This window comes from Fulvivirga ulvae, assembly GCF_021389975.1.
GTDB lineage: Bacteria > Bacteroidota > Bacteroidia > Cytophagales > Cyclobacteriaceae > Fulvivirga > Fulvivirga ulvae.
In genome coordinates this window covers 3,598,334-3,651,322 of the sequence record NZ_CP089981.1, presented here as the reverse complement: position 1 = coordinate 3,651,322, position 52,989 = coordinate 3,598,334, and the positions used below count along the sequence as shown (strand labels likewise).

At 42.4% G+C, this 52,989-nt stretch carries 76 protein-coding genes (2 of these 76 only partly in view); 21 read left to right on the top strand and 55 right to left on the bottom strand.

Translation table 11 applies throughout. The features are described 5' to 3' along the window. From LVD17_RS15610 to LVD17_RS15600, 3 genes are all read right to left on the bottom strand, one after another. A protein-coding gene (locus tag LVD17_RS15610) for a hypothetical protein (protein ID WP_233759942.1) crosses the window boundary here: on the bottom strand, positions 1-545 show its 5' portion. 37 nt of this gene lie to the left of the window's left edge; the window shows 545 of its 582 coding nt (coding positions 1-545); its start codon is at positions 543-545; its stop codon lies beyond the left edge, outside the window. After that, positions 526-1,035: an RNA polymerase sigma factor gene (locus tag LVD17_RS15605; RefSeq protein ID WP_233759941.1), complete on the bottom strand. Its 510-nt coding sequence runs from the start codon at positions 1,033-1,035 to the stop codon at positions 526-528. Before LVD17_RS15605 ends, LVD17_RS15610 begins: the two co-directional genes overlap by 20 nt. Before the next feature lie 61 nt (positions 1,036-1,096). Next, positions 1,097-1,804, bottom strand: coding sequence for a hypothetical protein (locus tag LVD17_RS15600; protein WP_233759940.1), 708 nt, complete (start codon positions 1,802-1,804; stop codon positions 1,097-1,099). Between the two features lie 161 nt (positions 1,805-1,965). Here LVD17_RS15600 and LVD17_RS15595 point away from each other — a divergent pair, with 161 nt between their 5' ends. After that, a complete protein-coding gene (locus LVD17_RS15595; protein WP_233759939.1) occupies positions 1,966-2,505 on the top strand; it encodes a DUF4136 domain-containing protein in 540 nt (179 codons plus the stop codon). A 124-nt stretch (positions 2,506-2,629) separates the two neighbouring features. Here LVD17_RS15595 and LVD17_RS15590 read toward each other — a convergent pair whose 3' ends face one another. The 4 genes from LVD17_RS15590 to LVD17_RS15575 are packed head-to-tail and all read right to left on the bottom strand — an operon-like array spanning position 2,630 to position 5,029. Further along, positions 2,630-3,205, bottom strand: a complete 576-nt coding sequence (locus tag LVD17_RS15590) for a DUF998 domain-containing protein (RefSeq protein ID WP_233759938.1) — start codon at positions 3,203-3,205, stop codon at positions 2,630-2,632. Between the two features lie 26 nt (positions 3,206-3,231). Then, the gene (locus LVD17_RS15585; RefSeq protein WP_233759937.1) at positions 3,232-3,789 is read right to left on the bottom strand and encodes an NADPH-dependent FMN reductase; all 558 of its coding nucleotides are present in this window, start codon (positions 3,787-3,789) and stop codon (positions 3,232-3,234) included. Positions 3,790-3,791: 2 nt separating this feature from the next. Then, complete coding sequence (locus LVD17_RS15580) at positions 3,792-4,220, bottom strand: ATPase (RefSeq protein WP_233759936.1); 429 nt, start codon at positions 4,218-4,220, stop codon at positions 3,792-3,794. 17 nt (positions 4,221-4,237) lie between these two features. Next, a complete protein-coding gene (locus tag LVD17_RS15575; protein WP_233759935.1) occupies positions 4,238-5,029 on the bottom strand; it encodes a class I SAM-dependent methyltransferase in 792 nt (263 codons plus the stop codon). A gap of 243 nt (positions 5,030-5,272) precedes the next feature. Between LVD17_RS15575 and LVD17_RS15570 the strand changes: the two genes are divergently transcribed. Further along, entirely contained in the window at positions 5,273-5,839 is a 567-nt protein-coding gene (locus tag LVD17_RS15570; RefSeq protein WP_233759934.1) for a Crp/Fnr family transcriptional regulator, read from the top strand. 113 nt (positions 5,840-5,952) lie between these two features. Next, the gene (locus LVD17_RS15565; protein WP_233759933.1) at positions 5,953-6,714 is read left to right on the top strand and encodes a type 1 glutamine amidotransferase domain-containing protein; all 762 of its coding nucleotides are present in this window, start codon (positions 5,953-5,955) and stop codon (positions 6,712-6,714) included. A gap of 81 nt (positions 6,715-6,795) precedes the next feature. Here LVD17_RS15565 and LVD17_RS28785 read toward each other — a convergent pair whose 3' ends face one another. After that, entirely contained in the window at positions 6,796-7,026 is a 231-nt protein-coding gene (locus tag LVD17_RS28785; protein ID WP_502798399.1) for a T9SS type A sorting domain-containing protein, read from the bottom strand. 481 nt (positions 7,027-7,507) lie between these two features. Here LVD17_RS28785 and LVD17_RS15560 point away from each other — a divergent pair, with 481 nt between their 5' ends. The 9 genes from LVD17_RS15560 to LVD17_RS15520 all read left to right on the top strand — a co-directional run bounded on the left by LVD17_RS15560 (position 7,508) and on the right by LVD17_RS15520 (position 12,771). Further along, complete coding sequence (locus LVD17_RS15560) at positions 7,508-8,035, top strand: hypothetical protein (RefSeq protein ID WP_233759932.1); 528 nt, start codon at positions 7,508-7,510, stop codon at positions 8,033-8,035. Positions 8,036-8,128: 93 nt separating this feature from the next. Then, the gene (locus LVD17_RS15555; protein WP_233759931.1) at positions 8,129-8,896 is read left to right on the top strand and encodes a GNAT family N-acetyltransferase; all 768 of its coding nucleotides are present in this window, start codon (positions 8,129-8,131) and stop codon (positions 8,894-8,896) included. Positions 8,897-9,281: 385 nt separating this feature from the next. Further along, positions 9,282-9,734: a GNAT family N-acetyltransferase gene (locus tag LVD17_RS15550; RefSeq protein WP_233759930.1), complete on the top strand. Its 453-nt coding sequence runs from the start codon at positions 9,282-9,284 to the stop codon at positions 9,732-9,734. 3 nt (positions 9,735-9,737) lie between these two features. After that, positions 9,738-10,154, top strand: coding sequence for a putative signal transducing protein (locus LVD17_RS15545; RefSeq protein WP_233759929.1), 417 nt, complete (start codon positions 9,738-9,740; stop codon positions 10,152-10,154). Positions 10,155-10,286: 132 nt separating this feature from the next. Further along, positions 10,287-11,045 carry a polyphosphate--glucose phosphotransferase gene (gene ppgK, locus LVD17_RS15540; RefSeq protein ID WP_233759928.1) on the top strand — a complete coding sequence of 253 codons (759 nt, stop codon included), beginning with the start codon at positions 10,287-10,289 and terminating at the stop codon, positions 11,043-11,045. A gap of 65 nt (positions 11,046-11,110) precedes the next feature. Beyond that, positions 11,111-11,455, top strand: coding sequence for a 5-carboxymethyl-2-hydroxymuconate Delta-isomerase (locus tag LVD17_RS15535; protein ID WP_233759927.1), 345 nt, complete (start codon positions 11,111-11,113; stop codon positions 11,453-11,455). Between the two features lie 40 nt (positions 11,456-11,495). Next, positions 11,496-11,864, top strand: coding sequence for a DUF7079 family protein (locus tag LVD17_RS15530; RefSeq protein ID WP_233759926.1), 369 nt, complete (start codon positions 11,496-11,498; stop codon positions 11,862-11,864). Between the two features lie 79 nt (positions 11,865-11,943). Then, a complete protein-coding gene (locus LVD17_RS15525) occupies positions 11,944-12,258 on the top strand; it encodes a hypothetical protein (RefSeq protein WP_233759925.1) in 315 nt (104 codons plus the stop codon). Between the two features lie 9 nt (positions 12,259-12,267). Next, positions 12,268-12,771 carry an endonuclease V gene (locus tag LVD17_RS15520; RefSeq protein WP_233759924.1) on the top strand — a complete coding sequence of 168 codons (504 nt, stop codon included), beginning with the start codon at positions 12,268-12,270 and terminating at the stop codon, positions 12,769-12,771. A gap of 52 nt (positions 12,772-12,823) precedes the next feature. Here the strand turns inward: LVD17_RS15520 and LVD17_RS15515 are convergent, their stop codons facing one another. From LVD17_RS15515 to LVD17_RS15455, 13 genes are all read right to left on the bottom strand, one after another. Beyond that, the gene (locus LVD17_RS15515; protein WP_233759923.1) at positions 12,824-13,318 is read right to left on the bottom strand and encodes a hypothetical protein; all 495 of its coding nucleotides are present in this window, start codon (positions 13,316-13,318) and stop codon (positions 12,824-12,826) included. 80 nt (positions 13,319-13,398) lie between these two features. Further along, on the bottom strand, positions 13,399-13,635 hold the full coding sequence (locus LVD17_RS15510) for a DUF3303 domain-containing protein (protein WP_233759922.1): 237 nt from the start codon (positions 13,633-13,635) through the stop codon (positions 13,399-13,401). A gap of 147 nt (positions 13,636-13,782) precedes the next feature. After that, positions 13,783-14,064: a TfoX/Sxy family protein gene (locus LVD17_RS15505; protein ID WP_233759921.1), complete on the bottom strand. Its 282-nt coding sequence runs from the start codon at positions 14,062-14,064 to the stop codon at positions 13,783-13,785. Between the two features lie 126 nt (positions 14,065-14,190). Continuing rightward, positions 14,191-14,967: an arylamine N-acetyltransferase family protein gene (locus LVD17_RS15500; RefSeq protein ID WP_233759920.1), complete on the bottom strand. Its 777-nt coding sequence runs from the start codon at positions 14,965-14,967 to the stop codon at positions 14,191-14,193. A gap of 52 nt (positions 14,968-15,019) precedes the next feature. Then, positions 15,020-15,496, bottom strand: a complete 477-nt coding sequence (locus LVD17_RS15495) for a GNAT family N-acetyltransferase (protein WP_233759919.1) — start codon at positions 15,494-15,496, stop codon at positions 15,020-15,022. A gap of 80 nt (positions 15,497-15,576) precedes the next feature. Further along, positions 15,577-16,092 (bottom strand): hypothetical protein, encoded by a 516-nt coding sequence (locus tag LVD17_RS15490; RefSeq protein WP_233759918.1) that lies wholly within the window; start codon positions 16,090-16,092, stop codon positions 15,577-15,579. A gap of 178 nt (positions 16,093-16,270) precedes the next feature. Beyond that, positions 16,271-16,702, bottom strand: coding sequence for a MarR family winged helix-turn-helix transcriptional regulator (locus tag LVD17_RS15485; RefSeq protein ID WP_233759917.1), 432 nt, complete (start codon positions 16,700-16,702; stop codon positions 16,271-16,273). Beyond that, on the bottom strand, positions 16,702-17,181 hold the full coding sequence (locus LVD17_RS15480; RefSeq protein WP_233759916.1) for a glutathione peroxidase: 480 nt from the start codon (positions 17,179-17,181) through the stop codon (positions 16,702-16,704). Before LVD17_RS15480 ends, LVD17_RS15485 begins: the two co-directional genes overlap by 1 nt. Before the next feature lie 232 nt (positions 17,182-17,413). Next, on the bottom strand, positions 17,414-18,490 hold the full coding sequence (locus tag LVD17_RS15475; RefSeq protein WP_233759915.1) for a winged helix DNA-binding domain-containing protein: 1,077 nt from the start codon (positions 18,488-18,490) through the stop codon (positions 17,414-17,416). 82 nt (positions 18,491-18,572) lie between these two features. Then, positions 18,573-19,199, bottom strand: a complete 627-nt coding sequence (locus LVD17_RS15470) for a hypothetical protein (protein ID WP_233759914.1) — start codon at positions 19,197-19,199, stop codon at positions 18,573-18,575. A 65-nt stretch (positions 19,200-19,264) separates the two neighbouring features. Continuing rightward, on the bottom strand, positions 19,265-19,966 hold the full coding sequence (locus LVD17_RS15465) for a helix-turn-helix transcriptional regulator (RefSeq protein WP_233759913.1): 702 nt from the start codon (positions 19,964-19,966) through the stop codon (positions 19,265-19,267). Between the two features lie 52 nt (positions 19,967-20,018). Beyond that, positions 20,019-20,393, bottom strand: a complete 375-nt coding sequence (locus LVD17_RS15460; protein ID WP_233759912.1) for a VOC family protein — start codon at positions 20,391-20,393, stop codon at positions 20,019-20,021. Positions 20,394-20,484: 91 nt separating this feature from the next. After that, the gene (locus LVD17_RS15455; RefSeq protein ID WP_233759911.1) at positions 20,485-21,069 is read right to left on the bottom strand and encodes a Crp/Fnr family transcriptional regulator; all 585 of its coding nucleotides are present in this window, start codon (positions 21,067-21,069) and stop codon (positions 20,485-20,487) included. 169 nt (positions 21,070-21,238) lie between these two features. Here LVD17_RS15455 and LVD17_RS15450 point away from each other — a divergent pair, with 169 nt between their 5' ends. Beyond that, complete coding sequence (locus tag LVD17_RS15450) at positions 21,239-21,649, top strand: cupin domain-containing protein (protein ID WP_233759910.1); 411 nt, start codon at positions 21,239-21,241, stop codon at positions 21,647-21,649. Between the two features lie 180 nt (positions 21,650-21,829). Here the strand turns inward: LVD17_RS15450 and LVD17_RS15445 are convergent, their stop codons facing one another. The 9 genes from LVD17_RS15445 to LVD17_RS15410 form a co-directional block, all read right to left on the bottom strand. Beyond that, a complete protein-coding gene (locus tag LVD17_RS15445; protein WP_233759909.1) occupies positions 21,830-22,975 on the bottom strand; it encodes a hypothetical protein in 1,146 nt (381 codons plus the stop codon). Positions 22,976-23,075: 100 nt separating this feature from the next. Continuing rightward, complete coding sequence (locus LVD17_RS15440) at positions 23,076-24,167, bottom strand: NAD(P)H-dependent flavin oxidoreductase (protein ID WP_233759908.1); 1,092 nt, start codon at positions 24,165-24,167, stop codon at positions 23,076-23,078. Next, positions 24,157-24,528 (bottom strand): nuclear transport factor 2 family protein, encoded by a 372-nt coding sequence (locus tag LVD17_RS15435; protein ID WP_233759907.1) that lies wholly within the window; start codon positions 24,526-24,528, stop codon positions 24,157-24,159. Before LVD17_RS15435 ends, LVD17_RS15440 begins: the two co-directional genes overlap by 11 nt. Before the next feature lie 13 nt (positions 24,529-24,541). Then, positions 24,542-25,285, bottom strand: coding sequence for an SDR family NAD(P)-dependent oxidoreductase (locus LVD17_RS15430; RefSeq protein ID WP_233759906.1), 744 nt, complete (start codon positions 25,283-25,285; stop codon positions 24,542-24,544). A gap of 4 nt (positions 25,286-25,289) precedes the next feature. Further along, positions 25,290-25,496 (bottom strand): tautomerase family protein, encoded by a 207-nt coding sequence (locus tag LVD17_RS15425; protein ID WP_233759905.1) that lies wholly within the window; start codon positions 25,494-25,496, stop codon positions 25,290-25,292. A gap of 155 nt (positions 25,497-25,651) precedes the next feature. Further along, on the bottom strand, positions 25,652-26,212 hold the full coding sequence (locus LVD17_RS15420) for a Crp/Fnr family transcriptional regulator (RefSeq protein WP_233759904.1): 561 nt from the start codon (positions 26,210-26,212) through the stop codon (positions 25,652-25,654). Further along, positions 26,213-26,548, bottom strand: coding sequence for a GNAT family N-acetyltransferase (locus LVD17_RS15415; protein WP_306415946.1), 336 nt, complete (start codon positions 26,546-26,548; stop codon positions 26,213-26,215). Further along, the gene (locus LVD17_RS28575) at positions 26,539-26,688 is read right to left on the bottom strand and encodes a hypothetical protein (protein WP_306415945.1); all 150 of its coding nucleotides are present in this window, start codon (positions 26,686-26,688) and stop codon (positions 26,539-26,541) included. The genes LVD17_RS15415 and LVD17_RS28575 overlap by 10 nt, the downstream gene beginning before the upstream one ends. Next, positions 26,685-26,960: a dihydrofolate reductase family protein gene (locus LVD17_RS15410; protein ID WP_233759903.1), complete on the bottom strand. Its 276-nt coding sequence runs from the start codon at positions 26,958-26,960 to the stop codon at positions 26,685-26,687. The genes LVD17_RS28575 and LVD17_RS15410 overlap by 4 nt, the downstream gene beginning before the upstream one ends. On the opposite strand from LVD17_RS15410, the gene LVD17_RS15405 reads away from it, so the two are divergent. Together LVD17_RS15405 and LVD17_RS15400 are read left to right on the top strand one after the other, a co-directional pair. Continuing rightward, positions 26,946-27,257: a hypothetical protein gene (locus LVD17_RS15405; RefSeq protein ID WP_233759902.1), complete on the top strand. Its 312-nt coding sequence runs from the start codon at positions 26,946-26,948 to the stop codon at positions 27,255-27,257. The genes LVD17_RS15410 and LVD17_RS15405 overlap by 15 nt on opposite strands. Positions 27,258-27,370: 113 nt before the next feature. Continuing rightward, positions 27,371-28,324 carry an MBL fold metallo-hydrolase gene (locus LVD17_RS15400; RefSeq protein WP_233759901.1) on the top strand — a complete coding sequence of 318 codons (954 nt, stop codon included), beginning with the start codon at positions 27,371-27,373 and terminating at the stop codon, positions 28,322-28,324. Between the two features lie 28 nt (positions 28,325-28,352). On the opposite strand, the gene LVD17_RS15395 is transcribed toward LVD17_RS15400, so the two are convergent. The 7 genes from LVD17_RS15395 to LVD17_RS15365 form a co-directional block, all read right to left on the bottom strand. Next, complete coding sequence (locus LVD17_RS15395) at positions 28,353-28,847, bottom strand: DUF4231 domain-containing protein (protein ID WP_233759900.1); 495 nt, start codon at positions 28,845-28,847, stop codon at positions 28,353-28,355. Between the two features lie 88 nt (positions 28,848-28,935). Next, the gene (locus LVD17_RS15390; RefSeq protein ID WP_233759899.1) at positions 28,936-29,841 is read right to left on the bottom strand and encodes an NAD(P)/FAD-dependent oxidoreductase; all 906 of its coding nucleotides are present in this window, start codon (positions 29,839-29,841) and stop codon (positions 28,936-28,938) included. A gap of 324 nt (positions 29,842-30,165) precedes the next feature. Next, positions 30,166-30,621, bottom strand: a complete 456-nt coding sequence (locus tag LVD17_RS15385; protein ID WP_233759898.1) for a hypothetical protein — start codon at positions 30,619-30,621, stop codon at positions 30,166-30,168. Between the two features lie 31 nt (positions 30,622-30,652). After that, the gene (locus tag LVD17_RS15380; RefSeq protein ID WP_233759897.1) at positions 30,653-31,021 is read right to left on the bottom strand and encodes a hypothetical protein; all 369 of its coding nucleotides are present in this window, start codon (positions 31,019-31,021) and stop codon (positions 30,653-30,655) included. 16 nt (positions 31,022-31,037) lie between these two features. Continuing rightward, positions 31,038-31,769, bottom strand: a complete 732-nt coding sequence (locus LVD17_RS15375) for a tRNA(His) guanylyltransferase Thg1 family protein (RefSeq protein ID WP_233759896.1) — start codon at positions 31,767-31,769, stop codon at positions 31,038-31,040. Continuing rightward, entirely contained in the window at positions 31,759-32,205 is a 447-nt protein-coding gene (locus LVD17_RS15370) for a bifunctional polynucleotide phosphatase/kinase family protein (protein WP_233759895.1), read from the bottom strand. The genes LVD17_RS15375 and LVD17_RS15370 overlap by 11 nt, the downstream gene beginning before the upstream one ends. A 126-nt stretch (positions 32,206-32,331) precedes the next feature. Next, positions 32,332-32,688 (bottom strand): winged helix-turn-helix transcriptional regulator, encoded by a 357-nt coding sequence (locus LVD17_RS15365; RefSeq protein WP_233759894.1) that lies wholly within the window; start codon positions 32,686-32,688, stop codon positions 32,332-32,334. A 118-nt stretch (positions 32,689-32,806) separates the two neighbouring features. Between LVD17_RS15365 and LVD17_RS15360 the strand changes: the two genes are divergently transcribed. Beyond that, a complete protein-coding gene (locus LVD17_RS15360; protein WP_233759893.1) occupies positions 32,807-33,406 on the top strand; it encodes a nitroreductase family protein in 600 nt (199 codons plus the stop codon). A gap of 86 nt (positions 33,407-33,492) precedes the next feature. Here the strand turns inward: LVD17_RS15360 and LVD17_RS15355 are convergent, their stop codons facing one another. From LVD17_RS15355 to LVD17_RS15330, 6 genes are all read right to left on the bottom strand, one after another. Next, positions 33,493-34,116 (bottom strand): GyrI-like domain-containing protein, encoded by a 624-nt coding sequence (locus LVD17_RS15355; RefSeq protein WP_233759892.1) that lies wholly within the window; start codon positions 34,114-34,116, stop codon positions 33,493-33,495. Positions 34,117-34,147: 31 nt separating this feature from the next. Further along, entirely contained in the window at positions 34,148-34,519 is a 372-nt protein-coding gene (locus LVD17_RS15350; protein WP_233759891.1) for a YdeI/OmpD-associated family protein, read from the bottom strand. 373 nt (positions 34,520-34,892) lie between these two features. Next, positions 34,893-35,279, bottom strand: a complete 387-nt coding sequence (locus LVD17_RS15345) for a DUF1801 domain-containing protein (RefSeq protein ID WP_233759890.1) — start codon at positions 35,277-35,279, stop codon at positions 34,893-34,895. A 115-nt stretch (positions 35,280-35,394) separates the two neighbouring features. Beyond that, the gene (locus LVD17_RS15340) at positions 35,395-35,844 is read right to left on the bottom strand and encodes a DUF1569 domain-containing protein (protein WP_233759889.1); all 450 of its coding nucleotides are present in this window, start codon (positions 35,842-35,844) and stop codon (positions 35,395-35,397) included. Then, positions 35,828-36,262: a VOC family protein gene (locus tag LVD17_RS15335; RefSeq protein WP_233759888.1), complete on the bottom strand. Its 435-nt coding sequence runs from the start codon at positions 36,260-36,262 to the stop codon at positions 35,828-35,830. The genes LVD17_RS15340 and LVD17_RS15335 overlap by 17 nt, the downstream gene beginning before the upstream one ends. Before the next feature lie 46 nt (positions 36,263-36,308). Further along, positions 36,309-36,761: a helix-turn-helix domain-containing protein gene (locus tag LVD17_RS15330; RefSeq protein WP_233759887.1), complete on the bottom strand. Its 453-nt coding sequence runs from the start codon at positions 36,759-36,761 to the stop codon at positions 36,309-36,311. A 302-nt stretch (positions 36,762-37,063) separates the two neighbouring features. Between LVD17_RS15330 and LVD17_RS15325 the strand changes: the two genes are divergently transcribed. Next, entirely contained in the window at positions 37,064-38,203 is a 1,140-nt protein-coding gene (locus LVD17_RS15325; RefSeq protein ID WP_233759886.1) for a hypothetical protein, read from the top strand. A 75-nt stretch (positions 38,204-38,278) separates the two neighbouring features. Here LVD17_RS15325 and LVD17_RS15320 read toward each other — a convergent pair whose 3' ends face one another. From LVD17_RS15320 to LVD17_RS15270, 11 genes are all read right to left on the bottom strand, one after another. Beyond that, entirely contained in the window at positions 38,279-38,701 is a 423-nt protein-coding gene (locus LVD17_RS15320; RefSeq protein ID WP_233759885.1) for a hypothetical protein, read from the bottom strand. Between the two features lie 26 nt (positions 38,702-38,727). After that, on the bottom strand, positions 38,728-40,053 hold the full coding sequence (locus LVD17_RS15315) for a hypothetical protein (RefSeq protein ID WP_233759884.1): 1,326 nt from the start codon (positions 40,051-40,053) through the stop codon (positions 38,728-38,730). Between the two features lie 6 nt (positions 40,054-40,059). After that, positions 40,060-40,965: an AAA family ATPase gene (locus tag LVD17_RS15310; RefSeq protein ID WP_155174621.1), complete on the bottom strand. Its 906-nt coding sequence runs from the start codon at positions 40,963-40,965 to the stop codon at positions 40,060-40,062. 148 nt (positions 40,966-41,113) lie between these two features. Further along, a complete protein-coding gene (locus LVD17_RS15305) occupies positions 41,114-41,608 on the bottom strand; it encodes a hypothetical protein (protein ID WP_233759883.1) in 495 nt (164 codons plus the stop codon). 51 nt (positions 41,609-41,659) lie between these two features. Continuing rightward, entirely contained in the window at positions 41,660-41,842 is a 183-nt protein-coding gene (locus LVD17_RS15300; RefSeq protein ID WP_233759882.1) for a hypothetical protein, read from the bottom strand. A 119-nt stretch (positions 41,843-41,961) separates the two neighbouring features. Continuing rightward, positions 41,962-43,095, bottom strand: a complete 1,134-nt coding sequence (locus tag LVD17_RS15295) for an adenylate/guanylate cyclase domain-containing protein (RefSeq protein ID WP_233759881.1) — start codon at positions 43,093-43,095, stop codon at positions 41,962-41,964. 40 nt (positions 43,096-43,135) lie between these two features. After that, entirely contained in the window at positions 43,136-43,942 is an 807-nt protein-coding gene (locus LVD17_RS15290; RefSeq protein WP_233759880.1) for a helix-turn-helix domain-containing protein, read from the bottom strand. Positions 43,943-44,166: 224 nt separating this feature from the next. Beyond that, a complete protein-coding gene (locus LVD17_RS15285) occupies positions 44,167-45,162 on the bottom strand; it encodes an SDR family NAD(P)-dependent oxidoreductase (RefSeq protein ID WP_233759879.1) in 996 nt (331 codons plus the stop codon). A gap of 118 nt (positions 45,163-45,280) precedes the next feature. Continuing rightward, positions 45,281-45,781, bottom strand: coding sequence for a DUF3570 domain-containing protein (locus tag LVD17_RS15280; RefSeq protein ID WP_233759878.1), 501 nt, complete (start codon positions 45,779-45,781; stop codon positions 45,281-45,283). Between the two features lie 93 nt (positions 45,782-45,874). Further along, on the bottom strand, positions 45,875-47,251 hold the full coding sequence (locus LVD17_RS15275; protein WP_233759877.1) for an outer membrane beta-barrel protein: 1,377 nt from the start codon (positions 47,249-47,251) through the stop codon (positions 45,875-45,877). Continuing rightward, entirely contained in the window at positions 47,244-47,804 is a 561-nt protein-coding gene (locus LVD17_RS15270; RefSeq protein WP_233759876.1) for an RNA polymerase sigma factor, read from the bottom strand. The genes LVD17_RS15275 and LVD17_RS15270 overlap by 8 nt, the downstream gene beginning before the upstream one ends. 108 nt (positions 47,805-47,912) lie before the next feature. Between LVD17_RS15270 and LVD17_RS15265 the strand changes: the two genes are divergently transcribed. From LVD17_RS15265 to LVD17_RS15250, 4 genes are all read left to right on the top strand, one after another. Next, the gene (locus LVD17_RS15265) at positions 47,913-48,575 is read left to right on the top strand and encodes an HD domain-containing protein (protein ID WP_233759875.1); all 663 of its coding nucleotides are present in this window, start codon (positions 47,913-47,915) and stop codon (positions 48,573-48,575) included. Then, entirely contained in the window at positions 48,565-49,302 is a 738-nt protein-coding gene (locus LVD17_RS15260; RefSeq protein WP_233759874.1) for a glycosyltransferase family 2 protein, read from the top strand. The genes LVD17_RS15265 and LVD17_RS15260 overlap by 11 nt, the downstream gene beginning before the upstream one ends. Next, positions 49,295-49,939, top strand: a complete 645-nt coding sequence (locus tag LVD17_RS15255; RefSeq protein ID WP_233759873.1) for a lipid-A-disaccharide synthase N-terminal domain-containing protein — start codon at positions 49,295-49,297, stop codon at positions 49,937-49,939. Before LVD17_RS15260 ends, LVD17_RS15255 begins: the two co-directional genes overlap by 8 nt. A 92-nt stretch (positions 49,940-50,031) precedes the next feature. After that, positions 50,032-51,501 carry an ArnT family glycosyltransferase gene (locus tag LVD17_RS15250; protein WP_233759872.1) on the top strand — a complete coding sequence of 490 codons (1,470 nt, stop codon included), beginning with the start codon at positions 50,032-50,034 and terminating at the stop codon, positions 51,499-51,501. A gap of 831 nt (positions 51,502-52,332) precedes the next feature. Here LVD17_RS15250 and LVD17_RS15245 read toward each other — a convergent pair. Then, positions 52,333-52,989 carry the final stretch of a hypothetical protein gene (locus tag LVD17_RS15245; RefSeq protein WP_233759871.1) on the bottom strand. The gene runs 666 nt beyond the window's last position, so the window shows 657 of its 1,323 coding nt (coding positions 667-1,323); its start codon lies beyond the right edge, outside the window; its stop codon occupies positions 52,333-52,335.

The window sequence follows — 52,989 nt, the reverse complement described above, 5'->3', positions numbered from 1 at the left end:
AATTTGTTTTTTCTATGTTTGATGCATTTATATTCCTTGCCAGACAGAAAGTACACCGCCACGAAGAACGCCAGCACCAGCTGTAACTTCCACCAGGTCGTGCCATCGTCCCAAACCGACAGTGTGGTAAAGAGTGCTATGGGAAGTAAACCCCACCGGCCTGCTGCGGCAAGCCACACCTGGTAGCGGGCATTGGCTATGGCATGGTCAAGATCTCCCAGCATGGAAGCTTCAAACCTGTCTTCTGACCTCATTCTTCTTATTCTGCTGACGGCCATAAAAACTGCTGTCAGTACCATTGCAGCGGCAAGCAGGTAGGCAAAAGTACTTTGCTTACCTTCTATAGCCCCGGAAACCATTATTATACCGGCTGCCAGTATATTTGCACCGATGATGATCAATTCTGACAAGCCTGTAGTATAGCTGACTTGTTTCTTTTTTCCTGCTATTCTTTTACGCAAGGCTTCTTCATTGATGGCATACACAGGTTCATTATTCTGAGTGTCCCATATGCGTTTCATTTCTTCAAATTCCATGGTAATCATAATTTTCTGATTTAGTAATGAGATGTTTTTTAATCCGATGGATCTTCACACCTATATGGCTTTCCGAAATACCCAGGATATCGGACATCTCCTTATAGCTGAACCCATCCAGCAACAGCAGCGTTACAGCACGGTCGGCTTCATTCATTCGGGCAATCTCCTCGTACAACCACTCCAGCCGGTCGTCGGTATAGGCTTCTTTTGTGGTTAAAAGGTGCTCCAAATGCTCATAGGGCTGCCCGTCCTGATGCCGGCGTTCCTTTCTTATCCATTTCATTGCTGTGTTAAGCGCTATGCGATAAACCCATGTACCGGCACTGGATTCTGCCCTGAAACTGAGAATGGATCGCCAAATCTGAACGGCAATTTCCTGAAAAAGATCATCCTGGTCAGCCAGTGTAAAGGCATAGGCACGAACTACCTTAAAGAACATGCCCCGATAACGGTCCAACCAGTCTTCAAAAATGCTATTTTGCTGTTGTTGTGTCATTTAATCCGTTAGTACCATGCTTTGACGAGAATATTACAGGGAGCATAATTTTTTTTCAACATCAATCAGGAAAGGTGTGGAGCTTCTTAAAAGTCATTATTAAACCTTTGTTGTTGTCAGATGTGCCGGTCAGCTTCAGATTTTTATCATCTACTTCAACCTGCCAGCTTTCAGGCTGAGTATTCGGTTGATGGCTGAGCAATGTGATCTCAGGACGGTGACCATCGATGTGCCAGTATCCTGAAAGTTTTTCTCCTTTACCATTTCTTTTCACATATATCCTGTCCCACCGCATGAAAAGATAGTAGCTATTATCTTTATCAAATGTTAAAATAATAGAGTTTCCTTCTCTGATAACATCCTGCAAATCCCATAATCCATGAAGTTGATCTGCGGTTGACATAGGCAGGTTGGTAATATTTTCAAGTGTCACCACCACATCCATTCCGTCTTCTTTTCTCCTCCAGATCATGGCAGCTCCCTCAAAGCTTACCACAAACGCATCGTACTCATCCCGAATGCCAATATTTTCAGAAGTAGCAAACTGTCGCGATGCTTCATCGTACGACCATGTACCCTGTGAGTTTTGAAGCCATCCGTTGCCCGATTTGTAGGTACCATCTTCTTTAATGTTGGTCCATTTGGCTACGGGGGTCATTATTTTGCCAGCCACTTCTACTTTTGATACTTTCCAAAGGCCAGTGACATTCTGAGCAAAAGACGGGACACAGCATTGTATTATTATGATATGGACGAAGAAGGTTTTCATAATTCAAAGTTTTGTATGATAGATAAGCAAGTCAGTTTTTAAAAATACGGGATTTATACTCAGCATGCCATTAAATAAAGTGGTGCTGACACAGGTCATAAACTAAATCGAATGCTCATCATATATCAGTATGAAAAGAAAGTTTTACCTTTAAAATAAAAATGCGCTACCTCCTTATTGCCCTTTGTCTGATAGCCCTGGCGTGTGCAGAAGTAAAAGTCCGCACGAGTTATGACCCGCAGGTCAATTATGAACAATACAAAACCTGGTGTTGGATAAATGGCTGCAGTCCATCGTATGACGGCCCGCGGTTTTTATATGATAGTGCCGCTATAGAAACAATAGCGAATACCATAGCTGTAGAAATGGCTAAAAAGGGTTTCAAGCAGGTTGATGAAAATTCTGACCTTTTGCTGGATTTTCATATTATACTTAAAGAGGACTCCTCCATGGCTGCCTGGGTACATGAGGAAGACCTGCCCTTCTGGGACCCTTACAATGAGCCTGAAAACTATTACCATTTCCTGCGTGGCTCTCTCGTTATTGACATTGCTGACCGGGAAAAAGGACGAATGATCTGGAGGTCGAATGCGGAACGGTTAATGGCGCTAACTCCTGACCTTGACCAGGCAGAAATAAGATCGGGTGTGAAAAAAGCTTTGAAGAAGTTTCCTCCTAAAACTGCCGATGCAAAGAAGTAAACCATGCTGACACTACTTAATTAAGCTTTTCCTATCTTAATTTAATAACGTGGCGACGGAGACCTCATACTTTCAGTAGAATACGAAGACTCACATGAAATAAAAACATAAGGAGTCTCTTTCTTTAAAGCTTTTTTTTCCTTTTGGAGCCAAACACGTATATAAGCCAGCCAAATGACATGATGAAGACCATTCGGTGCCAGATGCCTGCAAAATCTGCAATGCTGTACATAAGCATGGTGAGCAGTACGGAAAAAACACCCACCAGCATGGCGACCCAGCGGTCATACATATGCTTGAATATAAAAGCCATAGAAAATGCAAACATGGTAAACGAGAAGCCGGTAACAGATGAAAATATCGAATGTATCTGGTGCTCACGATTGCTATAATCAAGTGATATATCAATCGGGGAATGCCGGTAAAAAGCCACTAACACCAGAGAGACTCCAAAAACCAGTAATAATATTCGCTGGAGCCAATAGTTTTTCAAAAATTTCCAGCCGGCGGTCATTACGGACAAGCCAAGGGCTGCAAAGGTTACATTCATGACCCAGGCATTGGGTGTAGCCTGGGCACCTAGCTGACTGATCGTGTTCCTTAAAAGGCTGTAATCACCTGCACTAAATGGCGGTAACAGGAACATCACCACGATCAATAAAACATAGGCTAAAATAAAGTACAAAATCTTGCTTTTCATCCATTACACGGTTTAAGAATAGTACGCTACTCTTTGCCCAATACCTCCGGCTCAGCCATTTCTATGGAAGCTATCAACGAAGCCATCAGCTTTTTAAGCTGATTCGTAGTTTCCGCATCCTTAACCTCACCATCTTTTATCTTTCCCCTGGCGCCCCTGATCAGCAACCGGGAGCTTTCCGGCAGACTGCACTCCAGGGTAGTCATGATCAAATTTAAAGACTCAAAGGCCTTTTCTCCAGAGGCAGATGCCACTATAGTCGCCAATGGTTTATTAGAAAAAATAGTGGTTGCCACGTTCCATTCTATAGCATTCTTCAAACTTCCCGGCAGGCTGAAAACATACTCGGGTGTACATATTAACACGCCATCTGCATTTTTGATCTGCTCCTGAAGCTCCTTTACCACTTCCGGACTGTTTTCTCCTGCAAGGTCAGGGTTAAAATGGGGTAGTTTATCTATTCCATCATATATTTTTATATCGAGTTCATCTTTGTACCAGTCTGCAATGGCCTGTAAGACAGACTCATTTGAAGACTGCTTTCGTGTACTACCGGATATTGCCAGTATTTTCTTTTTCATCATTTTCAATTCTTATGATCACTCAATACTTCAGTGATTTCTTGCGTTACATTGTCCCAATAAATCTTCATCTCCGCTCTCTGCGCTTTATCCAGCAGATTTTCCTGATGAAAACAGATTGTAGTACCATACTTAGCTTTAATCAGCCTTACTTGCAGCGTTGATGTATTGTCCCACTCCTGCTTCGCCCAGGCCATGCGGATATGGGAAAAGGGCTTCATTAGTCTTAATTTACCTACGATACCTTCTTTGGTTTGAAATGGTTGCAACAATTCCAACCCCCCTGGTAAAGTTCCCAGCCAAATGTCCAGCCCCTTCTTGTAAAACATAAACTCCCAGGCGTCTTCAAGCGACAGTTCAAACGTTTTTCTTTTCCCAAATTGATAGCCAACATCTTTGGTTAGACCTACTTCTTTTACATCTGCATCTTCCATAACTTCTTCATTTAGTATTAAAACCCATACTTGCAACCAACAATAAACAAATAGTCTCCTGAGTCGTTCTCATAAGATTGAATTACCTCTTCCACCTTTCCGGAAAAAATATCTGCTTTCAACTTTTTCAAACCAGCTTCTACCTCTGACGCATTGGACAGAGAAGAAAATGAAGAAATACCATGCCTGATCTCAGGGTTCAAATATAAATCAGGGTTGTGCTTACCGCTGTACAGGAAGAAATCCTGCAGGCCTGGCTCAACATTATATTCCTCCAATTCAAGCACCGAAAACCCTCCACTCTCCATAGCTGAGGTTACTTTTTGAAGCGCCGGCATCTGAGCCATGGACTGTTTCAGCATCCCCGGGAAGTAATGGTTTAGCCAATAGCCTTCCATCTGCTCAGGGGTAGAGGTAAATATCACTATTCGCCCACCTTTTCTCGTTACCCTGCTCAGCTCCGAAAAGCCTCTGGTAAGGTCAGGCCAGTGATGAATGGTGAGTGTGGCTACAATGCCATCGATGCTGCCACTCTCCAGTCCGGTATTTTCTGCTGTGCCAATTACCCACTGAGTCTCACCGTTGGCGGCCCTGGCCTTTTTGAGCATGGTTTCCGAAGGATCAATGCCGATCATATCCACCCCCATGCACTGTAGCGCGGTGGTATAGTTGCCGGTTCCGCAACCTATGTCAAGGTATAGCCTGTCGCTTCCGGGCTTCAGGTTCGCATAGATTCTTTGCAAAAGGTGAGGATCTGCTTTGCGTGTGCAGTTGTAATTTATTCCTATGGAATCATATTTTACTGACATTCAGCCGGGTTTGTTTCCTTAAAGAAGGTTAGAGGTTTTAATAACTTTAAATTACAATTTTCCCTTAAATTTATAAGTCAAATAATGCAAAAATGGCATTACGTCTTGTTGAAATCATACTTCCCGGATCGAAAGAGGGATAGCTATATCAATTTCAATAAGCCGTAAGCAGCAATCAGTAAAGTTTAAAAACAATGAACAGTAAACAGTTAAACTTTTCTACCTTTATATGCTTGACAAAACATGGAAGAAAAACTCAACCTCCTGCGGACGCATATCGAAAAATTGGCCAGGCTCACTGATGATGAGTGGGCGTACATATCTTCGCACTTCAAGTATAGAGTCTTCAAAAAACACCAATACCTTGTTCAGATAGGGCAGCAGGTGCCTTCAGAGTTTTGGATTATTAAGGGACTGGTGAAGTCATTCGCAGTAGATAATGATGGTAAAGAGCATATTCTTCAATTTGGTATGGAGGATTACTGGGTGAGCGATTACAATGCTTTTCAGAATAAAGTTAACGCTACCCTTCACCTTGACTGCATTGAGGACTCAGAGTTTTTTAGCCTCAACCTGGAGGACAAAGAGAAACTATGTGGCGAGATCAAAGCGATGGCTAATTTTGCCCGGCTCAAGACAGCCTATGGCTTTATTGGTTTACAGCAGAGGGTTTTATCACACCTCATCAGCAGTGCTGAAGAACGATATAATCAGCTACTCTCCAGTCAACCAGGACTTGTACAGCGTGTGCCTAAAAAGCTTTTGGCTGCCTACCTCGGAGTAAGCAGGGAAACTTTAAGTCGCTTCTAAGCTGCCGGATTAGTGATATTCATCACTTAATAATGGTGATCTACTTCCTCGCACAGTTGGCCCGGCTGTCAGACTTTTGCATTGTTATTAAAACTATAAACCCTAAAATGACAATGATGAAAGAGTTAAATGTAATGTTACTGATGCTGGCTTTTTCGGTATTTGGCTATGCTCAAAGTTCGAAAAACAATGTAATTAAGTCGCCCAAAGTATTGATGGTACTCAGCAGCCATAAGCAACTGGGGAATACCGGTAAAGAAACAGGCTTTTACCTGAGTGAGGCTACACATGCCTATGACGTTTTCAGGGCAAAAGGTTTTACTATTGACATAATAAGTCCAAAGGGAGGAAAAGCTCCCGTCGATGGCTTTGATCTTAAAGACGCTGTCAACAAAAAGCTCTGGAATGATAAAGAATTTAAACACAAAATCGAAAATACGCTTACACCGGATGAGGTAAATGCGTCAGATTACGATGCGATTTACTATGCTGGCGGGCATGGTACCATGTGGGACTTCCCTGAAAATAAAAAGTTGGCTGAGATTGCAGCTGAAATATATGAGAACGATGGCGTAGTTAGCGCAGTTTGTCATGGGCCGGTGGCGCTGGTTAATATCAAACTCTCAAATGGCGACTACCTGGTTGATGGGAAGACGGTCAGTGTATTTACCAATGAAGAAGAGGATGCTATACAGCTTACCGGAGTAGTCCCCTTTTTACTTGAGGATAAAATAAAAGAGCGCGGAGCCACTGTATCCAGGGCTGATATGTGGCAGGAGAAAGTTTCTGTTGATGGCAGGTTAGTTACCGGTCAAAATCCGGCTTCTGCCCATAAGGTGGCGGATGAGGTAGTGCGTTTGGTGGGTGGCAGATAGCCGGCGATTGAAGATTAAAGTAAATCAGGTGGGAGACAAGCAGATGATAGTAAACGGTAAAAACCAGGCCAATTATTAAGGTTATTTTATTATTACTTTTTTTACTATCATCTGGTTGTTCATAAGTACGGAGCAAAGTAAAACCTGCGGACTGTTTTGGCTCTTTAAATCTATTTTGATTTCATTTGACCCATTTTTTGTGGTATATCGCTGATGGTGGATGAGTGTTCCAAAAAGATTATAAATAAAGATGTCAATATCCTGTTCTTCCCTAAAGTCAAGTAAGAGGACTAATTTATGTTCCGTAAATATAAACTCAACCTCACGCCGACCAGAATAGATTCTTTTTATCTCGAAATACCTGCAGGCTCCGTCATAATCAGTTTGTCTTAACCTATAGTAGTTGTATCCGAATTTTTTTAGGCTATTTAATTACTGGATATTAGCACTTTTTTAGTTTTTTTTCAATTATCATAGCTATGTAGTGTCAGGCTGTTTTGCAAATAGCGCAGGGGTATGAACAAGTAATCCGTAACCAAGGGAAACTGATAATCTGCATTGAAAACTGTAAAAATAAAACAGCACTTCCTTCCGGTATTCCTGGTAAACAGGAAATTAAAAACCATAAATCGCTGAATGCCAGCATTTAAAATAATTTAATGAATAAAAAATAAGCTTTTGTTAAGTTTTTAGCTGTTAAAACATAAAATTATATTAATATAAATAACGATATATTCCTTTAAATTCGCTTTAGTTATTGAAAATTTTGAACCAATAAAAACCAACTAAAACGATGAAGAAATTATCAATTTATCTGCTGTGTGCGGTGGCATTTTACTTTACCGCATGTGAGGATACCAACGAGGCCAACCCTCAGCCGGAAGCTAAAACCGAAACAGAAGAAGCTTCTAAAAGCGATGCTAACGGCAGGGTAGCTCAGAACTCAGCAGTACCCCAGGAAGTAGTAGAGCTTGCAAAAGATGTGTATGGCAGTGACACCCTTCCGGCGCTTACTGTAGCATTCACTTATACAAGAGGTGATTCCAATATCAACCTTGAAGACGAGTGGTCATTTTATGTTTATGACACTCCTGAAAGCGGGTGTGTTTTAGGTGAAGGCGACGGACGTCATTACCCTGGCTACCTGAGCACAGAAAATGGTTTTGCCTTTGTGGAAGCTGAGGATATGTGTGGATTTGGCACTTACGATGTAGACAACAGGCAAGGTGGCTGGTTTGACTACGTCTGTGGTCCTTCCGGTTTCAGCTTTGACTACAATGGTGAGTCTGTATTTGTACTGGTAAGGTTGTGGTGCGAGTAATCGCCAGAAGCTTTTTACAGCAAATAATGCCCGTGGCTTATTCAGTCACGGGCATTATTTTTTTAATTTTGACTGTTAACTAACGATTACACCATGCTAGCTGATATAGACTATAATTTTGGCCTTCATGCCACTACCATCCCTGCCCGGTCAGAAGTGATGAATGTCTGCAGGATGAAGAGTCTGAGCTATGTTGATAGCGGTCTGTCGTGTGATACATTTAATATAATTCACGTGTTTAGTGGCAATGAATTTGAAAAACAGGAGCTTGCCGATGCTGTCAGACACTTCAGAAAACTCAACCTTGACTTCTGCATCTGGGTAAGCAGCGAAAACCTTACACCTAAGGTGAGAGCCTGTTTTGAGGGATTGGAGCTTAATATTCAGGGAGAAGAGGTTGGTATGGTGCTGGACCTGGACGATTATGAACCAATAGACAAACCCCGGCACGTTAACATACAAAAAGTAAATACCCGCGAACATTTGATGCAGTACGCCGAGGTCATTGCCCGAAACTGGAATCCCGCCGATGAGAACGTAATCCGTTACTATGAAAAGACAGCAGCCCTGTACCTTGATCAGCATCTCGGAATTGAACTCTTCCTCTACCTGCACGGTGGGATACCTGTTGCCGGCATGGAAATGTTCCCTTCAAATGATGAAGTAGCGGGGTTATATGGCTTGGCAACGCTTGAGGCTTACAGGGGAAAAGGTATTGGCTTTGCGCTAATGACCCATGCCCTCATCACAGCCAAAGCATCAGGGTATAAACGAATGATATTGCAGGCCTCTGAGGATGGCATTGGGATTTATAAAAAGCTTGGCTTCCGTGAACTCACTAACTATTTTGAATACTCCTGATTCTCTCTAAAATCGGAAGTATATTTCGACTATATAACCTTTTGAAAAACAGATATTTACCTGCTAATCTGCAAGTTAAACCTAATTATGGTGTTGCTCATGAGGAATATCTGCTGAACAGAATGGTATTGTTTTAAAATACTCCGGGGCTCGCCTGGCAAAAGACTTGTTAGGTTTTTAATATTGTTTTGGGATAAGGCTGTTACACATAATTTTAGCATCTGCCAGACGGCCCGGGCAATATCAATTTATTAACTAACATCCAGGAAATTATTTTGTTTAATTGATCTTACTTTGTTTTAAACAAAAATCTTCTTGATTCTTATAGTTTGAGGGTTATAACAAAACTTAATAAATTGGCAAAGAAAGTATCCATCTGCCTGTTATGAACGAAATTAAAATCCGCCGCTATAAAGAGGTTGATAAGGAGAAGCTGCTCCATTTGATCCGGCTCAATACACCTCAGTACTTTGATCCCAAAGAGGAGAGCGATTTCAGTACTTACCTGGATGATGAACTCGAAACCTATTTTGTGGTGGAAGACAAAGAGGAAATAATAGGTTGCGGAGGTATCAACTACTTCCCGGATGAGCATACAGCTCGTATTTCATGGGATATGATCCACCCCGAAGCCCAGGGCAGGGGAGTTGGAAAAAAGCTCACGTTACACCGGATTGACGAGATAAAAAAACGAAAGGACATCCGGACGATTGTGGTGAGGACTACTCAGTTGGTTTATTCCTTTTATGAAAAGGCCGGATTTACTTTAGAGAAAACGGAGCGCGACTTCTGGGCTCCCGGATATGATCTTTATCAGATGAAAATAGAATTGAAATAGCTTATGAGGCTCGTAACCCTCAAAACTTTTGACAATAGCATAGCAGCCAATTTGTTGAGCTCAAAGCTTGAAAGTGAAGGTATACTTTGCTTTCTTTTTGATGAGAATATGGTATCGCTCAACCCGTTGTACAATCTTACCCTTGGAGGCATCAAACTCAAAATAAGGGAAAGCGACATGCAAAAAGCATTACAAATTATTGAGGAGGTAGAGACGACACCATTTACTGATGAGCAGGATAGGCAGGTGCGATGCCCCGTTTGCAAGTCCACGCAGCTCTATTCCGATTTCAAAACAATGAGGGGTCTAAAGGGCATTTTTACAGCTGTTGTTTCTTTCCTTCTTTTTGTTTTTCCATTTTATTACAAATCTGTATACAAATGCAGGCAATGTAATATGGAGTTCAGGCCGGCTAAGTAGGTTGTTAAAACTATGCAGAGATTAAGTGGAATAATAACACTGACCTGCTAATAAGCCAACCGATTTTTGGAAGATTATTTATCGACATCTTTAGACTATCTGCACCAATCTTTTTAGATTAACCAGCCAAACATGCAAGGCGCTATGGATGTACTTGGTATCGATATAGGAGGTTCCGGAATCAAAGGAGCAATAGTAGACACCAAACAGGGGAAGCTTATCTCTGAACGATTTAGAGTGCATACCCCCCAACCTGCTACACCTGAGGCCATTGCGGAAGTGATCAGGCAGATCAAAGACCATTTCAACTGGCAGGACGACATCGGTTGTGCTTTCCCAACCGTAGTTATAGAGGGCAGGGCCAAATACAGTTCCAACCTCGACCCGGCCTGGAAAGGCGTACAGATCGATGACCTGTTTAGTGAACACTGTAACGACCTGAGGTTTGAGATTATCAATGATGCAGATGCTGCCGGTATTGCCGAAATGCGGTTTGGAGCGGGCAGGCATAAGTCAGGGTTGGTAGCAGTTATCACCGTGGGTACCGGTCTTGGAAGTGGCGTGTTTTATAACGGGCAACTGATCCCCAATACTGAGCTGGGGAGAATGCTGGGAAAGAAAGGCAAACCTGTGGAGCAGTATGCAGCCGATTCGGCCAGAAAAAGGGAAGACCTTGAGTTTGATGAGTGGGGTAAGCGATTTAACTTCTTTTTAAAGTATGTAGACCGCATACTTTCCCCAGATTTTATTATCATCGGTGGTGGTGCAAGCAAGAAGATTCATAAGTTCAGGAAACAGCTTAAGGTGAAAATACCATATGCGGTATCAGAAAAACTTAACAATGCAGGGATCATTGGCGCCGCTGTCAATGCGGCCGAACATCATAAATAATTATATTCAGATCCTTTTATTTAAATGGATTGGTAGCTTTAGCAAGTTTTAATAAAAATATATCCATGCCACATTTTGTAATAGATTGCTCAGAAAGTATTATTAGCCAAAAGGCGCCGGAAGAGATCATGAAAGCCGTATTTGAGACCGCTGAATCTACCGGATTGTTTAAGCCGGCCGATATCAAAGTAAGAATCAATCCATTTAAGTACTACAATACCGCCAATACCCAAAACAATTTTTTGCATGTGTTTGCCAATATCATGGAAGGCCGTGACATTGATCAAAAGAGTGATCTCTCGAAAAGAATAGTCAGTAAGCTCAACGAGATGTTCCCGGACGTACCGGTAATTTCCATGAACATCAGTGATTTTGAGAGAGCGAGCTATTGCAACAAATCAATGGTTTAGGTCATTAACTTTTTGATGTAAACTTTTCTAATCCCGGCTAATGAACATTATTGATGACAGATTACCCGTATGGGTTGCTCTTTCTGAGTTCTACCTGGACACCGAGCTTCAGGATAAGGATTATGATTTCATTTACAGGCAACTGAAAGACTCCGGCAAATCAGTTAAGGAGCTTAAAGCAATTGATCTGTACGAGGTTTTTCCCGCTTTACAGGCCAATCTGAACAGTGTGGTGGGAGAGTGGGCAGGTTTTAATGAGCAGTGGCTGTGCAAAGTATGTGCTGAAAATTATAGAAAACGAAACAATCCAATTTTCAGGCTGATCGTTACTCTACGCAATAAGCGTTACTATTGGATGAGAAGGGACCATTGGAAGGTGGTGGAGGAGAGATTTGCGTCAGGTTCATAGACCAATCCGGCACAGTATTAACTATCTTTTCCTATTTTAGTTCTATTCTTATCCTAACATCAATTTAAATCCTGCTAACATGAAATTTGATAAGTTTACAAAAGTGATACTCACGGTAATAGCTGTTAACCTGTCTATCCTTACCCTTAAAGAGCTGAGCATTATCCCCGAAGCCCATGCTGATGATCTAAAAGAACCAGTGCAATTGGTTGAAAATCAGAAATACGGGTTAGTACCTGTTAATGCCGATGGCTCCATTACGGTCAGGCTAAGTGATAAAGTAGATGTGAACCTGATCGACATCAATACGTCAGATAAACTGAACATTCACCTGAAATCTTCCGATTCTTACTCCCTTAAAAATGCCGGGCCTTTGGAAGTAAGAACGGACTGAGCCGGGAGGATGATTTTAGCTTTTGATACTTACTACAGGGGCAATAGCGCCAAAACCGTAGCTGTAGCTTTTGAAGATTGGGCAGATCATGAGCCTGTGGAAATATACCATGAGTCCATAGAAGGCATAAAGGAATATGAACCCGGGCAATTTTATAAACGTGAGCTTCCCTGTATTTTAAGCCTGTTGCAAAATATAGATACTAAGCACCTTGAGACCATAGTAGTAGATGGCTATGTGGTGCTTGATGATGTAGGAAAGCCAGGTCTTGGAGGTCATTTATACGAGAAACTGGAACAACAATTTCCGGTGATTGGAGTAGCCAAGTCTAACTTCGCAAAGTTACAAAAGAACAAGATGGAAGTCTGCCGTGGCCAAAGCTTAAACCCGCTTTACATCACCAGTAAAGGAACAGCATTAAGCAAAGCTGCAGAAAACATCAGGAATATGCATGGAGCATACCGCATGCCCACCCTGCTGAAAGTCCTCGATCAGGAAACAAGAAAAGAGTAGAATAGTCAAGACCTCCAAAGTTTCAAAGCTTGGAGGTCCTTATTGAAGGTCTCTACCTCAATTCAACTACAAAAGACCGCTCACTTTGGCTGGACTGGTCCCATTTCAGTTCGTCGTCGTACCAGACTTTTGTGCAGGTGACATTGCTTCCGCTTCGGGTAAATTCGGCTTTTAAGATGCCTGACAAGTCTTCAGTAAATTGTATTTTTATTTCAGTGATGTTGTTTTCAGAGTAGCCGGGATCGGTGTATAAGATAAAAAATGCATCGCCGGATTCTTCAGTAGTCAGGTAGCCCTTCGGTGCATCCAGATTGGCTTCAAAGTACTCTTCCCATTGTCCGTTCACTCTATAGTAAAGTACAATACCTGCCGGTTCAATGCCATCCTCAGCAATATCATTGAGCAGGTTTACTCCATTCTCATCTACAAACTTCATAATGACGGTGGTGTCCACAATGGTACAGCAATCTACGTCATCATCTTTACAGGAAACTGCTATTGCTGCTACTAAAAGAAGCAGAAAAATTACGTTGTTTAGGTTTTTCATAATGCTTGGTTTTCAGTAAATCTAAAGACACCTTAAATGACAAAATGGTTGTAAAGACGTAACAGACAAATTCTCCTGAATCAATCAATTGGAAACACCTCAAAATCAGTGTAATCCGCCCACTTACCGATCCATAATTTAAACAGTGACTCATCGTTGGTTTCCATCAGTTGAAAGCATATACTTTCCTTTTCATTTACCCATGAGTTGAGGTAGTGCAAGCCTTCGGGAAGCATCCTTCCCTTTTCATTAAACCTGTCATAAACTTTGTTGAAGCATCCGGGTTTAAACCTTTCAACTACCATATATTTTTTCATAACTATATTCTGGTCAGACTTCCAAAGATTTTGAAATTTCAGAAGTGATATATTCAGTAAGTAAAATTTTATTTCTTTTTGCTGCTCTTGGCGAAAGGGTTGAAATCTATGGTCTTTTGAACCCAGTATTCCAGGTCTTCATCCATATCAAAGCCTTCGGGATCCACAAATACATAACCTTTCATGGGGCGGCCAGTAAAAATCCATGGGTTTGCTACCTGTTTTCTTCAGGGCTTCTGCTTCGGCCTCAGGCCCCACACGCGCCATCAGACGGTCTTTGCCTGTATTTTTATCCGTGTCAAGACCAATGCACATCTTATCGTTCATGAGAAAGCAACACCCGCCCATCATCTTTTTTTCCTCTACCGCAACATGCTTTTCCCTGAATACCTGATGGATACGCTCAGCCAAGTGCTCGTTATATGCCATGATCTCTGGGGTTTGATACGGATACAATATACTGAGAAATATTCTCCGTTTTGCAATTACCTGACAGGCTTTTTGAAGTCAGAAAATGGAATATTGTAAAATTAGCTATGGAAATTTATCGCTCAATTAGCGGGCCCTGGCTGGCGCTTTTTTAATCCTCACTCCGAAGTGGTGCCATAGCTCACGGTCGAATGCGGCCTCATCCTCAAGCCCGGTTTCTGTTACCTCCTCCCCTGCTTTAATTTTAAGCCTGTTACCGGTTATGGTGATCCTTCCATTTTCGGTAGGCCGTGAAATCAACCTTTTTTGAGTGAAATGCGACTCAGGACTCGTCTGATGATACTGACACATTTCGCTAAACTCACTGAAGGCCCTGTCGATATTTTTAAAAATGTACTGGGGCACGACTTGCTTACCTTCTATTTTGCTTATACGAAACCAATTTTCATCCAGCATATCAACCATAAAGTTTCCGCGCTCATCGTGCTGGATGCTATCGGGCTCCATTTTCAAAGGAGCAAAAGTAAATTCCCCAAAGCCTACATCGGTCAGATATTCATCCCCATTAATTTCCACGATGATAGCCAAATGGTCATATTCTTTGGAATAACCCTTTTTACTATCAAATACCCTGGCTGAAATGCGTTTTGTTTTATAGCCCAAAGCCACAAGCAACTCATAAAAAAGCCCATTAAGCTCATAACAAAAGCCTCCACGGTTACTGCCCACAACCTTACGGTAAATTTTATCTACATCAAGTTCGATGTAATGGCCAAAGTGTATATCAAGGTTCTCAAAGGGTATATTCAAAAGATGCGCTTTCTGCAAGTGTTTTAACACTTCAAGGGTAGGCTCCAACGCTCCCTCATAGCCGATCTTGTTTAAGTATTCTTCTTTATTCATGGGGTATAAAGCTAAAAAGGTGAACAATTATAAGGTTTTACGTGGGTATTCCTTAAGGGTTCACTCTTTCAACATCACCATTATTTACCCTATAAACATCCGGGTTATGTTTTTCCATATACAGCTCGGGTTTTTTCAGGGGTTCGAACCCATACTTTTTATAAAGCCAGGGGGCCGTGTCCGTAAGTAGTATCCAGCGCCTTAGCCCCTGTAGGTTGGGGTGTTCCACGATAAATTGCATCAGCCAATTGCTCAGGCCCATGCCTCGGTATGTTTTGAGCACAAACACATCTCCCAGATAGGCGATGGTGGAAAAATCAGAAATAACACGGGCAAAAGCTATGAGCTTGTCCCGGTCATATATGCCTATGGCCAGCGAGTTTTCTATAGAAAGCTTCACTCTTTCAAGAGGAATACCATTGCTCCAACCGGACTCACGGGAAAGAAAATCATGGATGGCCTCTATATCAAGCCTGGCTTTATCCGTGGAGATGAGGAAATCTCCCTTTGTGCTTTCAATTATCTTCATGTCAGCGTTAAACGTCAGGAGATGGCCGGAAGTTTTAATAAAAACACCGGCCATCTGCCCTTGAGAGGCAAAATCATCTATCAGCCCGCTGTTTCGCTGACCTTAACGTATGTTTCGGTGTTGTGGACACCAAATTCATCTGACTCCAGTTTTTCGAAACCGCTTTGAATAAGGGTATCTCCTTTTATAGTAAGGTCAAATTCAAACTTATGATTTTCAGCAGGCCTGTAGGTGCAATAGTCCAGGTACTCAGTATAGTGGTTTCCCTCAAGGGTATACCTGCCGGCACCGGATACAAATACCGCAGTTGCAGAATCTTTGCCCTGGCTAAGGTCATGTTGAAAAAATGAAAAGTGCGTACCGTTCAGCATCTTGAAAGCTTCCTTTCCCTGGGTATAATCAGTGTAGGTGGTATCTCCCTGCTTTACTATCCGGGCATGGAGCAGTTTCCAGGTGCCGGTTACTGCCGGTTGTTCACTTTCAACAGGCTTAACGTCACTGGCAGACTGATTTTCAAGTGTTGATTGCGTTTCATTTTTTGCGTTGCAAGATAACAGGGCAACAGATAACAGTGCCCCTACAATGTGTAATTTCATTGGTGCGTAATTTTTATGATAAATAATGATTTAAAATGCACAACAGGGCAGATTGCGCATATAGATCGCTAAAGATAAAGAAGGTTATGTGAAATACTAAACCTTTCACGCAAAAAATGAAATACCGGATCAAATGAAGCCATGCATGGCAACGCGGCAACCGGTACCCGGGGTATTGTCAGTCAAATTTTGATAAGAATTTCCACATCAGTTCCCGCATCTGCTTCAGTTCTTCCAGGGGCATATCGATGGCTTCTACCAGATTGGCGGGAATCTCCTCTGCCAGTGCCTGCAGCTCATCTCCTTTTTGGGTGAGTTCAATATACACGGTTCTTTCATCTTCCGTTGAGCGTTCCTTTGCTACCAGGCCTTTGTCACGCAGCTTTTTGAGCAGGGGCGTAACAGTATTGGTATTCAGGTAAAGGCGCTTACACAATTGGCTTACGGTAAGCTTCTGCTCCTCCCACAATACCAGCATGACAAGGTATTGCGGGTAGGTCAGGCCCAGCTTGTCCAGCCAGGGTTGATACAGACGCGTCACCATCCGTGATGTTGCATATATGGGGAAGCACAATTGCTCCTTTAAAAGCAGATGACTCTTTTCTTTCATTAAACTTTCAGCAATTTTTTGATGTCTTTTTCAATTTTAGCCGGCTTGGTAGTTGGGGCGTATCTTTTGTAAGGCTTGCCCTCGGGAGTTACCAGGAATTTGGTGAAATTCCATTTGATCCCGCTTCCAAACAGGCCGCCTAGCTGCTTTTTAAGGTAAGCAAAAACCGGATGGGTATTTTCACCATTTACATCTACTTTCTCAGTGAGTTGGAAGGTAACACCAAAGTTGATCCTGCAGCTTTCCTCCACTGTATCATTGGTTTCGGGCTCCTGGTCCCTAAACTGATTGCATGGAAAACCCAATACCACAAGCCCCTGATCTTTATACTGCTGATGCAAAGCTTCCAGCCCATCAAACTGGGGCGCCAGACCACACTTAGTTGCTGTATTGACAATTAAAACTGCCTTGCCTTTCAGGTCACTCATTTCAATAGTCTTGCCTTGAGGTGTCTTTACATTCAAATCGTAAAAATTCATAAGTTACTTATTTATATCTTTCATGATTATATCGTACACGACAAAAATAACTGTAAAATTTGACTGCTGCAAATCTTTATCGTCATCGCGATGAGAGAGGTAAGAACGAAGAAGAGGTCTCCTTATTTGGTTGTACAAACGTGATCCTAATTGATAATTCATTTTGTGCCTCCGAATGGGGGAATCACTTCGTCGTGCCTCCTCGTGATGACGGTAATATTCGGGTTAGCTTCTACTCTTTATAGGCAACATTGACTTGCTTGCTCAGGAATTTGCCGAATTCGCGGGCTTTTTCTTCTGTTTCCTTCTTCACCTGTTTAGAAACCCGTTTGAAGAAATCTACCTCTACATGTACTTTATCTTTTTTTATAGTCCGCCTCCATAAACCGGCAACTTGTCCGTCCACCACTACTACGGGCCAGAATATACCGTTTTTTGAGATTACTTTTTGCTGATGTCTTTCGTTGAGCATCGCTCTCCGGTCTTTGTAGCTGATGATGAACTCGTCAAAGGCCGGTATGAGATGAAGACCGGGGTTAATTTTATTTAGTGTATGCTCCTCTGCAAACCAGTAGGTTTCTTCGTCATTAACTACCGAATCCAAATCCTTCTTTACCATTTCAAAACCTTTTTTTGCGTCAGTGATCAACAGGCCTGACCACCAGATGAAGTCTTGCAGGGTGGCGGGGCCGTGGCTTTTGAAGTACCTGAGAGTAAGTTCGGCAAGTGCTTCTTCACGCGTCAATGTTCGTTTGCGCTCTACGCGCCGGGACAGCAGTGCATAGGTTGTCTTATTTCCTATTGACCTTCCACTGCAAATGAGGGCTTCCTGCTCGGCTAAGAACAAAAGGTGCGAGGAACGGTTGGCATCTACAGCAATCCCTGAATCTGAAATCTCTTTCACCAGTTCTTCGCGGGTCAGGTACTCCTTGTCGGCGAGGGCATTGACAATGATATCGTTACTTTTGTTAATGATTTTTGCATCCAGTTCCAACTGCCGGTGCCGGGAGTTCATTGATGATAATAGTTGCGGCGCTGTAAGCTCTAGTATCCAATGAAGATCTTCGGCTGCCACCAGGTGCCATGTGGGCCTGAGCAGATGGGTACGGATAATCTCACCTTTATCTATGGCAGCTTCTACCTGCTCCAGTGTTTGTGAACAGCGTAAACCTACCGCCCATTTAGACATCGCAAAATCCTGCGCCTGCATAGCTCCCATATAAGCTACCACCTCACGAGCGCTCCGGTAAGCCGAATTCTGTATTTGCTGACCAGCCAACCTTTTGGTGGCTATTTCTTTCAGATCCATTGGTTCTTTTTAAAGCTTCCTGAAATTCCTCTAAACTTCCGAAGCCCGGAAGGCTCCGGAAGTTTAAATTGTCAGCGTTAATCTACGCGATCACATACCAGAAATCAAGCTGCATGCTTTTTTCATCAGCCATATCGAGCATGGGCTGACATATGGGGTTGCCGATATAGCCCATACATACTTCTTTCGTCTTCCCTAATGTGGCTCCGAAGGTTACTTCTGTATATAAGTTTTCATTTTGCCTGCCTACAAAATGTGCCCGGGTGTTTTCAAATTGGGAGAGGTAATCACGCTCTATACTTTCTGAAACTCTCTGTAGCGTATCGTAGTCATTGCTTTTCAAAGAGAAGCTGCCATATTCCACACAGGAAAAATGGGCAGGTACGGAAAAGTCCTTCTCAATACTCTGAGTAGTCATTTTTACACTACCCATATCGATCATACCGAAAAAAGCCCCGGCATTAGGATCATTGCGGGCTGCTTTTTCAAGGTTACTGATGTCTTCTTTGGCTTTGGCGAAAAGTACGTTGGCATAATCACCGGAAAAATTGCGTACAAGGCAGTGAAATATCACTCCCGGTTGCTTTGTCAAAAATTCAGATTCAAAGGCCATAGCCGCTCTGATCAACTCATCATCTGTTACACCTTCCTTTTGCTTGAATGAAGTAAATTCCATTGCCTTCGGGTGCTCATTACTTACTCTGATCATATTATTTTTTGTTTTAAAAGATTAATAATATGCCAAAGGTGATGGTGGGTATTGACAGCCCTATGTCAACTTGGTTTGGAATATTTTTCTATTTGTGCCTGGAAATAATCGTTGATACTAAAAGGTGTCTTGTGGTGATATTTTTCAGTTAATGGTACGGCTTTGACGATATGGTCGAGGCGAAACTCTCTCAGGGCCTTTCTTAACCGGCAGAAGGCAATTAACACCCACGATTTGCCGGTAAAGTAAATGGCCAGGGGCTCTATCTGTCGTTCGGTAATTTCATTTTTACCAATGGATGAATAGCTAATGTGCAAAACCGTACCATGGGTAATACACTTTTGAACAACGGACAGCCAGGAGTTCTCGACTATTTCAGGCTTGGAGGAAAAGGCAATTCTGCTTTCCAGCTTTTCTACTTTGTCCTTTTCGGAATTCCTTAATATGGCCTTGACCTTGATAAGCAAAGACTCGAGGTCTTTTTTCAGGGATTTATCTGCAAAGTTTGCCAGAAGTTTTTCAGATATCACAAGGGCGTTGGCTTCCTCTTCGGTGATCATCAGCGGAGGCAGTGTATAGCCATCCACGAGGTAGTAACCCACGCCGTTTTCCGAGCCAATGGGCACCCCGGCCTCCTGCAGTGTTTTTATGTCCCTGTAAACCGTTCTTAAGCTCACTTCAAACCTGTCGGCCATTTCTTTGGCTATCACCATCCGTTTGGACTGCAAGTGGATTAAAGTAGCTGTAATTCTGTCCAGTCTGTTCATGAGTGCCCGTGATTTGGACAGTAAAATTAGGGCAAACGTGCCAATTTAATTATCAGGGTAGTTTAAATTCAGGATTATAAATGATCCCAATCACATTGTCCCAGGGGTCTTTTACAGCTCCTACTACCAGCTCCCCTCCCACGTTATGTGGTTTTTCACAATCTTTAGCCCCTAAACCGATAAATCTCTGGTATTCCTTTTCCACATCATTTACGCCCCAATAGGTCATTACACTTTCTGCTTTGGTTTTGGGTGCATTTTCTTCCGGGAGCAAACCCAGCTCATAACCGGCGATATTAAACCCAACGTAGAATGGCTCATTGAAGTAAGGCTCGGTTTGAAAGGCCTTGCTATACCATTCGGTTGCAGCTTTTAAATCACTTACACGATAAATACAGGTTCGTAAACCTAAAAATGGATTTGACATATGTTTTTGATTTAATGATTAACAATAAATTATAACACAAAAATGCCACGACGTGGGGTGCCGTACCTATAAGATAGTTTAAGAAATGATCTTAAACTTTGTTCCCGGTAATTTTCTTTCTGATGGTGCTCAAAAACTCGGGTGTAACTCCTATGTATGAGGCAATCTGCACATTGGAGATGCGATTGTACAGGTCGGGATATTTCTTTAAAAAGTACAGATAACGCTCCTCAGCAGTGGAACTGATAGTTTGAAGAAGGCGCTTTTGCTGTTCTATAAAAGCATTTTCGATAATGATCCTGAAATTTCTGTCGAAAACAGGGAATTTGTCGTAGAGATCAAAAAGATCATTTTTCCCGATCTGTAAAATTTCAGTAGGTTCAAGTGCCTGAATGTTTAATTCACTGGGTTCTTCGGCATAAAAGCTGCCGTAGTCTGCCAACCAGCTATTCTCCGTGGCAAACTGCAGGTTATGCTGATTACCTTGTTCATCTATATGGAAGAGCTTTAAGCAGCCTTTTACCACAAAAGTAAAATGGTTACACTCCTGACCTTCCTTCAAAACAAAGGCTTTCTTCTTTAAGGCACCGCCTATGGCTTTGCTTTTAAGGGCTTGTACGGCCTGTTCCTCCAACGGCCAGTAGTTTAAAAAGCTATTGATCAGAGGGTCGTGCATCTTAACCGGGTTTTGAATGAATTGTGTTCTTCTAAGTTAGGCATTCTGCTTTTACGAAGTAAAATTATGCCGACCGGCAAGATTTAACATTGCACAATGTCGGATTTTTCCAATTTCCGTGTGAAGTCAACCGTTAGCTTTGTGCTTGTTGGATATAACCGCCATTTACATGAAGAAAAAAGCTTTAATCAAATTGCCACCCGACGGAGGCAGAAAGTATGATATGGGTTCTATGAGGGCCATTTTCAAAGCTGATGAAGAGGCGACCCTGGCTCAATATTCCGTTTCGGAATGGTGGCTTGAGCCTCACTCTACAGGGCCAGGAGCACACCTGCATGAGCATAATGATGAGATTTTTTATGTGCTGGAGGGTACGGTTTCTATGCTGGTTGGCGATGAGTGGGTCGAAGCAAAGAAAGGAGCTTTCTTTCTTATTCCTGCCAACACAATGCATGATTTTGCCAATAACTCAGATCAACCTATGGGACTGCTCAATGTATATATTCCGGGAGGTTTTGAGCGGGACATGCCAGCCATACTTCAATGGTATGAGGATAACAGGAAGCCAACTAAAGAGTGATATAAATTAACCCGCAAAGGCTACTGCTTTAAGGCTATTACCCCTCAAGCCAGTGCTACAGAACAGGGAAGCTTTACCAAACTTTTGGAAGTTTAGTAAAGCTGCAAACAAGTTCGGTAAGTTATAATAGAAAGTGGAGTTTATAACTATGAACTACAAACCCGGAACTGTGAACATATTTTAGTAATACCACCTTTGATAGTATGTGTATGGTTCATACCCCGAAGAGGTTACATCCACTTTTAAGGTTAATGGGTAGCCTTCTTCATTATAGGTATAGGTATACTCTCTTTGATGATAATCACCCGCATACTCTGTACGACTGCTTTTAATGTTATTCCTGCTTGTCCATTGGCTGCGGTATACTACGCTGTTGCCTATAGTCAAAGTGCTGTTTAGCAGGTTGTTGCTTTCTATATACAGGGGTTGTAAATTGGTTTGCTCTGTTAATACCGTGTACCAGGGGTTCTTTGAAGTATCATAAGTATAGGTTGTAACCGTTGGTGTTCCGTACGTTTCCCCATCCGAACTACCGGCGGATTCTTCCCGCACAACATTGCCTTTGCTATCGTATTCAAGTTCTATGCGTGTATAAGTGTAATTCTCATAGTAGAAATCATAAATCTCCTCAAGGATCTGAACCAGCTGATCCTGACCATTATACGTATGGTCTCGGATCACACGTACTTTATAGGTGGGACTGAAATTATAGGTTGCACTCATTTTTATTAACCTGTCCTGGCTATCATACTGCATGAGTCCTTCTCCGTTTCCGTCATCAACTGATTTTATGAGCCCGCCGGAATTGTAAGAAAAGCTACTGGCACCAAGTTTTATAACCTGCTCATTACCATTGCGCAATACCTGATTGGTTGCAGATCCGGCATTTTCAACATTTACCAGCATGCCTGCTTCATCGTACTCAAGAAAATACTCACTACCTGCCACTTCGTAGCTTTTCAGAAATATAAAGCCGGTGGTAAAGGAAAAGGTCTGCTCTACCGTTGCCCCGACACTGTCTTCGGCCACTACTTTACCAGAGTACTCCTGCTCATAAGTTAAATCAGACAATGTAAAGGTAGTATCGGTAAGTCCCTCACTTATTTCTGTTCCCTCAAGAAATATGGCGTATTTAACCTTGCCCCCTTCAGGATCGTTGGCCCGGCTCCAGATAAGCCTGGCGGTGTTAGCATCTACTTCAGTATTTATTGTAAAACTTTCCGGCACCCGGTTTTCGGGAGCCGGATCGCTGTCATCATCATTTTTGCAGCCACCTGTCCACAGTGCCGCCACCATTAAGGTTAAAATTATTTTCTCGTTTCTCATTTTACCATTGTTTTCATTTCTTCCATTAAAGGGTAATTTGCCTTTAGTGAAAGCGGGGTAAATGAGGTTACCGGATAACCGGATATTTTTTATGATGCTATTAATCAGCCATATCTTTGCTGCTTAAGTAAGCTAATCTCTCGGTTAAGGAATGAAACAATTTCTCTGCGGATGTATGAACCAATACTGACGAAGGCTCTCCGGCCCAGAACGCAACATATTCCCACTTTTGCCTGGCTATGGCGGCTTGCCTTAATGGTGCGAGAAACTTCCCCTGCACCGGGTATGGTGCAACGATATCGTCCTGAAGATGCTTTAACCCTTCCGTAAAATCGTTGGCCACTGCCCTTGCAAGCCTGCCTGAATATATTTTGGTAAGGGTGGTTTTTAACCGCTCTTCTGATAGCAATTTCTTTTTATGTACATCAGTGGCATTGGATTCATCTGTGGCTAAAAAGGCCGTTCCGAGTTGTACGGCAGAAGCACCGAGTTTCATCACTTTATAGATGGCATCTCCATCGGACAGACCTCCTGCGGCTATTACGGGTATTTTTATATTTTTAAGCGTTTCTTCTACCAATGTTGCTGTATCCATTAATAACTGTGCTCCCGGGTTGAGGAATGAGGCCCTATGACCGCCGGCAGCTGCTCCAGAAGCTACCACCAGATCAGCTCCGGCAGCCTCAGCCAGTAGTGCTTCTTCGGGTGTTGTGGCAGTAATGATGATGGTGGTTTTATTCTGTTTCAGCGCGTGAATAATTTCCTTTGAAGGAATTCCAAAGATGAAGCTCATTACCGGGGGCTTAGCCCGAAGAATGGCTTCAACCTGATTTTCATAGGTATTTTCTTCATATTCCGGGTAGTCGGGAACATCCAACCCCAGCTCATCAAAATACGGCCTCACGGCATCCTTTAGCTGCTCAAAAGCCCTGGAAGTATATTGCTCTATCGGGTCATTTTGCAGAGGCACCCAAAGGTTAAGCGCGTAAGGCTGATCGGTTAATGTCTTTATGTCACGGTTTATTTTCAGAATTTCTTCTGCGTTGTATGCATTCAAGCCAAAGGAGCCCATGCCCCCGCAATTTGAAACAGTTGCGGTTAACCCGGCGGAGGAAAACCCTCCGCCGAATGGCCCTTGAATGATCGGATATTTTATCCTGAGCAGCTTCGTTGCTCTCGTATTATTCCACATGAACAAAAAGTTTGTTTACAATTTTCCATTCGCCATTGATCTTGCTTAAAGCCAGATAGTCGTAGTAATTATAACCAAGCATAGGCACATGAAGCCTGGCAACAGCCACCTTACCGGTTACCTCGACTGAGAGGATTTCCATTTTAAAATCCTCGCCCAATTCGTGAGGGCTTTTCCTCGCCGCCACACCTTCCAGATAATCTTTGAGGTTTTTCAAATAGGCTTCCCCTCTCATGTCGCCATAAAGATACGCTTCCGTAGCAAAGGATCTTCCCAGCTTTTGAATATCACCGTAAAACAACCCTTCAAAATAACCCGTAATCACGGTTTCTATATCGCTGATTTTTTCAGTGTATGTCATAGTCATTTGTTCTTTAAATAGCATGCCCCACGGTATGCCCGCCCGCCACATTAAAAGTTTCTCCGGTAACAAACTCAGCAGTGGCCAGGTAGTAAGCAGCTTCCGCTATTTCGTCAGCTTCACCTATTCTGTTGAGCAAATGCAGGCCTGCCAGGCTATCTGCGTCTTCCACACCAATTTTCCCCTGCAACGGGCTTCTTATTATTCCGGGCGCTATGGTATTGACGCGTATATTATGCTTGCCAAATTCAGCAGCCAACTGCCTTGTCAACGCATGGATGGCTCCTTTACTGGTCATTGGTGCCGTGGAAGGGAACCCGGCAATGGCATGCTCTACCAGCACGGTTCCTATATTGATGATGGCTCCTGAATTCTGCTTTAACATCTGAGGTATGGCAGCCTGGGAGGTGAAGAAGGTGCCTTTCAGATTAACTGACCAGAATTCATCCAAATCGCCCTCTTCCACTTCGAGAAACGGTTTAGGCTTGAATACCCCGGCATTGTTAATGAGTACATCCACCCTATTGAAGTTGGTGACAGCAGCCTGTACCAACCTTTCGCCCACTTCCTTCCGGCTAATATCTCCGGCAATGGTTATCGCGTTGACCGGAGAGCCAAGCTCCTCAAAGGCAGCCTGCAACCTGGCTTCATTGTATGAATTCATGACGACATTACTGCCTTTTTCGATGAACAATTTTGATATGGCCTTGCCTATACCTGTAGATGCTCCTGTTATAATTACTGTTTTCCCTTTCATTTTACTACGCTTTTTTCTGATTTACCCTTTCTGAATATTGTTCTCCACGAACTCCCCAATTGTCTATGGGTACTTCGTCAATCACCACATGCGTGGTTTCCGGGTTCTTGCCCAGGATGTCTACCATGAGTTTGGTAGCCCCTGCAATCAGTTCCTGTTTTTGTTTTTTGGTTACCCCTTCATCGGTAACCCTGATATTGATGTAAGGCATTTTACTTTGTGTTTTGGTGATCAAATTGATTACAACACAAAGTTGGGCTGTGCCGGACAGCTTCTACAGGAGGCAGGTCACTATATCAAAGTGATGTAGATCACATCGATAGACAGAGAAATCAAAAAGATTTTGCAGATAAGAGATAAATACGGTCAGGAATACAGCCTGCTCAGGGTTTCTCTTGATACACCGAGGTATGCGGCAATGAGTTTTTTAGGTATGCGCTGAAATAGTTGCGGGTATCTGGCCTGGAGCTTTTCGCACCTTTCTTTGGCAGTATCTTTCATTTGTGAAAGCACCCTGTTTTGCAGTGCTATATAGCTTAGTTTCGTTTTCTTAGACCAAAACCGCTCCATTTTATGCATTTCGCTGCTTAGTTTCTCCCGGTCATCATAGGTGATGTACAGCAGCTCGCAATCTTCAATACAATCGACAGAAATAGTGGCTTTGGTGCGGTTGGTAAAGGCTTCGTAGTCGGTCACCCACCAGTCTTCCATGGCAAACTGCAGGATGTGCTCTTTCCCATCCTGATCGAAAAAGCAGGATTTGAGGCAGCCTTTGACTACCCAAAATTCCTTATTTACCGATTCGCCCTCCTGAATAATGTATTGGAATTTGTTTCTCTTCAATGCCTTAAAATGGCTGAGGATATATTCAAATTCCTGATCGGTAAGCGGTATGATCTCTTCTATATGCCTTCTTAAAGGATGCATTTACTTAGAAGGGATCGATTGACCGTCTTTGATGCTTTTCTCAAAGCAGATGCTATTCTCCACGCCAATATACTGACCGTAGTTAGCGGTGACCTGATATCCGCTCTTTTTATACAGGCCTATAGCTTCAGGTTGCTTTTTGCCGGTCTCCAGCACGCAACGTGCATAGCCAAGTTCCTTCGCCCATTGCTCAAGGTCGTCCAACACCTTTGCTGCTATTCCTTTGCCGCGCATGGCAGGTGAAACAAACATCCTTTTTACCTCCATAGCATCTTCACCGTGAGGTTTAATAGCTCCACAGCCTACAGGAGCATCATTTTCATAGGCTACCACCACATTTTTAAGATTATCAATTTTATTGAACTGGTGGTAAAATCATGTTCTTCTCCATCGCGTACCTTCAGGTCCGCATCAAGTAATTTAACGAGGGCTACAAAGTCTGCATTGGTTGAGTCCGTTCTTTTCAGGGTTATCATTTGTTTTTATTTTTATTCACCTCATAAATCAATTCCACTACACCGGAGGAATAGGCTGTTTTATCTTTCAGCAACAGATGTCGCTCATCTGGTAATCCTTCAAAAATTTCTATGCCTCCCGGGATTACAATTGGCATAATGAACAAGCGAATTTCATCAATAAGATCGGCATTAAAAAGCAGGGTATTAATATGTCCTCCTCCTACCAGCCAAATGCCTCCTCCGTTTTCTTGTTTTAGTTTTTCAACGAATTTAACATGGCCTTCTGTCACAAATTCTACGTGTTCTGTATTCACAAGACCTTTTTTCCTGGTGAGCACATAATTTTTCTTACCGGCATAGGGAAAATCAACACCCCAGTTAATGACCTGTTCGTAGGTTTTATATCCCTGTATGGTGGTGTCTATGGAATTATAAAAATCATAGTATCCATAGTCGCTCTTTTCAGGGTTGGGGATGGCATCCAGCCAGTCAACAGCACCATCAGGCCGGGCTATTTTTCCGTTGAGGCTGGCGGCGATATAGAGGGTAAGTTTTCTTATGGTATGCGGGGTTTAAAATTAAATTAACGGCTCTTCAGAAATTAAGTTAAAACGATTTCTTAAATTGTTGAAATTTGAAGTTTTTCAGCTAACAATCCGTTAAAAATGCTGTTTTACTATCAAATTAAATAGTAAGAGAGATGTCAGCAGAGCAGAACATTTTGAAGCATGATTCCCCCTACTCGGTAACCTCGGATGTGGCGGGTTTCAAAATATTGTTTGTCAATGTTTATATGATCGGGGAGCCGGTGTATGGCGGGGATTGGGTACTGATAGATGCAGGATTACCCGGATCTGCAGACCGGATACGGAAGGAGGCTGAAAAAGTATTCGGCTCCAATAACAAGCCAAGGGCCATAGTGCTTACCCACGGTCATTTCGATCATGTGGGAGCTTTACCTGAGCTGTTGAAGCATTGGAATGTACCTGTTTATGCCCACCCACTTGAGATGCCTTACCTCAAGGGCAAATCTCATTATCCTCCACCTGACCCCGCTGTGGGTGGTGGTGCCATGGCCTATATGTCGTGGGTATACCCTACAAAACCCGTGAACCTCGGTGATAAAGTTTTGCCTTTTCCTGCCAATGGCGTTGTTCCTGAGCTTCCCGAATGGAAAATAATCCATACGCCGGGACACTCTCCGGGGCATGTTTCCCTTTTCAGGGAGCGGGACTGTACGTTGCTTGCGGGAGATGCCTTCGTTACGGTCAACCAGAACTCCGTATTTTCAGTGATCAGCCAGAAAGAAGAGTTTCATGAACCTCCGGCCTACTTCACTATCGACTGGCAGGCTGCCAAGAAGTCTGTTCAGGAACTGGCCAGGCTGAACCCCAAGGCTATCGGCACCGGGCATGGTTTACCGGTAAGCGGAAAAAAGTGGCAAAACCGCTTTGCCAGATTTGCTGAAAATTTTGATAACTACATTCCTGAAGATGGCAGGTATGTAAAACAGCCTGCGCATACGGATGAATCCGGTATTGTGGATATGCCCGAGCCTACTTCTTATAAACGGGCCAGGCTGGTGGCGGGTATCGGACTGGGGGTTGTGGCTGGTGCAGCTTTTGCGTTTCTTAGCAGGAAGATAAAAAAATGATTAAATACGCTAAGCTTAAAATTAACCATTAAGAAGGTTTTTGCTGAGACTTTTTATTCATCTCAGCTGTAATTTTATCGATAGTATCACGTCTTTCTTTTAAGATGAGCGACTCTACCCTAAAAACCAAAACTTCCAACAAATTATCTCCGTTATTGTATGGCTCGTATTTAGCCTGAAAGAGATAATACTCATTAACCAATGCGTTTTCTGCATTTTTGTAATTTTTTGCTGTTTCCCTAAAAGAAAATAATGATTCAATAGACACTCCAAAAACTACAATGGTACTTAAAGTTGTCGCTATTAGTTTTTGGTTAGCAATGTCTATTAAAGTAAAATGGTAAAAAACGGGGGCTAGAATACCACTTAATAAAGTTACAATTGTAATGATGCGGAAATAAATAATATTTCGATGGGAAAGTCTATAGTAAAGTCTAATTTTCTCAATAACCCTATCATTTATGTAGTCTTTTAAAGTTAACTTCTCATAGTACTTTACGATTTCAGGTATACGGTGCCTCATTACAAGTTACTTTACTGACCACGAATTAATTAAAATTACAAATTATTATAAAATTTTCATAGAATTATTACTTTTAAACCAAAGTACATCAGAATTCCTCTGTTATCAGTATGTTATTCAATGAAGCTCCCGCAGTGGTACCACTGGCTACGGCATGAGAAACTGCACGCATACCAGAATTGTCTCCACAAGCAAATACGCCGTCAACACTGGTTTTCTGCATTGCATCTACCTCCAGCAACCCGCTATCGGTAAGTTTGCAGCCCAGCTTTTCTGGTATGTCGGTTTGCTGAATGAAATCGGGTCTTGAGTAAATGGCATTTACTGAGATAGCTGAACCATCCTTAAACACTACCTCCCGGACATAGCCTTCCGAGTGGTGAATATAGTCAACCGGAGTTTCTATAATTTCAATTCTGTTTTTTACGATCTGCGCCGTTTGTTCTTCAGTCAGGGTCGATTTGCCGTTTGTAAAAACTGAAAGCTTTTTAGTCCAGTTAAAAATTAACTGGGCATAATGAAATGCCACATCTCCGTTGGCCAGTATAGCAGTCTTTTCGTTCTTTACTTCATAACCATGGCAGTACGGACAGTGGATAACGGATATCCCCCAGCACTCGGCAAAACCTTTGATATCGGGCATGATATCTTTCAGTCCGCTGGCAAATATCAATTTTTTGGCAGTGAACTTGTTTCCGGATTTTGTTTCCAGCTCAAAGCCATTCTTTACTTTTTTACCTGTAGCGGCTAAACCTTCATGGAAAGAGACGGTATCATATTTTAACACCTGCATTTTGGCATCATGCGCTATTTCAGCCGGTTTTCTGCCATCTTGTGTTATGAAATTATGCGAATGGGGTGTTTGCCTGTTGCAGGGTGTCCCTCCATCTATCACCAGCACTTTCCTCGACGCTCTCCCTAATGCCATGGCAGCAGAAAGTCCGGCATAACTCCCTCCGATGATAATTACCTCATAGTGACTGTTTTGCTTCATTTCCCTTCTTTTGATTTGTTGTTTTGTTTTCCCGTGAAGATAGATGAAATTAATTCAAATGCAACAAAGTTGCGTTTGAATTAATTGAAAACGTGCTAGATACGATGGCAGAGTATTTCGCTCTTTCAGAGCTTGTACTAATATAAGATGATTTAACAAAAGGCTTCACTTTTTGCTGATAGCTTGGGCCCTTTCAGGGCGAAGTTGCCAGTTATACAGGTTGATCCTATAACAGACTGGAATGGATAGGTACTAAAACTAAGCAGGGGTTTCTTTCTACTTGCCCAATGGCAGTTTACATCTGAAACATGAGTCAAATAACTACTAATTCACTCTCTTCACTCTTTTTGCTAATAAAAATTCCAAAATGAGCAGAAAAATAAGAGCAATTATTGGAATTATCATGGCTGTAAGCATGGTCTCATAAATATGCTCAGATTGCTTAACTTCTTCAAAAAGGGCTGCTTCGGCCTCAACCATGTAAAACAAATAGATCGAACATATTAGAAAAACAACTAGCCCGATAACTGCACTATTTGCCACAAGTAAAACCCAAACACCTGCTTTGCTCTTGATATTCCTAAAGAGCAGTTTGATAAAATAAAGCCCAAACACTACTAATACCCAAAGCACTAACACAATAATTATTGGATATATTGTCAGATAGATATCATGTAATTGTATATCAACAGAGGTAAATAATTGAAAATGGAACAACCAGATTACGATTAACAGAGCAACTACGAAAGCTAAAGTTAAGTTGATGACATCCTCCTTCATTCTCTCTGAATTTAAAGCTCGAATGTCCAGTCTAATCCATTCTGCTTATATAAGACCATGAAATCACGATTACAATTCCAGGTATTATCACTGATTTGACACCCCATGATCCCATGGCCAATAACACAATTTGGCTCATCACTACCAAGCCAGTGTATCCCATGACTGCCCATTTTTTCATCTTCCACAGTCCAACCATACATACCAAACTCATAAGGGCACAAAATGCTAAATATGGCGGATACCAACCAAAAACCAGCCTCATATCACCTGAAAATAATGTGTATAGAATAGAAACAATACCAAACAGAATAAAAATGCAAATAACAGTAATTACTAAAGGCCTCTTTTTCAAAACAATGGGTTCCTCCGAGGAATCAAGAATTTTATTTTCATCCATAGAAATGCCAATTAATTTAATTCCCCTGATCTATTAATTCACCCATGAACTGATCATAACTATCTCCCATAGGCAGGTCGTAATTCACCTTTAACTCTCTCCTTTTAGCAGGAACTTCGACTTGCTGTACTGGATTCCACCCCTGTTTTTCATAGTTATCCCAATACACTCCTACACCTCGTTTTTGCCACTTAGGCAGGTCATTTTTAAAAGCCGTTGACTTCCCTGAAATTTCTTTGGTTGCATCCCTGGCCGACCAGCCTTCTTCACGCAACAACCAATAGCAATGTGCATTAAGGGCGTTCCTATGAGCGTCTTCATTTCTCCACCTGAAATAATCGACGACATCCTGCTTTCTGGGGAGCTGAGAAATCCTACAATCAAATACACCTATATCCCCCAGTAGCAATGAAAACTTTGCACTGGCTTCCCCAGCTAAAATGGAGTTGTATTTTCTCGTCTTTCGGGAATAGGTAGATTCATTTATATCAAAAAGCAGTGAAATTTCATCGCTTTCGGTATAGCCATAGATTACTTTGAAGCCACAGTTCATTAAATGCTTAACGGTTTCAACCATATAGTCACGAAATGATTCATCAAACGGCTTGACAAAATCATGCTTTTCCTTTGTAAGCCTTGTAAAACCATGTCCGTCAATTCTGGCCACCATATAAATATTAGGTAGCACGCAGAAATCATGCGCAGTTTCATAAATCCGTAGCTTCTTATCTAATTCATCAAATTTCATTTTTCCAGTCTTCTATTATGAATTGATTGTCATCCAATTTCACGTAATAAAGTTTATCAAAACCCTCCTGATATGATGGTATTTCCAACTTTCTATAGCAACCTTTTATTCCTATTTCCGGTACTTTCTCCTTTCCTTGCCTTTGGCTATTTCTATTTAAAGCTTCTTCAAGTGATGAGTTGAAGTAGTAACCTATCACCTCGTATTTGTTTTCTTTGGCTTTGTTAATATAAAGAGCCCTATCTGACATGGTTGGATTCGTATTGTCTACTACAAACCGGGATTGAGAAAGAAAACAGGTCTCCAGGAATATGTTTTCTTTATTTCTGGTGTTAAGCAAATCCATACTAATCCTGATATGGCTGTTAAAAAATTGTTTAAAATAAAATGAAGATTTACCAGTACCCTGAATACCTATAAAAATGATTGCCTGCATCAGTTTATTAAAAAAAGGAAAGTAAGAAAAACATTAATGATTATGAAGAAACCAGCTATATATAGATGACATATTTGACTGTCTCACTGTCAAAAGCCTATTCCATTTACCTTTCACATTAACCTTTTAACAACCAGCCACCTGCTCCACTCCTTGGCTCATGCCGGCAACCTTGTGGCCCCATTGAGATATGGCATCGAGGACAGGGATGAGGGTTTTGCCAAAGTCCGTGAGTTCATACTCTACTTTTAATGGTGGTTTGCTTGTATATACTTTTCTGGAGATCAGGCCATCGTCTTCAAGTTGTTTAAGTTGAAGGCTCAATGTCCTTTCTGTTATAGTAGGGATGTCTTTTCGGAGTTCGTTATACCTTTTAGACCTGGCTTTCAGGTGAATGAGTATGACGGATTTCCACTTACCTCCGATATACTTCATCGTAAGGCTTGTGCTACATGGGTAAATTTTATTTTCTACTTTATACATTGATAATCAGCACTTTGAATAAATATGTCAGTTACTATCTATTTTGACCGTTATTGCAAATATATGAAGCTATATTTAGGTTTGCTACTATCAAAAGTATAGTTTAAATAAAAACCTTATGAACTTTAAAAGCATAGCCGAAGCTCGTTATACCACTAAAAAATATGATCCTGCCAAAAAGATCCCCGAAAGTCAGATAACCGAGCTTAAGGAAATATTGAAGCTTAGCCCTTCGTCAATCAATAGCCAGCCCTGGAAATTTACTTTTGTATCAAGCGACGAGGTGAAAAATCAGTTGGCGGCGGTCTCTTATTTTAATGACGTTAAAGTAAAAGATGCCAGCCATGTGGTAGTGTTTAGTGTAATAAACAGTATTGAGCTATTTGAGCAGCAAATCAAAAAGAACCTGCCTGAGGGGCCGGTAGCGTATTATAACCAGTTTATAAAGCCCAAGTCTGAGGATGAAATAAAGGCCTGGATGTCGCACCAGGTATACTTATCGCTGGGGTTCTTTTTAAGTGCCTGTGCTGCTATGGGTATTGACTCTACTCCAATGGAGGGCATTAAAAACGATGAGTATGGTACCATTTTAGGACTGGAAAACTATAGGCCACTGTTTGCGGTAGCCATTGGTTACAGGGACACTGAGGATGCCAACCAGCCCACGCTAAAGCCCAAGTCACGACTAGCCCTGGAAGAGGTGGTTGCGCAGGTCTAAAGGTTGCGTTTGATGAAGCAATGGGCCGGGTGTAAATCAATATTTGCCTTTAAGTCGTAGCCTATGGCCCATTGTTCATCTACCCTTTATGCAACGGGTTCCCTCAAGATGGTTTTCAGCTTTTCCGGAGCCGTCCTTCGAAAATCTGATAAATAGATCTCATGATGAAGACCATTTTTCTTAAAAGCATTTTCCTCAATCAAACCCTGCATTTTTTGAAGCGATTCGGGTTCGTTGGCAAAGGGTCCTACATGGAGCATTTGTATACACTGTCCTTCCTTCATTTTGTAAAATTCAACCTCATCTAAAAACTTTAGTGGCTTTTTTTCATGGGTTGCTGCAATGCACTCACGCACTTGTTCCTCTGTAACATACTCTGGCATTCGGATCAATAAACGATACTCCCACTCACTTCTGGGCACTTTCTGAGATGATTCAGTAATGGTAAGCCCCTTATACTTTTCCTCATCAAACCACCACAAACCCTCAAGTTTTGCTACTACAAAGTCTTTCCCTTCATCTTTATAAGTAAACTTTACGGCATATGCGGTGGAATACAGCGCCTGTATCTTTTCAGCAAAAAGGCTTCCGGACGGATCGCCCTTTCCGGCAATGGACAGGTAATAGGCTTCCTCTACATGAATAAGCTCAGGTTTGGTTTTGGCTGAATAGTAAGGTTTGTACTTTTTGGTCAGGTCTAATTTTTCCATAGTAATTATTTAAATGTTCGTTTCTAATATTTCAACTCTCCCATCTTCCGGCTTGCTTTGCCATGTCGATAAGCATTTGTCCCTGAGCGGTCATGCGGCCTTCTTTGATCATTCTTTTGGCTCTTTCTATATTAGGTGCGCTCCAGTTACTTCTTTTGCCCTTCCGAGGTGAGAAGGTCAGATAATAGCTTTCCTTGTCTCTCTTTTTACACAAACTGTCTATCCAGCCAAAGCATAAAGCCTCCTCTGTGGCCTCTATCCGGTCTACACTGGTCATTTCACTCTTTTTGTGAAAGAGTATAAGCCACACTGATTTCTCAATTTGACCATTCTGCTCCAGCCAGACTCTCCACTCTTCTCTATCCCTGGCATAGACCGCCAACTTTCCATCTTTGATTTCCATAGGGTGTTTTAATTGTTATTAGTCAAAGATAGACTGGGGTTGTGACAGCCCTATGTCAGTAGTTTTTTGGTGAGCGGTAAATTTATTTTTTTCCAAGCGGAAGTTTATTATTTTGAAGTACTCATAAACCAAATCAGAAGGTATTTCATAAGTATGTGCGGGACACCCTCCGGCCTGCGATCACCTCCCTCCAAGGGAGGAGTTAGTGCGCAATTCATCAATTACTTATTACTATATCACCGATCACTGAATACTTTTATAACTTCCAAGCAGATGTCTCTCGTAGAGGACTCTGCGTATTTCCAGGCGGAAGTTTATTATTTTGAAGTACTTATAAATCTCAATACTCTCATCTCAATACTCCCAACACTGATCACTTCAACCTTTCCAACACCCCTTTCCGTTTGACTATATTCTTGTAGTCCCACTGAATGTCCCTGGCTTTGTTAAGCCATCGGGCCAGGTCAGCTTTGTTGATCTGTTCGGGAGAGGTGTAGCGAGCTTCGGCGGCTTTGAACTTGCCTTCATTTTGGAGGTTGTCTTCTTCAAATGATTGTCCGCTCCAAAACAGCAGGCGGATGCAGTTTTTCAATTTGCTGTAGCCGACTACCGGGTTTCCTTCCAAAAACCAAACGGGATGGGCGTGCCATATCTTGCTTTCTGCTTCGGGCAGGCTGCGGTTGATCTCTGCTTCCAAAATATTACAGATCTCCTGGTCCTCGCCTTTCTGCACATTGTTGTATGATTGAATATCGCTCATGGGATAGCTATTTTTAATATTTTAGTTTATTACAGAACAACCGGCAAACGCCTTCTCCATTGAAAATATAAAATTGCACACTTAAAAACATAGAAATGCCTGCTTATCTCAACTTTCAACAGCCAAACTGCCTGAGGTGGTGGTCTGAATGTTTGTAGGCAAAAATGCCAATCTGCTCGATTGACATTTTACCGAAAAACCCATGCACAAACGTAGGGTTGGAGTAGTGATCATAGGATGCAATCCGCTCCATCCATACGCTCTTTTGCCGCTCAACATCTTTGGGTGCTTCTTTGATGACAAACCGGCCGGCAGGCATATTCTTTTTGAGCGGCGTATCATCTTTCACTGTACTTTTCAGCGCCATTTTTCCGAAGATCTTACCTAAAAAGCTTTGCTTGTTCTCTATATTGTTCATACCCAAAATCCACTCTTCCCATAGAATGCAGTGTTTCAACATCTGATGGATATTCATTTTTCCCCACAGGGCAGTACTGTTTTCATTGAGCGAATTGATTCTCCCGATCAATTCGTCCCTTACCGCCTGATCAAACACTGTCTTCACTGTTTCCTTCTTCTTTCGGTTGCAAAGAAAAGTAGTTGCCAGAGTCGTCTTTAAATAATGCCTCAGTGGCATAAAACTCTTTGGTAGGAGGCTTGATAAACTCCACACCTTTGGCTTTCAGCTCTTCGTAGGTAGCATAGATGTCGTTGCACTGGAGTACTCCGCAGCCGAACGTCCCTTTTTTGATCAGGTCTATCATGGTGTCTGCCGTCTCCTGGGGAAACATTTTGCCTACGGTAATCGGGAAGAGCACAATCTGGAGGTCAGGCTGCTCGGGTGGTGAAACCGTGAGCCAGCGGGTTCCCGGTCCCATGGGTATATCATCAATCAGCTTAAAGCCGAGCTTGTTTACATAAAAGTCGCAGGCGCTATCCTGGTCTATCACATAAATATTGGCAATGTTCATTTTTGTAATCATGGCTTTTCTCTTTTAGTTGTTTATTGGTACAAATCTCAAAAAGAAATCACCACCGGGCTTCTTCAAAATTGCTATTTTCAAACCAGCCATTTTGATAGGCATAGCAGCCCGGCACAAACGCCTGCGGTGCCTTGCTGATCTTCGACTTCTTTTGCTGGTGCTTCGCCAGATAAACCGACGGTGAGATGCCCACCAGCTTTTTAAACAGCCCGCTAAACGAGGTCAGGCTATCAAAACCTACCAGAAAGCAGGTATCAGTTACGGGTTTGCCTGCTTGCAACAGTTGCTGCGCTTTATTTATTCTGCAAGACCTTAAGTACTGATGCGGTGTTTTGCCATATATAGATTTGAACAGCCTGATGAAATGATATTTAGAGAAATAAGCTTCGTCTGAAATGTTATCGAGATCAATTTTCTCATCGTAATGGTTATCGATGAAAAGCTTTGCCTGAACTATTCTCCGATACAAATAAACTTTGGGATAGTGCGTTGTTGCCATATTCTGGTGTTTTTTGAGCTTATACACAACATTACCCAAGTATGGCTAAAATGGCGCGGTGCAATGCCGACAATCTAAAGGGCGATTGCGGCAAACAGGGTCATTGACCGAAGTTAAACCATTGATTTTAAATCAATCCTCAAATAAAAAATCATTAAATCTGCCATCAAAAATTGCCGTTCAAATAAATTGATATAAGTGGCAGTAACTTCTTTTTCTTCACCCACGTTCATTTGCTCTGTTCTCCAACAACAACAATCCATATCAAAAACTCTAAATAACCGGAGAACACAAACCCCATTATGAAAACAATATTTAAAAAGTATGCCGGGCTAATGGTATTGGCCGGCATGCTATCTTGTAGCGACGATGATACCCTGGTGGATACTCCTCAGGCCTCTGTTAAAGTGACCCTTTCCGAAGACATTACCATTGATGAAGGTTCTGGTTCTGTTGATATTGTATTGCTTCTGGACAAGGCTGCCACCAGGCAGGGTAAAATTTACCTGTCGGTTCCGGCCAATATGGATAAGTATTTGCAAACCGAAACTTTGGATGGAAAAGTAGTAGTTCCCCTGGTAAAGGGACAGGCAACATCACAGATCCGTTTCACTGTAGTTGATGATGAAGTTCACTCAGGCAACTTATCACATATTTTTCAAATTATACAAGCTTCGGAAGGCTTTCTGATTGGCGATAGAAGTCAGATCCGAATAAGCATTAATGATAATGACCCTGCTAATCCTACTGACCCTACTGAGTTACAAGGTTTACCAAAATCATACGAAACCTATGCCGGAAGCTGGAGATCCAAGAAGATATATGAATATAGTGCAGCAGGACTGATAAGCAAAGTATACTGGGAAACAGAAACTCCGGCTTTACGCACAGGCACAGAAGTCTATTACTATAACACCAACAACCAAATTGTAAGAGTGAATAGCAGCATGGGCTATGACACTTATTTCTACTATGAGAATGGAAAGGTCACCAAGTCAGAGAAAATAAAAAATGAGATAATAGAAGCATACAGTTTGTACGATTACGACCCTGTCGGCCATCTAGGGGGCATGGTAACTTATCATTTACAGGAAAGTGGTGATTACCAGGAAGGCCTGCTTCATTTGTACTTGTTTTATGACAATAATAACATCTACAAACATGAGGTCTACACCAAAGACGCTAAATCAGAGGAATATATATTACTTTCCACCAAGACATATGACAGCTACATTACAGCGCATGACAATCCCTTCCCTATGATAGAGGTTATTCCTGGCGTAAAAATGCAGCCTAACCTGCCAACTATCTACAGGCATGAAGAAGGCGGGGCCGACCTTTCTTATTCCATGAGCTATAAGTTTCATCCTGATGGATATGTAATTGAAAGGACAGTAACTTCTTCAAGTGGAGGAGAGGTTACTTACTATGAATGGTATTGATGCCAATTAATTACAAAAGGTGCTGCAAAAGTTACAGATCAGACTATTTTGCAGCACCTTTTGTTATTTTTGAATTCATATTTTTGCTGCTTTATCCCCTGCTCCTTTCAGCACTAAACGGATACCCGCCAGCATTCCAAACCCAAATGATACTAATGACAGTCCGTAAAAGCTCAATGCATGAAACTGTATAGCTGTGCCTAATAATACGCTGGCACCAATTACCACAAAGAAGAAAGAGCAAAAATGAATAAACGATAACGGTTTGCTAATGGTCAACGGGTTGTCGTTCCAGGTTGGTTTGATGATTTCCCTCCTTAAGATTTTACTGCTTACCTTGGCGGTCAAGAACACGGAAGCAAGACCAAATATGAACAGCATAAAAACCATAGCCGGATTTTGCTGTCCAGGTACACCTACAGGGCTGAGGAGATTAGGCAGAAATAACGCAGCAAGAATAACAGCTTTTATCTTACCCGTTCTGTTCCAGTTTTTCATGGTAAATTAATTTATTCCAATTCAAATCACCCTTCAGTACTTTTTGCATTCATGGCCCTAACGGCACGCTCTATTCCTGCAGGTGTGAGCGGAAACATGGGCACCAGTTGCTTCATAACCTGAATGGTATAGGTATGAGGCCAGTACTTTAAGGGTTCAGGGTTTAGCCAGACACTTTTTTTAAACTTATGCACAATGGCCTGTATGTTCTGTATACTTACCGAGTTTAGCTCATAGGGAGCCATGGCCGAATCACCGATGAAGAATACCCTGTAAGCTTTGTTGTGCATCAAAAGCCTTTCTACAGGTATCGATTTGGATCGGCGCTCGTCTATATAAACCCTGTCGTAAATAGTATTGTGGAAGTAGTAAACTTCAAGGTCATGAGCAAAGCGTGTTCTCATTTTCCTGAAAAGGTTTTGAACACTTCTTACATAGGGGGCCATCGAATAGCCACCATTATCAATCAGTACTATAACTTTTAACTCCTCGTTTTTCTCGCTGGAAAGCTCAGGGATAAACAATCCTCCCCTTTTTAAGCCTGACTTGATGGTTTGAGGTACGTCGAGTTTCTCGATGGCGCTTTCTTCGATCACTCCTTTGATGGAGGCAAGGGCAGCATCCACATTGTCATCATTGAGCAATGTATCTCTGTCGATTGGAAAGTAATTTTTGTCTCCCATTACCTTTCTGGCCATTCTTCCTCCTCCCTGTCCGCCGACACGGATACCGTTTTTGGCCGCTCCACCATGTCCGTAAGGCGAAATGCCTCCGGTGCCTATCCAATGGCTGCCTCCCTGGTGCCGGGTTCTTTGCTGCTCCCGTACTTTCTCCATGCGTTGGAGCAGCTCTTCAAGTGACAGGTCAGAGTAATCAGCCATTTTATCCAGCACCCGTTCTGCGGGTTCGCTGTCATCATCCAAAGGGTCGCTGTCCGCCTGGTCAGGATTATCCTTGTCCCAGATTTCCTTGCCCGATATCACTTCCTTGATATCATAGCTCGTAAGATGTACCTGGTCTAAAAAGGTATTGACCAACTCCTCGTCGGTAAAGTCACGGTCAGCCTCATCTAAAAATTGCTTTCTCCAAGCCGCAAATGTCTCGGAGCGAAGAATGGCATCTTCCAGGGTTTGCCCCGGCTTGATGGGTATGTAAAGGAAATACTCGTAATAGGCCTTGGTAAACGGGCCGATATCTGACGGTTCTTTGACTATAATTCCCTTCAGGACATTATAAATGTCTCCCAATGTTTTGATCAACCCCTTTTGCATGGCCTTTCTCAACAAAAGCAACGTCCGCACATCGGCTTTTAAGCCATGGGATCGAAATTTTTCAGGCAGGGAACTTAGCATATCTAATTAATTTAAACCTCCAAATGTAGCATTGTTGGCTCCAAGCATGCGGCTTACTCTTTCCATATCGGTTTGTGTTTTGATCAATGCTCCGATGCCTTCGAGTCCTTCAATTTTCTTTACGGCTTCTTTAGGCGCAATGTCGCCCATGTATTTCAGCCAGTTGAGTATTTCACGTGTAGTAGGTGCCCGCTCCAGGCCCAGCCTTCGCAAATGATAAAACACATCCAGTGCCACACGCACTACTTTTTCGTCCATACCCGGATGGTGTTTTTCAATGATCTTTGCCATTACCTCTTTATCCGGGAAGTCAATGTAATGGTAAATGCACCTTCCCTTAAAGGCGGTAGGCAGCTCCTGCTCCCGGTTGGAGGTGATCACGATGGCGGGCATATCTTTTTCTGATGTTTCAATGATCTCGCCCGACTCCGGCATAATGAACTTGCGGTGGCTTAAAGCATAAAGGAGGTCATTGGGAAATTCTCTGGGTGCTTTATCAATCTCATCGATCAGCAACACGGAGTTGGGCTTGCTGTAGGCTACTGCTGCCGGCCCTTTTACCACATAGTCGGCAAGTGTTTCCGGGTTGCGCTCACCGGTAGTAAGCTTGCTTGCCAGTCCCTTTTCCTCGCGCTGAGCATTGAGGATCTCAATTTGTGAATCTCTCAAATATTTAACGTGGTCAAAACGAGCTACAAATTGCTCGATGTTACTTTTTGACCCTACGGGGTATACCTCGAGGTCAAGCCCACGGTCTTTTGCGTAGTGTATCGGGAGGTCTGTTTTACCGGTTCCGGGTTCGCCTTCTATCAATAGCGGCATGCCCAATACCCGGGCCATATGAAAGGCCTGAGCCAGTGCCGGGTCACATAAATATTTATCTGATCCTGTCCAATGAGATGTTTCTGCCATAGTTAAGTTAAACTGCTTGTTGAGTTTTTAGTTCATTTTCAATAGGCAAATATCCGATTGTTTGCGGGAAGTGCAAAGATCGGGGGTTGAGAGGTTATTGGTGGCTGGTTTGTGGTGACGGGTATTTGCGACTTAATACTCCATTCCATCAAAATGAAATAGCTTTCAATTTTGAGATCAGCCAGATAATAAAAAGTGAGTGCAGGGCGCTACAGCCTATTATGACCACAACCTCCTTATAACCCCACGACCTGGTAGCTAATAAAACGAATAGCAGGAACATGATGATGGTGACCCCGGCGGGAAAACCATATAGCATAGGAATACTGCCACTGGATTTCAGGATGTAGTATAGCGGAAGTATTAAAACAAAATAAATCGGAATACCTGCCACGGCAAACATGCCCCACATTTCAAACATCTCTTTAAAGTCCATCGGTTTATGCTGAAAAAAGACCTCAAACAGGTGTGTAAAAAAGAAAATGGCTAAGGGGACTACTAATATTGCCACAACAAAGGCGGCAACAACCTGCCATTCGCAAAAGTAAAGGGCTATCAGCACCGGAATCAAAATGACTATAGGGCCAAGGATATTCATGGAAGAATTTTGCGGTTTGGTTTTAAGAGGGATAAAATCAGACATTTATGGCCTTTTGAGATTTGCTACAGGCCTTCTCCATCCTCTAAAGGCATATCAGACTTTGTTGGCTGTATTAAACTTACCTCTGATAAATGACAGAACCATTAGCCCTATCCCCGCTCCCATTAAAGCTCCATGGATGGGATCAGGTAAAACTGCATAATGATTGACAATTTGCGCCATAGCAATAACAAAAATTCCAACGGGTAATAATGCTCTGGTTTTTCTCTTCTGCATATCTGTATCTTTTATTCATCCTTCTCCCTTAAAGGTATGAAACATCTGCTGATTTGCATTCCGAAGCATGGTGAATGGTTTTTTATATTCGGGGGAGGGCTAACTACTGTGCGAAATCCTTATTTTCCATCTTCGACAGAAGTAAGGCAAAAGACACCTATGGGTTCTTTCTTTCCTCTGAGTAAAATGTCACCAATTTTAGATGATTTTATGTCATCGTTTAATGCTGCTTTATTCAACAAATACTCAGAAATAAGCAGACTCTGATTGTACTGATTACAGACACTTTGAATTCTCGCGGCTGTATTTAGGGTATCGCCATGATAAGCAATATCTTTTTTGACCTCACCAATTTCAACGGCAGAAACCTGCCCTGCATGTAATCCTGCCTTAAACTCCGGAATAACCCCATAATTTGTCATATAATGTTCTGACCTATGCAGAAACTGTTTTCGACAAGCAAAGAAAAACCTTATGCAAAAGTTGTTAAGCAATCCTTCTCTTTCCGGCCACATAAGTACGATTTCATCTCCAACGTATTGATATATCTGCGCGCGAAACGGAAATAACAATTCGTTGATATCATCAAAACAATCCCTTATAAATGAACTATACCTTAGGTGCCCCAGTAACTCGGCTGTTGCGGTAGAAGATTTCAGATCCATGAACATAAATATTCGATCTTCTTCTCGGGGATGCCGATATTTACCAAATAGCAGAGGAATCAAAACTCCGGGACCGTATTTTTTATTCACCAGATTGATATAATTGATAAGCAGGGCCATAAAAAAATAGTATACCAGAAGCAGGTAAAATACATATCTCCAGACTTCATCGCTTAAGACTGTCATCGGGAGGACGGAGGTGTGGGCTAAGAGCTTTTCTGATATGCCCCGCAGGAGAACTAAGAGTATCATAAGAAGAGTAAGTGATGCCGCTGCCTTGAAAAGGATCACTTTCCCTATACTGAGTTTTTTAAATACTCTTTTTTCAAGGAAGTAGCCGAATAAACCGTAACTCGTGCCATACAAAACTCCGAATATAACTGCAATCCATACTATTACCTCAAAACCTACAATGACATCTGAATTCGAAACCAGATTGTGAACTTTTGAATGAATATGAATGATCGTTGCCAACAAAAGGTTAGCAATGATCCAGAAATTCACCTGTATACCCAGGTAGGTAAGCAAAGGATATCTTGCGGTATAGCGATGCGCAAATGTGGTATATTCGAATTTTTCTTTGCTCATTACATTTTAATATGGATTAATCCCTTGTAATGTTAGTTCATTAGGTTTTCAAACTTGAAGGTGGATAGCCAAAATATTTTTTAAAGGCGAATGAGAAGTGAGACAAATTTTCAAAACCGATCTCATAACAGATGTCTGTCGGTTTTCCCATTTTTTCAGAAAGCCTATAGTGTGCCAACTCCAAACGCTTTTGAGTGAGCCATTTTTGTGGAGTGAGGTTAAAGGCTTTTTTAAAATCCCGCTTAAAAGTTGTCAAACTTCTTCCGGTAAGATAGCCAAATCGTTCTATCGGCATGTTGAACATATAGTTTTTTTCCATAAAACTGACCAAATCCACTTTATATGGGTCGTCAAAGTTTGCCAATACTCCATCAATATCAGTATCAATAATTCGTAGTATGTTTATTGCTTCGGTAATTTTTAGAGCAGCGAGGGAATCTGGAAAATTTTCCTGCATATCAAAATATGGGATTAATGATGCAAGGCAACTCTCCAGCAAAGGATGACCATGATAACTTCTAATACCGGGAACGGGTACAATCTCTGATCTCACCTGGATATTTTTATAAAATTCTCTCAGAATATCCAGGGTTAGAAGCATTACGACGGTCTTATGAGGCAACCTATCTTTAGGATAATTGATAATGGTAGCCGGCTTATTTCTGGGAATAAGAAAAATATCACCTTTTTTAAAACTGTGTGTAGCTTCAGCCTGCACTATTTTAGTTTCACCCGAAATAAACCAAACCAGCATATGATGATCAAAAACTATTTCTGATTTGAAAAATTTATCCTCATAGCAAGACAGCTTTATCTCAGGTGTCAGGTACTTTGATATGTGATCCATTTGCAACTAAATAATAAATTAAATTATGCATTTTATCAGATACTTCAATGGCGCTTCCGTGGTTCATTCCCATTGATGACCAGACAAAACCTGCTGATTATGAAGCAAAAGAGAGGGGTAAAGTTCCCTCTCTCCACATGCAGAGCCCTTTAGGCTTTCCGGATCATGATGTTTATCTCTATAACACTGCCTGATTTTAATTACGCTTAGCCCTCTGGTAAGTTTTAGGAGATTTGAAATTTCACCCCTGTCAACGCTTCACTTAATGTCCATAGTTTTTTTGCACTGGCTTCGTCTAATGAGTACGGCTTTACCCCTTCTGCCACAGTAGCGTCTGGTGCTAATTCTGCAATTTCCACATCCTCGCAGTATACACCACCAATATCCTTAAGCATCAGGCTGGTTGCACACCAGACTGTGGTAGCCGCACCTTGTGGAATAGTTTTGAGTGATGCCAGCACTTCAGGAAGTATATTTCCCTCCGCATCACAGAACCCCATCTGCTGAAATAATTCAAGAGGAGCTTCTCTGGCCAACTCCGTACCGCCTATTGATCCGGGGTGTACGGAATATGCTCTTACGCCATGGGTCCTGGCCCTGACATCTAATTCAAGGGAAAACAAATTGACGGCTGTTTTTGACTGGCCATAACCTTGTAGAGTTTCATATGCCCGGGTCAGAAAATTTGGATCTTCAAAATTAAAAGGTGCGAATTGGTGGCCTTGGGAGGACACATTAACAACACGTGCCCCATTGGCATCTCTAAGGGCGCTCCACAATCTGGCAACAAGCTGAAATTGAGCCAGGTAGTTGGTTGCCAACTGCGATTCGATACCTCTATTATCTCTTCGCAGGGGCACCCACATAATACCTGCATTATTGATCAGTATATGAAGTGGCCTTCCTGACTGCAAGAATTTTTCCGCAAATGCATCAATCGATTCAGCATCCATCAAATCCATTGCATGAAGCTCAATGTTGGGGATTCCCTCCAGATTTCTCCTGGCTTTCCCGATGTTTCTGGCAGGTACTATTACAGTCGCTCCGGCAGCAGCAAGCCTTTGGGTTGTTTCCAGACCAATGCCTGTATTACCCCCTGTTACGATTGCTACTTTCCCGGAGAGATTGACACCCTGCATTACATCTAAGGCCGTGTTTTTGGCATTAAAACCAGACCCTATCGGCATCTGCAATGCCCCTTGATAATTGTTTTGTCTCATTTTATTATACTTTATCTGTATGAGACAAAAGTAAAGGGTGTTTATATGGTCTACTTTGTTCTAAAGACCAATCATACTTTGTTTAGCAGCTCACTACTAAACGTTGCCCTTAGCCAAACTATCTATCCACCACAAACTTCAAACCTCCGCTGATGAGGCCTGAGGTGAGGCCTGTATTTCTTTCATAGTAGAGGTATTTCAGGTCAATGCTTTTTAAGCCAAACTTGCCCAGGTGGAATGAGGTGAAAATATCGGTATAGCTTACCCCAAAACCGTAGGCATTGGCATTGAACTCTGACAGGTCATAATCTGAAGTGTAAAATTCTTCTGTTGACAAATGCTGCTCATAGCCTGCGAAGTAGTCTGCCGCTGTCTGGTTATAGTAGCGGCATGACGGGTAAAGTGTGAATTTATCCGTAACCTTCACGGGCAGTTCGATGCTCGCCGTGTTGGAGGTAATACCCCAATCATCGGTGTAGTAACGATAGTACGTGCGCATCACCAGCATTTGATTGATGTAGTAGTTTAACCGACCGCCTACGGCTACTTTAAACCTGGTGTCGGGTAGCCGCTCTATATCATCGGCCAATTGGAACCCTTGTATGAAAGAATCTTCCACATTGGTCCAGGTGTCTCCGGATGAAGCGCCTGAAGAAGCCTGAAAGGCATTGGTATCACTGGAATCGTCAAAAGCCTCGGATGTATTAAATCCTTAGTTGACCCTGAATTTCAATGCAGTTCTCACCCCTACCAGAGCCAGTTCACTTTTCTCCATGCCCAGCTTGCCTATGCCTCTGCTGTAGAAACCAGAGAGTTGTAATATAGAGTGGTTTTTCAGTTTCTTCTCAATACCCAAACTAAAGTCCATTGTACCTGTGTAGATCTTGCCATCATCAAAATGTTTGGAGGCTTCAATATCAACTGAAAAATCATTTTCCTGGGAAGAGTAATTATATTCATATTCATACTCAAACTGCTGAAGCAGATGCATTTGTGGTGACGCACCTATCGATGCAAAAATATAGCGATCACGCGCCACGGGGTAATAGTATTTTAATTGTAAAGGAACGGATATGGCATGTGTACGCTGCTCTATTTGTTGCAATCTTCCTATATCTTCATTCTGGCCGGGATAAGTAGCCAGCTCATCTCCCAATTGGTCAGGGTTATTTACTGTATAGCCCGTATAGGAATATTTGGCCCCAGTCTCCACTCTGAGCGATGGCGACAATATGAACTCTGCCTTGATGCCTGCTGCTAACCCGGGGTGACCTGAGCCACGATCAGTGGATAGCTTCAAAAGGTCTACTTCAGGGCCATACTGAAAGCCTATACCTTTCATACGTTGCTTTTCGATATCCCGGAGTACTTTGACAGAAAGCTGTTGTTTTTTATGCTTATCCAGTGTTTTATGTTCCGGCTCCGTAATTTCTACAGAGGCAAGCTCAATGTCAGAACCGTTAAATACCGCGGGTGCATCATAACCTTTGCGGGTTACAAACTGCGCGTATTCCTGGTTGTGATATTGCAGGTAAACATGTTCATCTTCACCAATGTAAGCGAGGTTATATTGGGCCAGAAAATCTTTGACCTCTGTTGATATTTCATCAACTTTTCCTAATCGCACATCCTCTCTTTGTGTATAATACTGCCCTCCCTCCGTTGGTTTATGATATGCGGTACTCAAGGCTCTCAGTCCTCCATATGATGTCTGCCCATGGCCTGCGCTGCCAACAAACTCTTTATAAACATAGACGGTATCTGTCTTAAATTCGGTCACTGTTTCAGCCCTGGTCAACCGGAGTGTTTCGTAGTCGCGCTTCAGCTTTTCATAGTTACCCATATCTTCTTTCATTTCCTCAATGCTTGCCATTAACTCATGGTCGCGTTGACCATGAAAATAGGCAAACAGCCCGAAATTCAACAGGCTGATCAGCACTATTGCAGCAGCATAACCCGCAGCTTTTTTGTAGGGAGCATACCAGGGTTGGTAAGATACCCCTGCCATCCGTGCATGCTCATCATATTGCTCGTCTCGGAAGTTTTCTACCTTCTCCCTTATTTTTTTGTCAAACTTATTGTCATCCATGTTTCTGACCTTTAATACCTCTCATTTTGCTGATTGCCAACTGTAGTTTTGTACGTGCCACTGATAAATTGGATTTGGAAGTACCCACGCTGATGTTAAGCTTTTTTGCTATCTCTTCATGTTTGTAGCCTTCTATTACATAAAGGTTAAAAACCATTCTGTAAGAGGGTGGCAAGTCCTGAATGAGCCCGATAATCTCCTTTTCGGATATATCATCCAGCACATCCTCATCCGTATGCTCGAGATTTGCGTAAGAGATGTCCACACCGTGATAATGTTTTTCATTTCTTCTGTAATAATCGATAGAAGCATTGATCACTATCCTCCTGAGCCACCCTCTGAAGGATAGCCCGGGTGTGTACTTATCGAGGTTGGTGAATACTTTAAAGAATGCATCATTCACGATCTCGATAGCCTCTTCCCGATCTCTGGAATACCTCAGCGCTATACTCATAGCATAGCTGTAAAACTCCATATAGAGCTTATCCTGTGCAGATTTTCTTCCTTTTCTGCAGCAATCTATTAATTCGTAAAAGCTCCTGTTTTCTTCCACTTATTTAGTCGGTATGGTCTACACGCAAGGTATGTTATAAAGGTTGGTTGAAACAGAACGTACATCACCAGAAATTTATGATTGTTGTCACATTGAATTTTTTACACCATGTACCAACCCCTTTCAGATTTTTTGCGTGATGACAAAAAGGTTAAAAAAGTGCTAAAGTCTGATATACTAACAAAAGTAGAAGCTTATGTTCGTGCGCTCTTCAAAGAGCAGCAAAGCAATAAACTCATATTTCATAACCTTGGCCATACCGAGATGGTGGTTAAAGCCTGCGATGAGATAAGCCAGGGTATGCAGCTCGGTAAAAATGATCGTGAAGCTTTAATGATTGCTGCCTGGTTTCATGATACCGGCTATTTGTACACTTATTCCGGACATGAAGAGAAGAGTAAAAACATCGCCAGGGTATTTTTGTCCGAAAACAATTATCCACAATCAAAGATCAACAGGGTATTGAACTGCATCAGCGTTACCCAATTGGATGCAGAACCTCATAACCTGATAGAAAAGGTTATTTGCGATGCAGACCTTTATCACCTCTCGTGCAGAAATTATTTTCAGCTATCCAAGAAACTAAGAAAGGAATGGGAACTCATTTTCGAAACAAAGGTAAGTGATGACCAGTGGCACAGGCAAAACCTGAACTTTCTACACCAGCACAACTACTGCACTGCTTACGCCAGGACTCACCTGGAAAAAGGCAAACAAGTGAATATTAAAAAGAACATCAAGGCACTGGAGGGCCTGCGCCATGGTGCCTGAATACCAGCTTACCATAGTGGTACCGGTGTATAATGAGGTAGAAAGTCTGCCTCGTTTCAAAGAAGAAATGGATAAATATCTGACTCAAACCCCGGTGGCTTCTAAAGTGCTTTTTGTCAATGACGGGTCTGATGATGGAAGCCTGGAGCTGATTAAAGATATTTGCCACGGGAAAGGTGCTGAACATTACTACTATGTATCCCTTGAAAAAAATTGTGGACTCAGTGCTGCCATTAAAACAGGTATCGACCTCTGCGATACACAATACCTGGGGTACATTGATGCTGATCTACAGACTTCTCCCAGCGATTTCCTTAAATACCTTGAACATATCAACGGCTGTACCCTTATTAACGGCATCCGCTCTAAAAGAAAAGATACTGTAGTAAAAAGGTTATCTTCCAAAATAGCCAACGGGTTCAGGCGCCTGATGATCAATGACGGTATAGCCGATACCTGCTGTCCGCTGAAACTGATGCAAGCAGATGCTGCCAAAAAGCTTCCTTTCTTTAAGGGTATGCACCGCTTCATCCCTGCCCTTATACAACTTCAGGGTGGTGAAGTAAAGCAGCTTGAGGTGCAGCACTTCGAAAGATCTGCAGGTACAGCGAAGTACCATTTGCTCAACAGGCTTGCAGGCCCCTTCATCGACACCCTGGTATTTGTATGGATGAGGAAAAAGAATATTCAATATAAAATCTCAGAAGTGGAATTGGTGCATGAGTAATACCTGGATATTCACCATCGGATTTATTGCTCAGGGGTTGTTTTCGGCCCGGCTGATCGTCCAGTGGATCAGGTCTGAAAAAGCCGGAAAAGTACTTTCGCCTACATTATTCTGGCAATTGAGCCTGATCGCATCTTTTATGTTGATCATCTATGGTGTGCTAAGAAATGATATTGTCATCATCGGTGGGCAATTGATCTCCTATTTTATTTATATCCGCAACCTGCGCTTTAAAAATGCGTGGAGGCACCTTCCTGTTTGGTTCAGGGTAAGTACACTGGCCAGTCCGGCTATAGCATTGTGTTACTTGTTGCTCAACAAACAGTTCCATTTCCACGCACTGCTCAGCAACCCTGAAATCTCTTTTCCATTAATGGTCTGGGGTTCTGCCGGGCAAATCATATTTACCTTTAGGTTTGTTTATCAATGGCTGCATTCGGAAAAAATGAAGAAATCGGTGCTACCCCCAGGCTTTTGGATCATCAGCCTCATCGGCTCGCTCATGATCATAACCTATGCCATATTCCGGCTCGACCCGGTACTTATTGCAGGTCAGCTTTTTGGAGTTATTATTTATTCCAGAAACCTGTATATTCATTATAGATCAGCACCCAGGAAAACTCAGGCTTATTCATGATTCCCGGCAAACCGTATCATAAATCTCTTTTATTAGGGATTTGTATCATTTTATTTTTCACACACCTGGCAGAAGTCTCGCCTCCTACAATTATGGAGGCGCGCAACTTTATCTCAGCCCGCGAAATGCTGGAAAGTGGCAACTGGATGATCCCTACACTGAATGGCCAAACGCGGATAAGAAAACCACCTCTACCCACCTGGCTTACCACCGCCTCAATAGGTGTAGCAGGCAACCCCAACAGCCTGATGGCCCTGCGCCTACCGGCAGCTTTGATCGCTACGGTCATGGTCTTTTTTCTCTACGGCCTGGTAAAAGATGTTTTTCAAAACAGCCATACAGCCTTTTATTCGGCCGCTGTTCTGGCATCATGCTATATGTTTATAGAAGAGGCAAAAACGGGTGCCTGGGACATTTACTGCAATGCCTTTATGCTGGGTGCAATTTGGATGCTCTATCGTGCGTCAAAGTATAACCTTTTAAAGCATTGGATTTCATCCGGCATATTTATGGGGCTGTCTTTTATGAGCAAGGGGCCTGTATCATTTTATGCAATGCTACTCCCTTACCTTTTAGCCTTCTTTTTGAGCAAATATAAATTTGAACGTCCAACCTGGGGTGGTGTGGTTCTTTGCATACTGACCATGTTACTGATCAGCGCTGCCTGGCCACTTTACCTGTACCTGAAAATTCCGGATATTGCCACACAGATCGCCGGGGAGGAAAGCGGTGCCTGGATTAACCGGCATAACAGACCGATCTGGTTTTATTTGCACTTTCCTTTATTTACCGGCATATGGGCTTTTGCTACTTTATTTGCCTTTTATAAGTTCAAGGCATTGCAACGGATATTCTCTGCCAAAGGCATGAAACTGGTGCTCTTCTGGTTTTTATTCACTTTGTTTTTGCTTTCGGTTGTTCCTGAGAAAAAGGAAAGGTACTTTTTGCCTGCCCTACCTCCTTTGGCAGTGTTGATCGGAGCTTTGATTTCGCATCATATAGAGTTGTACCGAAGAGGTAGGGGTACGGATAAAGCCTCGCACATATTTGTCGACGTGCAGGCCGTGCTGTCACTTATGGTAACTTTGGGCATTACTTTCATTGCGTGGCAGTTTGGTTTAAAAACAGGCGAAGTGGGTATTTCCTTTTTTATTTGCATTGTTATACTTGGATTGGTTATAGCCGCTGCCTTCGCAATGGTTTTATGGAAGAAAAAGGAGTGGGTTTATCCTTTGTCCCTTGCCACCATGTTATTCTTCGGCATTGCAATATGGCCTTTAATTCCCAGGATCAAACAGGACAACCCGTCATATCGTGATCTTAGGGAGGTGAGGGATATACCTGCCTTTGGTGCCGAGCCTATTTACAGCACGGCTCCGCTCAATCCGGTACGGATCTGGGAAGTTGGTCGTAAAGTGAATATGATCACTAATGCAGGAGCTGTTAAAGGTGACGCTGTGATTATTGCGGTCAAACCACTGACTGATGCAAAGGAGGTGTTATTATTCCATCCAAACCCGGACAATGAGCGGGAGGTACTTTATTTTAATTTGGTGGAGTAGGCTTTGGGGTTAAGTAATGTAGGGTTTCTAAGTGAATGGGTTCTCTAATGACATAGTCCTCTTTGGGAGAGGTCTGGTATTCGGTGATCGGTGTTGTAGGAGTATTGAGATGAAAGTATTGAGTATTGAGACGGGCTTAGAGAGTGACCAAGTGATCGGTGTTATAGTATCCGGTGAATTACAAATTGTGCACCAACTCCTCCCCGGAGGAAGGTGGTCGCAGGCCGGAGGGTGTTCCGCACGTACTTATGAAACGCCTTGTAATTTCGGATTGCAGATGCTACAAATAATTAAACTTCTATTTGAAAATTCGCAGTGTCCTCTCCGAGAGACATCTGCTTGAAAGCGATAAAATATTCAGTGATTGGTGATATAAATAATCGGTAAAACGAAGAATCGGGATTTGAATATTTCTACGTCACTAACTATCCCTTTGAGGGGATTACAATGCTTTTAAGTTAAGCCCGGATTATATATTACTTCCCAGTAGAATCTCTCGCAGAGGACTCTACGGCATCGGGAGAGACAACTGTCTGGACAAAAAAAATTTCAAAGAAAACCATACCTGGCTAAGCCGTTGTATTGTTGTTATTCAACCATATGAACTCGGATTGGATCAGATGCTATCAACACCAAGAGACAAGTTATGAGGCAGTGAAGCCAGGCAGGTCTTTGCTTTTATTTTGCAATGATAACAAATTAAAAAAGGTTGCTTAAGCCCTTGTCCGTAATTCTGACCAGAGCGCCTAAACAACCTCTTTTATAGTTATGCGTAGTGTTATTCTTCTGTAACCAACAAGTCCATAATTTGTTGGCAAAAAAATCAAATTTCTAAAAGCTCACCTGATACTGCAGTACAGCCATCCCTTTACGGGTATCCATTACATTTTCCCCGCCTACATTTTCATAGGTTGGCCTGCTTTGGTACATGAAGCTCAATTTACTGCCGTGTCCCCCATGGATGAGGTAGTTGGCTCCCAACTCGTACATCACCATGCTGTCATCCAGGTAGTCATAGTCTGAGTACTGCAATGCAGCAAAAGGTTGTAATTTACCTCCTTCACTGAGTATGTTTTTGCCAAAAAGATAACCGGCCTGTGCATAGATAGTATTTCCTGTACCAACCATGGGGAATGCACCTCCATAGCCTCCAACAGTAGCTCCGTTTGAGCCTGTAGCGGCATTGTTAACTCCAACATTCCTGACGTAGCCATTGCCAAAGTCATAGTTGGTATAAGCGGCATATGCCGTCAGGGCTGTTTCATCTGTAAGTGGTGTGTCATAAAAAACATCCAGACCAAACAGCACCATGTCTTCGTTTACAATGTCTGCATTATTATCCAGTGCCCACATAGCATCCTGCTGGTAGATAAAGCCTCCGCCGATATTAAATACGCTTTTTTTGCCTAGGTATGTGCCGGTTTCATAAGGTGTCAGGTTCGATTCTTTATCCATAAGCATGTATTTGAAATAACCCTGAACCTGCTT

Bases quoted from the DNA above. Each gene is read 5' to 3' on its own strand.
- LVD17_RS15605 (WP_233759941.1), bottom strand. From the start codon at position 1,035: ATGACACAACAACAGCAAAATAGCATTTTTGAAGACTGGTTGGACCGT.
- LVD17_RS15600 (WP_233759940.1), bottom strand. From the start codon at position 1,804: ATGAAAACCTTCTTCGTCCATATCATAATAATACAATGCTGTGTCCCG.
- LVD17_RS15595 (WP_233759939.1), top strand. From the start codon at position 1,966: ATGCGCTACCTCCTTATTGCCCTTTGTCTGATAGCCCTGGCGTGTGCA.
- LVD17_RS15590 (WP_233759938.1), bottom strand. From the start codon at position 3,205: ATGAAAAGCAAGATTTTGTACTTTATTTTAGCCTATGTTTTATTGATC.
- LVD17_RS15585 (WP_233759937.1), bottom strand. From the start codon at position 3,789: ATGATGAAAAAGAAAATACTGGCAATATCCGGTAGTACACGAAAGCAG.
- LVD17_RS15580 (WP_233759936.1), bottom strand. From the start codon at position 4,220: ATGGAAGATGCAGATGTAAAAGAAGTAGGTCTAACCAAAGATGTTGGC.
- LVD17_RS15575 (WP_233759935.1), bottom strand. From the start codon at position 5,029: ATGTCAGTAAAATATGATTCCATAGGAATAAATTACAACTGCACACGC.
- LVD17_RS15570 (WP_233759934.1), top strand. From the start codon at position 5,273: ATGGAAGAAAAACTCAACCTCCTGCGGACGCATATCGAAAAATTGGCC.
- LVD17_RS15565 (WP_233759933.1), top strand. From the start codon at position 5,953: ATGATGAAAGAGTTAAATGTAATGTTACTGATGCTGGCTTTTTCGGTA.
- LVD17_RS15560 (WP_233759932.1), top strand. From the start codon at position 7,508: ATGAAGAAATTATCAATTTATCTGCTGTGTGCGGTGGCATTTTACTTT.
- LVD17_RS15555 (WP_233759931.1), top strand. From the start codon at position 8,129: ATGCTAGCTGATATAGACTATAATTTTGGCCTTCATGCCACTACCATC.
- LVD17_RS15550 (WP_233759930.1), top strand. From the start codon at position 9,282: ATGAACGAAATTAAAATCCGCCGCTATAAAGAGGTTGATAAGGAGAAG.
- LVD17_RS15545 (WP_233759929.1), top strand. From the start codon at position 9,738: ATGAGGCTCGTAACCCTCAAAACTTTTGACAATAGCATAGCAGCCAAT.
- ppgK (WP_233759928.1), top strand. From the start codon at position 10,287: ATGCAAGGCGCTATGGATGTACTTGGTATCGATATAGGAGGTTCCGGA.
- LVD17_RS15535 (WP_233759927.1), top strand. From the start codon at position 11,111: ATGCCACATTTTGTAATAGATTGCTCAGAAAGTATTATTAGCCAAAAG.
- LVD17_RS15530 (WP_233759926.1), top strand. From the start codon at position 11,496: ATGAACATTATTGATGACAGATTACCCGTATGGGTTGCTCTTTCTGAG.
- LVD17_RS15525 (WP_233759925.1), top strand. From the start codon at position 11,944: ATGAAATTTGATAAGTTTACAAAAGTGATACTCACGGTAATAGCTGTT.
- LVD17_RS15520 (WP_233759924.1), top strand. From the start codon at position 12,268: ATGATTTTAGCTTTTGATACTTACTACAGGGGCAATAGCGCCAAAACC.
- LVD17_RS15515 (WP_233759923.1), bottom strand. From the start codon at position 13,318: ATGAAAAACCTAAACAACGTAATTTTTCTGCTTCTTTTAGTAGCAGCA.
- LVD17_RS15510 (WP_233759922.1), bottom strand. From the start codon at position 13,635: ATGAAAAAATATATGGTAGTTGAAAGGTTTAAACCCGGATGCTTCAAC.
- LVD17_RS15505 (WP_233759921.1), bottom strand. From the start codon at position 14,064: ATGGCATATAACGAGCACTTGGCTGAGCGTATCCATCAGGTATTCAGG.
- LVD17_RS15500 (WP_233759920.1), bottom strand. From the start codon at position 14,967: ATGAATAAAGAAGAATACTTAAACAAGATCGGCTATGAGGGAGCGTTG.
- LVD17_RS15495 (WP_233759919.1), bottom strand. From the start codon at position 15,496: ATGAAGATAATTGAAAGCACAAAGGGAGATTTCCTCATCTCCACGGAT.
- LVD17_RS15490 (WP_233759918.1), bottom strand. From the start codon at position 16,092: ATGAAATTACACATTGTAGGGGCACTGTTATCTGTTGCCCTGTTATCT.
- LVD17_RS15485 (WP_233759917.1), bottom strand. From the start codon at position 16,702: ATGAAAGAAAAGAGTCATCTGCTTTTAAAGGAGCAATTGTGCTTCCCC.
- LVD17_RS15480 (WP_233759916.1), bottom strand. From the start codon at position 17,181: ATGAATTTTTACGATTTGAATGTAAAGACACCTCAAGGCAAGACTATT.
- LVD17_RS15475 (WP_233759915.1), bottom strand. From the start codon at position 18,490: ATGGATCTGAAAGAAATAGCCACCAAAAGGTTGGCTGGTCAGCAAATA.
- LVD17_RS15470 (WP_233759914.1), bottom strand. From the start codon at position 19,199: ATGATCAGAGTAAGTAATGAGCACCCGAAGGCAATGGAATTTACTTCA.
- LVD17_RS15465 (WP_233759913.1), bottom strand. From the start codon at position 19,966: ATGAACAGACTGGACAGAATTACAGCTACTTTAATCCACTTGCAGTCC.
- LVD17_RS15460 (WP_233759912.1), bottom strand. From the start codon at position 20,393: ATGTCAAATCCATTTTTAGGTTTACGAACCTGTATTTATCGTGTAAGT.
- LVD17_RS15455 (WP_233759911.1), bottom strand. From the start codon at position 21,069: ATGCACGACCCTCTGATCAATAGCTTTTTAAACTACTGGCCGTTGGAG.
- LVD17_RS15450 (WP_233759910.1), top strand. From the start codon at position 21,239: ATGAAGAAAAAAGCTTTAATCAAATTGCCACCCGACGGAGGCAGAAAG.
- LVD17_RS15445 (WP_233759909.1), bottom strand. From the start codon at position 22,975: ATGAGAAACGAGAAAATAATTTTAACCTTAATGGTGGCGGCACTGTGG.
- LVD17_RS15440 (WP_233759908.1), bottom strand. From the start codon at position 24,167: ATGTGGAATAATACGAGAGCAACGAAGCTGCTCAGGATAAAATATCCG.
- LVD17_RS15435 (WP_233759907.1), bottom strand. From the start codon at position 24,528: ATGACATACACTGAAAAAATCAGCGATATAGAAACCGTGATTACGGGT.
- LVD17_RS15430 (WP_233759906.1), bottom strand. From the start codon at position 25,285: ATGAAAGGGAAAACAGTAATTATAACAGGAGCATCTACAGGTATAGGC.
- LVD17_RS15425 (WP_233759905.1), bottom strand. From the start codon at position 25,496: ATGCCTTACATCAATATCAGGGTTACCGATGAAGGGGTAACCAAAAAA.
- LVD17_RS15420 (WP_233759904.1), bottom strand. From the start codon at position 26,212: ATGCATCCTTTAAGAAGGCATATAGAAGAGATCATACCGCTTACCGAT.
- LVD17_RS28575 (WP_306415945.1), bottom strand. From the start codon at position 26,688: ATGATAACCCTGAAAAGAACGGACTCAACCAATGCAGACTTTGTAGCC.
- LVD17_RS15405 (WP_233759902.1), top strand. From the start codon at position 26,946: ATGGCCTTCTGTCACAAATTCTACGTGTTCTGTATTCACAAGACCTTT.
- LVD17_RS15400 (WP_233759901.1), top strand. From the start codon at position 27,371: ATGTCAGCAGAGCAGAACATTTTGAAGCATGATTCCCCCTACTCGGTA.
- LVD17_RS15395 (WP_233759900.1), bottom strand. From the start codon at position 28,847: ATGAGGCACCGTATACCTGAAATCGTAAAGTACTATGAGAAGTTAACT.
- LVD17_RS15390 (WP_233759899.1), bottom strand. From the start codon at position 29,841: ATGAAGCAAAACAGTCACTATGAGGTAATTATCATCGGAGGGAGTTAT.
- LVD17_RS15385 (WP_233759898.1), bottom strand. From the start codon at position 30,621: ATGAAGGAGGATGTCATCAACTTAACTTTAGCTTTCGTAGTTGCTCTG.
- LVD17_RS15380 (WP_233759897.1), bottom strand. From the start codon at position 31,021: ATGGATGAAAATAAAATTCTTGATTCCTCGGAGGAACCCATTGTTTTG.
- LVD17_RS15375 (WP_233759896.1), bottom strand. From the start codon at position 31,769: ATGAAATTTGATGAATTAGATAAGAAGCTACGGATTTATGAAACTGCG.
- LVD17_RS15370 (WP_233759895.1), bottom strand. From the start codon at position 32,205: ATGCAGGCAATCATTTTTATAGGTATTCAGGGTACTGGTAAATCTTCA.
- LVD17_RS15365 (WP_233759894.1), bottom strand. From the start codon at position 32,688: ATGTATAAAGTAGAAAATAAAATTTACCCATGTAGCACAAGCCTTACG.
- LVD17_RS15360 (WP_233759893.1), top strand. From the start codon at position 32,807: ATGAACTTTAAAAGCATAGCCGAAGCTCGTTATACCACTAAAAAATAT.
- LVD17_RS15355 (WP_233759892.1), bottom strand. From the start codon at position 34,116: ATGGAAAAATTAGACCTGACCAAAAAGTACAAACCTTACTATTCAGCC.
- LVD17_RS15350 (WP_233759891.1), bottom strand. From the start codon at position 34,519: ATGGAAATCAAAGATGGAAAGTTGGCGGTCTATGCCAGGGATAGAGAA.
- LVD17_RS15345 (WP_233759890.1), bottom strand. From the start codon at position 35,279: ATGAGCGATATTCAATCATACAACAATGTGCAGAAAGGCGAGGACCAG.
- LVD17_RS15335 (WP_233759888.1), bottom strand. From the start codon at position 36,262: ATGATTACAAAAATGAACATTGCCAATATTTATGTGATAGACCAGGAT.
- LVD17_RS15330 (WP_233759887.1), bottom strand. From the start codon at position 36,761: ATGGCAACAACGCACTATCCCAAAGTTTATTTGTATCGGAGAATAGTT.
- LVD17_RS15325 (WP_233759886.1), top strand. From the start codon at position 37,064: ATGAAAACAATATTTAAAAAGTATGCCGGGCTAATGGTATTGGCCGGC.
- LVD17_RS15320 (WP_233759885.1), bottom strand. From the start codon at position 38,701: ATGAAAAACTGGAACAGAACGGGTAAGATAAAAGCTGTTATTCTTGCT.
- LVD17_RS15315 (WP_233759884.1), bottom strand. From the start codon at position 40,053: ATGCTAAGTTCCCTGCCTGAAAAATTTCGATCCCATGGCTTAAAAGCC.
- LVD17_RS15310 (WP_155174621.1), bottom strand. From the start codon at position 40,965: ATGGCAGAAACATCTCATTGGACAGGATCAGATAAATATTTATGTGAC.
- LVD17_RS15305 (WP_233759883.1), bottom strand. From the start codon at position 41,608: ATGTCTGATTTTATCCCTCTTAAAACCAAACCGCAAAATTCTTCCATG.
- LVD17_RS15300 (WP_233759882.1), bottom strand. From the start codon at position 41,842: ATGCAGAAGAGAAAAACCAGAGCATTATTACCCGTTGGAATTTTTGTT.
- LVD17_RS15295 (WP_233759881.1), bottom strand. From the start codon at position 43,095: ATGAGCAAAGAAAAATTCGAATATACCACATTTGCGCATCGCTATACC.
- LVD17_RS15290 (WP_233759880.1), bottom strand. From the start codon at position 43,942: ATGGATCACATATCAAAGTACCTGACACCTGAGATAAAGCTGTCTTGC.
- LVD17_RS15285 (WP_233759879.1), bottom strand. From the start codon at position 45,162: ATGAGACAAAACAATTATCAAGGGGCATTGCAGATGCCGATAGGGTCT.
- LVD17_RS15275 (WP_233759877.1), bottom strand. From the start codon at position 47,251: ATGGATGACAATAAGTTTGACAAAAAAATAAGGGAGAAGGTAGAAAAC.
- LVD17_RS15265 (WP_233759875.1), top strand. From the start codon at position 47,913: ATGTACCAACCCCTTTCAGATTTTTTGCGTGATGACAAAAAGGTTAAA.
- LVD17_RS15260 (WP_233759874.1), top strand. From the start codon at position 48,565: ATGGTGCCTGAATACCAGCTTACCATAGTGGTACCGGTGTATAATGAG.
- LVD17_RS15255 (WP_233759873.1), top strand. From the start codon at position 49,295: ATGAGTAATACCTGGATATTCACCATCGGATTTATTGCTCAGGGGTTG.
- LVD17_RS15250 (WP_233759872.1), top strand. From the start codon at position 50,032: ATGGAGGCGCGCAACTTTATCTCAGCCCGCGAAATGCTGGAAAGTGGC.